This window comes from Leucobacter sp. UCD-THU, from assembly GCF_000349545.1.
Classification (GTDB): Bacteria; Actinomycetota; Actinomycetes; order Actinomycetales; family Microbacteriaceae; genus Leucobacter; species Leucobacter muris.
On sequence record NZ_KB714603.1, the window covers coordinates 58,034 to 103,364 of the forward strand.

General features: G+C 71.0%; 42 protein-coding genes, 1 tRNA gene and 1 pseudogene. 38 read left to right on the forward strand and 6 right to left on the reverse strand.

Annotated features, from left to right (window positions below):
- Positions 1 to 95 precede the first annotated feature (95 nt).
- Positions 96 to 647 (reverse strand): single-stranded DNA-binding protein, encoded by a 552-nt coding sequence (gene ssb, locus H490_RS26535; RefSeq protein ID WP_017884528.1) that lies wholly within the window; start codon positions 645 to 647, stop codon positions 96 to 98.
- A gap of 307 nt (positions 648 to 954) precedes the next feature.
- Between ssb and H490_RS26540 the strand changes: the two genes are divergently transcribed.
- The 3 genes from H490_RS26540 (at position 955) to H490_RS26550 (ending at position 3,855) form a co-directional block, all read left to right on the forward strand.
- Positions 955 to 1,443 carry a DUF6993 domain-containing protein gene (locus tag H490_RS26540; RefSeq protein ID WP_017884529.1) on the forward strand — a complete coding sequence of 163 codons (489 nt, stop codon included), beginning with the start codon at positions 955 to 957 and terminating at the stop codon, positions 1,441 to 1,443.
- A 175-nt stretch (positions 1,444 to 1,618) separates the two neighbouring features.
- Positions 1,619 to 3,301: an energy-dependent translational throttle protein EttA gene (gene ettA / locus H490_RS26545; RefSeq protein ID WP_017884530.1), complete on the forward strand. Its 1,683-nt coding sequence runs from the start codon at positions 1,619 to 1,621 to the stop codon at positions 3,299 to 3,301.
- An 86-nt stretch (positions 3,302 to 3,387) separates the two neighbouring features.
- Positions 3,388 to 3,855 carry an acyl-CoA thioesterase gene (locus H490_RS26550; protein WP_017884531.1) on the forward strand — a complete coding sequence of 156 codons (468 nt, stop codon included), beginning with the start codon at positions 3,388 to 3,390 and terminating at the stop codon, positions 3,853 to 3,855.
- A gap of 151 nt (positions 3,856 to 4,006) precedes the next feature.
- Here the strand turns inward: H490_RS26550 and H490_RS26555 are convergent, their stop codons facing one another.
- Entirely contained in the window at positions 4,007 to 4,876 is an 870-nt protein-coding gene (locus H490_RS26555; protein WP_017884532.1) for an acyl-CoA thioesterase, read from the reverse strand.
- Positions 4,877 to 4,982: 106 nt separating this feature from the next.
- On the opposite strand from H490_RS26555, the gene H490_RS26560 reads away from it, so the two are divergent.
- The 7 genes from H490_RS26560 to H490_RS26590 all read left to right on the forward strand — a co-directional run bounded on the left by H490_RS26560 (position 4,983) and on the right by H490_RS26590 (position 13,865).
- Positions 4,983 to 5,630 (forward strand): hypothetical protein, encoded by a 648-nt coding sequence (locus H490_RS26560; protein WP_017884533.1) that lies wholly within the window; start codon positions 4,983 to 4,985, stop codon positions 5,628 to 5,630.
- A 96-nt stretch (positions 5,631 to 5,726) separates the two neighbouring features.
- On the forward strand, positions 5,727 to 6,068 hold the full coding sequence (rpoZ, locus tag H490_RS26565) for a DNA-directed RNA polymerase subunit omega (RefSeq protein WP_017884534.1): 342 nt from the start codon (positions 5,727 to 5,729) through the stop codon (positions 6,066 to 6,068).
- A gap of 139 nt (positions 6,069 to 6,207) precedes the next feature.
- On the forward strand, positions 6,208 to 7,407 hold the full coding sequence (gene metK / locus H490_RS26570; RefSeq protein WP_017884535.1) for a methionine adenosyltransferase: 1,200 nt from the start codon (positions 6,208 to 6,210) through the stop codon (positions 7,405 to 7,407).
- Between the two features lie 6 nt (positions 7,408 to 7,413).
- On the forward strand, positions 7,414 to 9,645 hold the full coding sequence (locus H490_RS26575) for a hypothetical protein (protein ID WP_017884536.1): 2,232 nt from the start codon (positions 7,414 to 7,416) through the stop codon (positions 9,643 to 9,645).
- Between the two features lie 161 nt (positions 9,646 to 9,806).
- Positions 9,807 to 10,733, forward strand: a complete 927-nt coding sequence (locus tag H490_RS26580; RefSeq protein WP_017884537.1) for a methionyl-tRNA formyltransferase — start codon at positions 9,807 to 9,809, stop codon at positions 10,731 to 10,733.
- The gene (locus H490_RS26585; RefSeq protein ID WP_017884538.1) at positions 10,730 to 12,271 is read left to right on the forward strand and encodes a transcription antitermination factor NusB; all 1,542 of its coding nucleotides are present in this window, start codon (positions 10,730 to 10,732) and stop codon (positions 12,269 to 12,271) included. Before H490_RS26580 ends, H490_RS26585 begins: the two co-directional genes overlap by 4 nt.
- Before the next feature lie 70 nt (positions 12,272 to 12,341).
- A complete protein-coding gene (locus H490_RS26590; RefSeq protein WP_017884539.1) occupies positions 12,342 to 13,865 on the forward strand; it encodes an MFS transporter in 1,524 nt (507 codons plus the stop codon).
- Here H490_RS26590 and H490_RS31765 read toward each other — a convergent pair.
- Positions 13,820 to 15,364: a hypothetical protein gene (locus tag H490_RS31765; RefSeq protein ID WP_017884540.1), complete on the reverse strand. Its 1,545-nt coding sequence runs from the start codon at positions 15,362 to 15,364 to the stop codon at positions 13,820 to 13,822. The two genes, H490_RS26590 and H490_RS31765, sit on opposite strands and share 46 nt — an antisense overlap.
- A gap of 24 nt (positions 15,365 to 15,388) precedes the next feature.
- Between H490_RS31765 and rpe the strand changes: the two genes are divergently transcribed.
- From rpe to H490_RS26675, 15 genes are all read left to right on the forward strand, one after another.
- Positions 15,389 to 16,051 carry a ribulose-phosphate 3-epimerase gene (rpe, locus tag H490_RS26600; RefSeq protein WP_017884541.1) on the forward strand — a complete coding sequence of 221 codons (663 nt, stop codon included), beginning with the start codon at positions 15,389 to 15,391 and terminating at the stop codon, positions 16,049 to 16,051.
- A gap of 179 nt (positions 16,052 to 16,230) precedes the next feature.
- Complete coding sequence (locus tag H490_RS26605; protein WP_017884542.1) at positions 16,231 to 16,494, forward strand: phosphoribosyl-ATP diphosphatase; 264 nt, start codon at positions 16,231 to 16,233, stop codon at positions 16,492 to 16,494.
- A 98-nt stretch (positions 16,495 to 16,592) separates the two neighbouring features.
- Positions 16,593 to 17,435, forward strand: coding sequence for an ATP phosphoribosyltransferase (gene hisG / locus H490_RS26615; protein ID WP_017884543.1), 843 nt, complete (start codon positions 16,593 to 16,595; stop codon positions 17,433 to 17,435).
- An 11-nt stretch (positions 17,436 to 17,446) separates the two neighbouring features.
- Complete coding sequence (gene hisF / locus H490_RS26620) at positions 17,447 to 18,208, forward strand: imidazole glycerol phosphate synthase subunit HisF (protein WP_017884544.1); 762 nt, start codon at positions 17,447 to 17,449, stop codon at positions 18,206 to 18,208.
- Between the two features lie 90 nt (positions 18,209 to 18,298).
- Entirely contained in the window at positions 18,299 to 18,667 is a 369-nt protein-coding gene (hisI, locus tag H490_RS26625; protein WP_017884545.1) for a phosphoribosyl-AMP cyclohydrolase, read from the forward strand.
- A gap of 73 nt (positions 18,668 to 18,740) precedes the next feature.
- Positions 18,741 to 20,351 carry an anthranilate synthase component I gene (locus tag H490_RS26630; protein WP_017884546.1) on the forward strand — a complete coding sequence of 537 codons (1,611 nt, stop codon included), beginning with the start codon at positions 18,741 to 18,743 and terminating at the stop codon, positions 20,349 to 20,351.
- Positions 20,341 to 20,913, forward strand: coding sequence for a Trp biosynthesis-associated membrane protein (locus H490_RS26635; RefSeq protein ID WP_017884547.1), 573 nt, complete (start codon positions 20,341 to 20,343; stop codon positions 20,911 to 20,913). The genes H490_RS26630 and H490_RS26635 overlap by 11 nt, the downstream gene beginning before the upstream one ends.
- Positions 20,914 to 21,234: 321 nt before the next feature.
- Entirely contained in the window at positions 21,235 to 21,468 is a 234-nt protein-coding gene (locus tag H490_RS26640; protein ID WP_031290134.1) for an HGxxPAAW family protein, read from the forward strand.
- Between the two features lies 1 nt (position 21,469).
- The gene (gene trpC, locus H490_RS26645) at positions 21,470 to 22,240 is read left to right on the forward strand and encodes an indole-3-glycerol phosphate synthase TrpC (protein ID WP_017884549.1); all 771 of its coding nucleotides are present in this window, start codon (positions 21,470 to 21,472) and stop codon (positions 22,238 to 22,240) included.
- A 97-nt stretch (positions 22,241 to 22,337) separates the two neighbouring features.
- Entirely contained in the window at positions 22,338 to 23,576 is a 1,239-nt protein-coding gene (trpB, locus tag H490_RS26650; protein WP_017884550.1) for a tryptophan synthase subunit beta, read from the forward strand.
- The gene (gene trpA / locus H490_RS26655) at positions 23,573 to 24,400 is read left to right on the forward strand and encodes a tryptophan synthase subunit alpha (protein WP_017884551.1); all 828 of its coding nucleotides are present in this window, start codon (positions 23,573 to 23,575) and stop codon (positions 24,398 to 24,400) included. The genes trpB and trpA overlap by 4 nt, the downstream gene beginning before the upstream one ends.
- Positions 24,401 to 24,511: 111 nt before the next feature.
- Positions 24,512 to 25,516 carry a prolipoprotein diacylglyceryl transferase gene (gene lgt, locus H490_RS26660; protein ID WP_017884552.1) on the forward strand — a complete coding sequence of 335 codons (1,005 nt, stop codon included), beginning with the start codon at positions 24,512 to 24,514 and terminating at the stop codon, positions 25,514 to 25,516.
- 34 nt (positions 25,517 to 25,550) lie between these two features.
- Positions 25,551 to 27,026: a pyruvate kinase gene (gene pyk, locus H490_RS26665; protein ID WP_017884553.1), complete on the forward strand. Its 1,476-nt coding sequence runs from the start codon at positions 25,551 to 25,553 to the stop codon at positions 27,024 to 27,026.
- Positions 27,027 to 27,100: 74 nt separating this feature from the next.
- Positions 27,101 to 27,182, forward strand: a tRNA-Leu gene (locus tag H490_RS26670).
- An 82-nt stretch (positions 27,183 to 27,264) separates the two neighbouring features.
- The gene (locus H490_RS26675) at positions 27,265 to 27,867 is read left to right on the forward strand and encodes an ANTAR domain-containing response regulator (RefSeq protein ID WP_017884554.1); all 603 of its coding nucleotides are present in this window, start codon (positions 27,265 to 27,267) and stop codon (positions 27,865 to 27,867) included.
- A gap of 116 nt (positions 27,868 to 27,983) precedes the next feature.
- On the opposite strand, the gene H490_RS26680 is transcribed toward H490_RS26675, so the two are convergent.
- Positions 27,984 to 28,442, reverse strand: a complete 459-nt coding sequence (locus H490_RS26680; RefSeq protein WP_017884555.1) for a hotdog fold thioesterase — start codon at positions 28,440 to 28,442, stop codon at positions 27,984 to 27,986.
- A 71-nt stretch (positions 28,443 to 28,513) separates the two neighbouring features.
- On the opposite strand from H490_RS26680, the gene polA reads away from it, so the two are divergent.
- The 3 genes from polA to rpsA all read left to right on the forward strand — a co-directional run bounded on the left by polA (position 28,514) and on the right by rpsA (position 33,959).
- A complete protein-coding gene (gene polA / locus H490_RS26685) occupies positions 28,514 to 31,132 on the forward strand; it encodes a DNA polymerase I (protein WP_017884556.1) in 2,619 nt (872 codons plus the stop codon).
- A 129-nt stretch (positions 31,133 to 31,261) separates the two neighbouring features.
- Positions 31,262 to 32,308 carry a helix-turn-helix domain-containing protein gene (locus tag H490_RS31180; RefSeq protein ID WP_017884557.1) on the forward strand — a complete coding sequence of 349 codons (1,047 nt, stop codon included), beginning with the start codon at positions 31,262 to 31,264 and terminating at the stop codon, positions 32,306 to 32,308.
- A 205-nt stretch (positions 32,309 to 32,513) separates the two neighbouring features.
- On the forward strand, positions 32,514 to 33,959 hold the full coding sequence (gene rpsA, locus H490_RS26695; RefSeq protein WP_017884558.1) for a 30S ribosomal protein S1: 1,446 nt from the start codon (positions 32,514 to 32,516) through the stop codon (positions 33,957 to 33,959).
- Between the two features lie 265 nt (positions 33,960 to 34,224).
- On the opposite strand, the gene H490_RS26700 is transcribed toward rpsA, so the two are convergent.
- On the reverse strand, positions 34,225 to 34,845 hold the full coding sequence (locus H490_RS26700) for a DUF4126 domain-containing protein (RefSeq protein ID WP_017884559.1): 621 nt from the start codon (positions 34,843 to 34,845) through the stop codon (positions 34,225 to 34,227).
- 50 nt (positions 34,846 to 34,895) lie between these two features.
- On the opposite strand from H490_RS26700, the gene coaE reads away from it, so the two are divergent.
- Entirely contained in the window at positions 34,896 to 35,501 is a 606-nt protein-coding gene (coaE, locus tag H490_RS26705; protein WP_017884560.1) for a dephospho-CoA kinase, read from the forward strand.
- 37 nt (positions 35,502 to 35,538) lie between these two features.
- Here coaE and H490_RS26710 read toward each other — a convergent pair whose 3' ends face one another.
- Positions 35,539 to 36,150: a vitamin K epoxide reductase family protein gene (locus H490_RS26710; RefSeq protein ID WP_017884561.1), complete on the reverse strand. Its 612-nt coding sequence runs from the start codon at positions 36,148 to 36,150 to the stop codon at positions 35,539 to 35,541.
- 271 nt (positions 36,151 to 36,421) lie between these two features.
- Between H490_RS26710 and H490_RS26715 the strand changes: the two genes are divergently transcribed.
- From H490_RS26715 to H490_RS32125, 9 genes and pseudogenes are all read left to right on the forward strand, one after another.
- A complete protein-coding gene (locus H490_RS26715; protein WP_017884562.1) occupies positions 36,422 to 38,971 on the forward strand; it encodes an Rne/Rng family ribonuclease in 2,550 nt (849 codons plus the stop codon).
- 148 nt (positions 38,972 to 39,119) lie between these two features.
- Positions 39,120 to 39,428, forward strand: a complete 309-nt coding sequence (gene rplU / locus H490_RS26720; RefSeq protein ID WP_024355746.1) for a 50S ribosomal protein L21 — start codon at positions 39,120 to 39,122, stop codon at positions 39,426 to 39,428.
- Between the two features lie 32 nt (positions 39,429 to 39,460).
- A complete protein-coding gene (gene rpmA, locus H490_RS26725; RefSeq protein WP_017884564.1) occupies positions 39,461 to 39,715 on the forward strand; it encodes a 50S ribosomal protein L27 in 255 nt (84 codons plus the stop codon).
- Between the two features lie 69 nt (positions 39,716 to 39,784).
- A complete protein-coding gene (gene obgE / locus H490_RS26730) occupies positions 39,785 to 41,290 on the forward strand; it encodes a GTPase ObgE (protein WP_017884565.1) in 1,506 nt (501 codons plus the stop codon).
- A complete protein-coding gene (proB, locus tag H490_RS26735; RefSeq protein ID WP_031290136.1) occupies positions 41,287 to 42,093 on the forward strand; it encodes a glutamate 5-kinase in 807 nt (268 codons plus the stop codon). The genes obgE and proB overlap by 4 nt, the downstream gene beginning before the upstream one ends.
- A 4-nt stretch (positions 42,094 to 42,097) precedes the next feature.
- Positions 42,098 to 43,351, forward strand: a complete 1,254-nt coding sequence (locus tag H490_RS26740) for a glutamate-5-semialdehyde dehydrogenase (RefSeq protein WP_017884567.1) — start codon at positions 42,098 to 42,100, stop codon at positions 43,349 to 43,351.
- A gap of 57 nt (positions 43,352 to 43,408) precedes the next feature.
- The gene (locus tag H490_RS26745) at positions 43,409 to 43,621 is read left to right on the forward strand and encodes a hypothetical protein (protein ID WP_017884568.1); all 213 of its coding nucleotides are present in this window, start codon (positions 43,409 to 43,411) and stop codon (positions 43,619 to 43,621) included.
- A 14-nt stretch (positions 43,622 to 43,635) separates the two neighbouring features.
- Complete coding sequence (nadD, locus tag H490_RS26750) at positions 43,636 to 44,238, forward strand: nicotinate-nucleotide adenylyltransferase (RefSeq protein ID WP_041205637.1); 603 nt, start codon at positions 43,636 to 43,638, stop codon at positions 44,236 to 44,238.
- Positions 44,231 to 45,331, forward strand: a pseudogene (locus H490_RS32125) (hypothetical protein); the annotation flags it as partial. The gene nadD and the pseudogene H490_RS32125, both read left to right, overlap by 8 nt.

Below are 45,331 nucleotides of genomic sequence, written 5' to 3' on the forward strand. Positions count from 1 at the left end.
CCCTCCCGCTCCGCTCCATGCGGCGCTCGCCACGTTGCGGGTGCCGCTCGCCGGGGCGCCTTCGTCTTCGCCTGTCTCGCCGGGCTGCGCGATGCTCACGCGGCGGCAGGCAGGAAGCCGTCCTCTCCGAGCAGTTCGGACGGCGCCTCCGCCTCGGTCGACGCCGGTCCGTTCTCGCCGCTCGTGCTCTCGGCGGCGCCCGCACGTGAGGCGTCGGGGCTCCGCGCGAGGTCGGCGCTTCCGACGACCGCCCCCGGCTCGTCCGGGGCCGCGGGGTGCTCGGCGCCGGAGCGGATCTGCTTCTCGAAGCGCGACACGCCCCACCGCAGATCGTGGCCCAGCGCATCGGCCTCGATCTCGACCGCGGTGCCGGTCTTCCCGTCGTTGCTCCACTGCCGGATGCGCAGACGACCGCTGATGATGACCCGGTCGCCCTTCGAGAACGAGCGATCGGCGTGCTCGGCGAGCGTGCGGAACGCATTGACGGTGAACCAGTTGGTGTCGCCGTCGACCCACTGGTTCTTCTCTCGGTCGTAGCGGCGCTCGTTGCTCGCGACGCGGAAGGTGCAGAAGGCGACCTTCGCGACGGACTTCATGAGACGGGACGCGGTCGCGATGGTGCCGACGACGCTGACGGGTGTGGACATGATGACTCCGTTCGTTGGCTCCGGGGTGCGGAGGGTTGAGGCGAGCGGGCGGATCGGGCCGTGCGGGGTTCCGATCCGCCCCCTCACCTCCCAGCCTGAGGCACCGCCGGAGCGTCTCACCAGTGGATGCCGCGATCTGTGGACAAGGCGGCCGGAGGCGCTGAGTACCGAAGGATGTGAGCGGAGTGCGGGGCGATTCCGAGCCGTGCGGTGAACCGGCCGTGCCACGCGCCGAGGCGGGTCCGGCCGCGCCCGGCCGAACCGTCGCCCCGCGCTTCCGCAGACGCCCTCCGCATAGACTGATCGGGTGCGTTCCCCTCTGCATTCCCTCCGTCGCCCCGGCGCCGCGTTCGGCGCGCTCGCCCTGACCGCGGCCCTGCTCGCCGGATGCTCGCTGCTCGAGGGGCCGACACCCGAGACGCCGGAGCGCACGGAGCCCGCCGTGCCCGAGACGGCGCCCGAGTTCTTCCCCGAGGGCAGCGCCGCCGACAACCTGCCGTACTTCACCGAGGTGCTGCGCGCGTTCGCGGCAGGCGAGCAGCCGGTCCAGGGCGCCCCCGTCGTCGACGCCGTCGCGGCGGCCGGCTTCGACAAGACCGCCATGCAGGTGAGCTTCGACGAGTCGCAGACGGGGCTCGCCGCCGACAGCATCTTCGTGTCGGTGCGCATCGGCGCCGACTGCCTCATCGGGCAGGTGGTCGCCGAGGATCGCGGATTCGCCGCCGAGGCGAAGCCCGCCCTCGGGCCGGCGCAGGACATCTGCCTGATCGGCAGCACCCGCGTGATCGACTGGTGAGTCGCCCGGATCGCGGGTAAGCCCTCGGGCCCTCTCCGAGCGGCTGCGCCGACGAACGCCCGAGCAGGAGCCCGGCGAGCCGCCCGCATGTCAGGGGCTGCGGGTAGAGTAGTGGCGATCCGTTTCATCCTCAGGACGCAAGGAGTTCGGGGCGCCGTCGCGCCCGAGAAAGCATATGGCTGAGTACATTTACCAGATGGTCCGCGCGCGCAAGGCGCACGGCGACAAGGTGATCCTCGACGACGTGACCATGGCGTTCCTGCCTGGCGCGAAGATCGGCGTGGTGGGCCCGAACGGCGCCGGCAAGTCCACGATCCTCAAGATCATGGCGGGGCTCGACACCCCCTCGAACGGCGAGGCCATCCTCACCCCCGGCTACTCCGTCGGCATCCTCATGCAGGAGCCCGAGCTCGACGAAGACAAGACCGTGCTCGAGAACGTGCAGCAGGGCGTCGCCGAGATCAAGGGCAAGCTCGACCGCTTCAACGAGATCTCGGCCGAGATGGCCGACCCCGACGCCGACTACGACAAGCTGCTGCCCGAAATGGGTGAGCTGCAGGAGGCCATCGACGCGGTCGACGGCTGGGACCTCGACAACCAGCTCGAGCAGGCGATGGACGCGCTGCGCTGCCCGCCCTCCGACGCGATCGTCAAGAACCTCTCTGGCGGCGAGAAGCGCCGCGTGGCGCTCTGCAAGCTGCTGCTCGAGAAGCCCGATCTGCTGCTGCTCGACGAGCCCACCAACCACCTCGACGCCGAGAGCGTGCTCTGGCTCGAGCAGCACCTCGCGAAGTACCCGGGCGCGGTCATGGCCGTCACCCACGATCGGTACTTCCTCGACCACGTCGCCACCTGGATCTGCGAGGTCGACCGCGGCCGCCTCTACCCGTACGAGGGCAACTACTCGACGTATCTCGAGCAGAAGGCCGCACGCCTCGAGGTGCAGGGCAAGAAGGATCAGAAGCTCCAGAAGCGCCTCAAAGAGGAGCTCGAGTGGGTGCGGTCGAACGCGAAGGGCCGCCAGGCCAAGTCGAAGGCGCGCCTCGCCCGCTACGAGGAGATGGCCGCCGAGGCCGAGCGCACGCGCAAGCTCGACTTCGAGGAGATCCAGATCCCGGCCGGCCCGCGCCTCGGCAATCTGGTGCTCGAGGCGAAGAACCTCAACAAGGGTTTCGAGGGCCGCACGCTCATCGACGGCCTGAGCTTCTCGCTGCCGCGCAACGGCATCGTCGGCATCATCGGCCCGAACGGCGTCGGCAAGACCACCCTCTTCAAGACGATCGTCGGCATCGAGCCGCTCGACGGCGGCGAGCTGAAGATCGGCGAGACCGTCGAACTCAGCTACGTCGACCAGACCCGCGGCGGCATCGATCCCAAGAAGACGGTGTGGGAGGTCGTCTCGGACGGGCTCGACTACATCCAGGTCGGCAAGACCGAGATCCCGTCGCGCGCCTACGTCTCGACCTTCGGCTTCAAGGGTCCCGACCAGCAGAAGCCCGCGGGCGTGCTCTCGGGCGGTGAGCGCAACCGACTGAACCTCGCGCTCACGCTCAAGCAGGGCGGCAACGTGCTGCTGCTCGACGAGCCGACGAACGACCTCGACGTCGAGACCCTGACGAGCCTCGAGAACGCGCTGCTCGAGTTCCCCGGCTGCGCGGTGGTCATCACGCACGACCGGTGGTTCCTCGACCGCATCGCCACGCACATCCTCGCCTACGAGGGCACCGAGGAGAACCCGGCGAACTGGTACTGGTTCGAGGGCAACTTCGAGGCCTACGAGGCCAACAAGATCGAGCGCCTGGGCGCCGACGCGGCGAAGCCGTCGCGCGTCACCTATCGCAAGCTGACCCGCGACTAGCATTCGGCTCGAGAGGCGGGTTTCTCGCGCCCGATCCCCGGATCGGGTGCGAAACCCGCCTCTCGACGTATGGAGAGGAGAACCGCGTGGCACGCGTGCACGTCGATCTCGAACTGCGCTGGGGCGACCAGGACGCCTACGGCCACGTCAACAACGTCGCCTACGCGCGATACCTGGAGGAGGCGCGCGTGCGCGTCTTCTTCACCGGCTCGGCTCGTGAGCAGACCGGCATGGAGGGCTACTTCCGCGGGGACCGTCCCGACGGTCCGAAGATGCTGGTCGCGAACCAGCAGATCGAGTTCCTCGGCGTGCTCGAGTACGCGCCGCGCCCGCTCGGCATCGAGCTGTGGGTCGGCAAGCTCGGCGGATCGAGCCTCGAACTCCACTACGAGGTGTTCGACGGCTCGGCCGAGGAGCGCAGGGTCGTGGCCCGGGCCATCACCACGGTCGTGATCGTCGACGGCGCCACGATGCGGCCCATGCGGCTGTCTGAGGAGGGGCGCGCGGCGGTCGAGCCGTGGACCGACGACCCGCTGCAGCTGCGCCGAGGCTGATCGGAGCGGCCCGCCGGGTGGTTCCGCCAGGCCCGCGGCGGGTCCGATCCGCCCCGGGGCGGCGCAGTGGATCCCGCGCCCGTGGCGGTTCCCTCCCGGCCCGCAGCGGATCCGGCACCCGCGGGATGCGGGCGCGGCCTCGGACGCCCCCTCAGCCCGCGTCGGGCAGGCGGATCATGCTCTCCTGCGACACGCTCGCGACGAGCCGCCCTTCGCGGTCGTAGAACCGCCCGTGGGCGAGCCCGCGACCGCCCTGCGAGGTGGGGGAGTCGAGTTCGTAGAGCAGCCAGTCGTCGACGCGGAACGGCCGGTGGAACCACATCGCGTGGTCGAGGCTCGCGGCGCGCATGCCGGGGGTGGCCCACGGGATCCCGTGCCTGCGAGCGATGGGCTCGAGCAGCAGATAGTCGCTCGCGAAGGCGAGAGCCGCGCACTGCAGCAGGTGGGTCGCCTCGAAGGTGTCCCGGCTGCGCATCCAGACGCGCTGGCGGCTGACGCGCTCGGCGACGTCGAGCACGACGTCGGACTCGAGATAGCGGAAGTCGAACGGCCGGCCCAGGATCCACGAGGCGCGGCCGCTGCCGCTCAGGTGACCGTACTTCTCCCACACGCTCGGCAACGATTCGGGCTCGGGCAGACCGTCGAGGCTCACCGGCTCCTGGTGCTCGAGGCCGGGATCGTCCTCTTGGAAGGACGAGATCATCGACATGAGCACCTCGCCGTCCTGGTAGGCCTGCACGCGGCGGGTGGAGAACGAACGGCCGTCGTGCAGGCGCGCCACCTCGAAGGTCATGCGCTCCTCGCTCTCGCCCGGGCGCAGGAAGTAGCCGTGCATGGAGTGGAGCAGACGGTCGTCGGCCACGGTCGTGCCCGCCGCGGCGATGGCCTGGCCGAGCACCTGCCCGCCGAAGGAGCGCCCGTGCGGCGTGGGGAAGGCCGGCCCGGTGAGGATGTCCTCGCGGGTGCGCGCGCCCGAGTCGAGCACCGAGAGCATGGCGAGCAGATCTGGGAAGGCGGTCATGGTTCCTCCTGTCGGCGGCTCCGTCGCTGGTCGGAACCAGCCTAGCGGCAGCGGACCCGCGCCGCGCGAGCGCCGCCCGGCGATCGCACCCTCTAGGCTGGGGTGGATGGCTGCCACGCTTCCCCTCGCCGATCACGCGACCCGAGACGACCTCCGCATCTTCCTGGAGCGCCTGCTCCGCGCGGGAGAGGCCGAGGTTCGCCTCATGACGCGGGGACCCGCGCTCGCGGTGTACGGCTGCACGCAGGCGCCGCGCGGGATCACCGATCCCGTGCCGGTGGTGCTCGTGATGCGGGCATTCGCCCTGGCCGAGGCGCCTGCGGAGGCGGTCGACGCGACGGTGCAGGCTCGCGCGCTGCTCGACCGCATCGCACGGCTCGGGATCATGGGACTGGCTCTCGACGTGCCCGACGTCACTGCGATGGCGGCGTGGGCGGGGGTGCTGCCCCCGGTGTCGGGGTGGACGGCTGCGGGAGCGGTCGACGCCGCGTCGCTCGCGTCGGTCGCCGAGCAGGGGATCGCGCGGGTGAGCGCGGCGCTGCCGCAGGATCCGGGCGAAGCCGTGGTGGAGCGCGTGCGCGCTTCCGTGTGGGGCTCCGAGATATCTCCGGGCCTGCCCGCGGCGGCGGCCTTCGCGGCCGAGGTCATGGGCTTCCTGCGCGACGAGGATCGCGTGCTGGTCTCCCGATCCGTCACCTGGACGCGGCTCACCATGACGCGCGGCCACGTGCTCGTGCGCTCGCTGCTCGGCTGAGCCCGTCGAGGCCCGAGCCGCTCGGAGCGGCCGCTGCTCCCAGCGGAAACCACGATCCTCGGCTAAGATAGTGAGGTCAACTAGAGGAGTGTGTACATGGCCAACCCCAACGGCATCATCGATCCGCCCATCGACGATCTGCTCGAGAAGGTGGATTCGAAGTATGCTCTGGTGATCTTCGCCTCGCAGCGCGCCCGCCAGATCAACGACTACTACACGGATCTGCACGACGGCAACCTGTTCGACAACGTGGGCCCGCTCGTCGACTCGTCGGTCGACGACAAGCCGCTGTCGATCGCGCTGCACGAGATCGTCGAGGGCAAGATCGTCATGAACCGGCGCGCGGAGAGCGCTGCTGAGACACTCGACGAGGCCTCGGCCGACGCCGCCCTCTCGGTGGAGCAGGCGCTCGAGACCATCGACCCCGCAGCCGAGTAAGCGCACGTCGTAACCGGGCGACATGCCCGTGTCAATGTCAGTGGCGTCGGATAGCCTCAGCGCAGCCGCCTGAGCATCCGACGCCACTGGCGTGTTCGGCGATCCCCGCCCTCAGTCACCCACGAGAAGGAGGCCCATCGTGAGCCTGCGCCAGTTCACCTCCGAGTCCGTCACCGAGGGTCACCCCGACAAGATCTGCGACCGCATCTCCGATTCGATCCTCGACGCGATGCTCGAACAGGATCCGGGCGCGCGCGTGGCCGTCGAGACGCTCGTCACCACGGGCCTCGTGCACGTCGCCGGCGAGGTATCGACCAGCGGATACGTCGAGATCCCGCAGATCGTGCGAGACGCCGTGCGCGATATCGGCTACACGAGCTCCGAGATGGGCTTCGACGCCGCGTCCTGCGGCGTCTCGGTGTCGATCGGCCAGCAGTCGCCCGACATCGCGGGCGGCGTCGACTCGTCGCTCGAGGTGCGCAGCGGCGAGGTCGCCGTCGAGAGCGACGACCTGAGCCGGCAGGGCGCCGGAGACCAGGGCATCATGTTCGGCTTCGCCACCGACGAGACGCCCGAGCTGCACCCCCTGCCGAGCTGGATCGCCCACCGCCTGGCCGAGCGCCTCACCGAGGTGCGCAAGAGCGGGGTGCTGCCCGAGCTGCGCCCCGACGGCAAGACCCAGGTCACCATCGGGTACGACGGCGACCGCGCCGCCAGCATCGAGGCCGTGGTCGTCTCCACACAGCATCACGCGGGCATCTCGCAGCCGGCCCTGCGCGACGCCGTCGAGCGCGAGGTGATCCGTCCGGTGCTCGAGCGCGTCGACCTCGCGAGCGGCGGCGCCGAGCTGTTCATCAACCCGGCGGGCCCCTTCGTGATCGGCGGGCCCATGGGCGACGCGGGTCTCACGGGCCGCAAGATCATCATCGACACCTACGGCGGGGCGAGCCGCCACGGCGGCGGTGCGTTCAGCGGAAAAGACCCGTCGAAGGTCGACCGTTCCGCCGCCTACGCGATGCGCTGGGTCGCCAAGCACGTGGTGCGCGCCGGTCTCGCGAAGCGCGCCGAGCTGCAGGTGGCCTACGCGATCGGCCGTGCCCACCCGGTCGGCCTGTACGTCGAGACGTTCGGCACCGAGACCGTGCCGCGCGAGCGCATCGAAGCGGCCGTGCGCGAGGTGTTCGACCTGCGTCCGCTCGCGATCATCCGCGACCTCGAACTGCTGCGGCCCGTCTACGCGAGAACCAGCGCCTACGGTCACTTCGGGCGCGAGCTGCCCGAGTTCACGTGGGAGGCCACGCCGCGGGTCGCCGAACTGCGGGCCGCCGCCGGGCTGTAGGGCGCCGTGGCCACGGTCGGCGGAGGCGAAGCGGCCGCGGCGCCGGAGGTGCGCGGCGCCGCGTTCCAGCGCGCCGAGGCGGCGAACGGTCGCCCGGTCGCGCGGGTGCTGCTCGACTCGGCCCTGCCGCAGCTCGATCACCTCTTCGACTACGCCGTGCCCCCCGAACTCGCCGAGCAGCTGCGCGTCGGGCAGCGGGTGCGCGTGCCGTTCAGATCGAAGGACCGCCGCAGCTTCGGCTACCTGATCGAGTTCGCCGAGCGCAGCGACTTCGGGGGAGAGCTCTCGGCGATCGCCGACATCGTCACCCCGGTGCCCCAGCTGACCCCCGAGGTGTGGCGCCTCGCGCGCGCCGTCGCCGACCGGGCGGGCGGGTCGGCGGGCGACATCCTGCGGCTCGCGATCCCCACCCGCCAGGTGCGCGTCGAGAAGAAGCACCTCGCCGCCGCGGCTGCGGCGTCGGCCGAGCACGGACGGGACGCCGGGTCCGACATCGAGAACACCGCTCCGGATGAGCCCCCGGCGCCCCCCGTCGCCAGCGACGCCGACGCCGCTCCGAGCCCCGAGACAGCCGTCGCTGCGATCCCCGACGCCGCCTCCATGGCGGACGACCCCGCGGGGGCCGCCGGCACCGAGGCCGTGCCCGCGATGGGTGGCGAGCCCCAGGCGTCCCCCGAGCGCCGGATCGCCGAGACGCTCGTCGCGGGTGCGCGTCTCGCGCTCACCTCCTCGCACGGCCCCGAACGCCTGCACACCGGGGAGTGGGTGGGCGGCTGGGCCGCCCAGCTCGCGAGGCTCGCGATCGCGGTGCACGCGCTCGGGCGCAGCGCGATCCTCGTCGCTCCCGACTACCGAGACCTCGACCAGCTGCGCGATGCGCTCGACGCCCTCGGACACCCCGACGTAGTGCGCGTCGACTCGCGGCAGTCGAACGCCGAACGATACGCCGCATTCCTGCGAGCGCTCGACCCCGAGCCCCGCATCGTGCTCGGCAATCGCTCCGCCGTCTACGCGCCCGCGCACCGGCTCGGCGCGATCATCATGTGGGACGACGGCGATCCCGTGCTCGCCGAGCCCCTCACACCGTACGTGCACGCCCGCGACGCCGCCCTGGTGCGCGCCGGGCAGTCGGGCGCCGGGCTCTTCTTCGCCGCACACGCCCGCAGCTCCGAAGTGCAGCGGCTGGTCGATATCGGGTACGTGCGCGCCCAGCAGAACCCGCCGCGCCGCGCCCGCATCGTGCACGCCGACGCCTCGATGACCCCCGACGCCTTCGCGGGACGGGTGCCCGAGTTCGCCGCGCGCACCATCCGCGAGGGGCTGCGCAGCGGCCCGGTGCTCGTGCAGGTCGCCACGCCCGGCTACGCCCCGGTCGCCGTGTGCGGCGAGTGCGGCGATCTCGCGCGCTGCAACGCGTGCGGCGGTCCGGTCGGCTTCCGGGTCGTGGGGCGGGCGTCGTGCCGCTGGTGCGGCGAGCACGCCGAGGGCTGGCGGTGCCCCACCTGCGACGGCCGACGCCTCGAAGAGCGCGGCATGGGGTCGGCGCGCACGGTCGAGCAGTTCGAGCGGCAGTTCGAGGGCGCACGCGTGATCCTGAGCGACGGCGAGCACGCGCGGGAGAGCGTCGACGCGCGGCCCGCGCTCGTCGTGGCGACGCGCGGCGCCGAACCGCTCGCGGCCGGCGGGTACCGGGCGGTCGTGCTGCTCGACGCCGAGCGGCTGCTGAGCCTCGAGACGCTGCGCGCCGGTGAGGACTGCCTGCGCTGGTGGGAGAACGCAGCCGCACTCACCGCGCCCGACGGTATCTGCCTCATGGCCTCGGGGGGCGGCCCCGTCGTGCGGGCCTTCGTCACGGGCCGCACCGAGGAGTGGCTGCGGGGGGAGCTTCGCGACCGCCACGCTCTGCGCTATCCGCCTGCGGTGCGGGTGGCCAGCGTCAGCGGCGGCCCCGAAGAGGTCGAGCGGGCGCTGCAGCAGCTCGCCGGGCTGCCCGGCGTCGACCACCTGGGTCCCACGCCGATTCCGCCGGGCGGCGCGGCGAAGACCCCGCCCGGGCTGGTGCGCGCGATCGTGCGTTTCGACTACGGGCAGGGCGCCGAGGTCGCGAGTCGACTGCGCGGGGCCCTCGTGGCCGACGCCGCGGGCTCCTCCTCGCGCACCCGAGGCCGCGCGCCGGGGCGTGCGCGGCCCGAGGCGCTGCGGCTGCGCTTCGACGACCGCGGCGTCTTCGACGGATAGCACAGGCTGCGAGCATGGCACGGCTGCGCGAGGGTGGTCGCGCCGGCGTCGCGCGCCGGGTGGCGCGCCTGGGCGGGTTCGACCGGGGTGGTGCCGCGGCTCGGGCGTACTGACGGCGGGGAGGGCGTCGCGGGCTGCGCGGCGGGTGAGAGAATAGCGGGATGCGGATCGTCTTTGCCGGAACCCCCGAGTTCGCCGTGCCCAGCCTGCGCGCCATCGTCGACGCGGGCCACGAGGTGGTCGGCGTCGTCACGCGCGAGGATGCGCCGCTCGGCCGCAAGCGCGTGCTCACGGCCTCGCCCGTCGCGGCGGCGGCGCAGCAGCTCGGCCTTCCGCTGCTGAAGGCCAACCGGCTCGACGACGCGGCGACCGAGTGGGTGCGCGGGCGGGGCGCCGAGCTGGGGGTGATCGTCGCCTACGGCGGGCTGGTGCGGGAGCCGCTGCTCAGCCTCCCGGCGCACGGCTGGATCAACCTGCACTTCTCGGAGCTGCCGCGCTGGCGCGGCGCCGCTCCCGTGCAGCGCGCGCTGCAGGCGGGGGAGCAGCGGCTCGGCGTCACGGTGTTCCGCCTGGTGGAGGCGCTCGACGCGGGCGAGGTGCTCAGCCGGGATTCGCGCCAGTTCGCGCCGGGCACCTCGGCGGGTGCGGCGCTGACGGAACTCGCCGACTTCGGCACTCGCGCGCTGCTCGCCGCGGTCGACGCGCTCGCCGCGAATCCGTCCGCGGGGGAGCCCCAGGCGGGAGAGGCGAGCTATGCCCACAAGCTCTCCCGCGACGACGGCCGCCTCGACCTCGCGGCCCCGACGGGCCGCGTGCTCGCGCACTGGGCGGGCGTCACACCCGAGCCGGGCGCGTTCGTGACGCACGAGGGCCAGCCGCTGAAACTGCACGCCGTCGAGTGGGCCGCGGATCGCCACGCGGCGGGAGAGCCCGGCGCCGTCGGCGCCGTCGACCTCATCGACGGCCGCGCGACCCTGCGGCTCTCCGACGGCGCGCTCGTGCTCGATCGCGTGCAGCCGGCGGGCAAACCGGCGATGGACGGCGCGGCCTGGCTGCGCGGTCGCGGCGGGAAGGCGGAGCTGTCGTGAGCCGCCACGCATCGCAGGGGCGCGGGCCGCGCGGATCCCGGTCAGGCGCGCGGGGGCAGTCCCAGCGCAACGACCGGCAGCGGCGGGATCGCAGTCCGGTCGACACCCGAGGGTCGTCCTCCGCGCGCATCAGCCCCGCCCGTCTCGTCGCCTACGACGTGCTGCGCGACGTCGAGGATCGCGACGCCTACGCCAACCTCGCCCTGCCGGCCCGCATCCGCGACGCGCGCCTCGACGGTCGCGATGCCGCCCTCGCCACCGAACTCGTATCGGGCGCTCTGCGCTGGCGCGGCCGCTACGACCGCATCATCGAGCTGGCGGCCGACCGCGAGGCGTCGCGCATCGACTCGCGCACCCTCAACGTGCTGCGGCTCGGTGCGCACCAGCTGCTCGCGATGCGCACCGCGGATCACGCGGCCGTCAACGAGAGCGTCGAGCTGCAGCGCCGCGTCGGCAACCCGGCGGCCGCGGGTTTCGTGAACGGCGTGCTCCGGGCGATCGGACGCGCCTCGAACGAGGACTGGGACGATCGGATCGCGGCCTCGGCGGACGGCGCCGACGAGAGGCTCGCCGCGCAGGCCTCGCATCCCGGCTGGGTGCTGCGGACACTGCGCGACGCGTTGCGGGCCGAGGGCCGGGAGGCCGAGCTCGGCGAACTGCTCGCCGCCGACAACGCCTCGCCGCGGGTGAGTCTCGCGCTGCTGCCGGGTGCCGACATCGATGCCGAGGCCGCCGAGGCTCTCAGCAGCGATGTGGAGCGCGCAGAGGCCGTGCTGACCGCCACCGGCCCGTCGCCGCTGGGCCTGGAGCTCGCCGGCGGCGATCCCGCTCGTGCAATCGCGGCGCTCGATCTTCCGCGCGGCGTCGCACGGGTGCAGGATCAGGGCTCGCAGCTCGCCGCACTCGCCCTCAGCCGGGCCCGCGAGCCGAGGGCGGGGGAGCGCTGGCTCGATCTCTGCGCCGGCCCCGGAGGCAAGACCGCGGTGCTCGCGGCCGAGGCGGCGCTCGCAGGCTCCGAACTGCGAGCCAACGAGGTGTCGGAGCACCGGGCCGAGCTCGTGCGCCGCTCGGTCGAGGCCCACGCCGATGAGGTCGAGGTGGTGAGCCACGACGGGCGCGACGACGAGGCGTACGGCGGAGCGCAGGCCCGCTTCGACCGCATCCTGGTCGATGCTCCGTGCTCGGGCCTCGGGGCGCTGCGCCGGCGGCCCGAGGCGCGGTGGCGCAAGCGGCCCTCCGACCTGCCCGAGCTCACGACGCTGCAGGGCGAGTTGCTCGACGCGGCCGTGGCGCACCTCGCCCCGGGCGGGTTGCTGGCGTACGTGACCTGCTCGCCGCACCTCGCCGAGACGCGGGTCGCCGTCGACCGGCTGCTGCGGCGTCACCCCGATCTGCGCGAGCTCGACGCCCGCGCGGTGCTGCAGCGTGTCGCCCGCATTCCCCTCGATCTGGCGGGCGACCGGCTCAGCGCGCAGCTCTGGCCCCACCGCGATGGCACCGACGCGATGTTCGTGTCGCTCATCGAGCGTCCCGCCTGACCCCGGGGCCCTCCGAATCGGGCGTCCGGGGGGCTCGCAGAATGGCGCTGGTTGCCCGTACCCTGACTCCATGAGCATCGCGCAGCACCCGCCCGCACCGACCGGCGTCCCCGGGCAGCCCGTCGCGCCCGGGTCGGGCATGCGGGTGTTCCTGCACCTGCTGGTGAACACGGCGGTCGCGAACCTCACCACCAACTTCCTGTGGTTCGCGCTCGTGTTCTGGGTGTTCATCGAGACCCGCAGCATCCTCGCCACCGGCGTTCTGGGCGGCGCGTACATGCTCATCATCGCGCTCAGCTCGATGTACTTCGGCAGTCTCGTGGATCGCTTCCGCAAACTGCGCGTCATGCGTCTCTCGGCCTGGATCTCCCTCGTCGCGTTCCTCATCGCCTGCACCATGTTCTTCGCGCTGGGCGAGCGGGTCCTGCTCGATCTCGCCGCACCCTGGTTCTGGGTGTTCGCGGTCGTCGTGCTCGTCGGCTGCGTCGTCGAGCTGCTGCGCAACCTGGCGCTCTCCACCACGGTGACGCTGCTGGTGCCGACCGAGCGCCACGCGAACGCGAACGGGCTCGTCGGCACGGTGCAGGGGCTCGCGTTCATCGCGACGAGCGTGTTCAGCGGCCTCTCGGTGGGGCTGCTCGGCATGGGGCCCACGATGCTCATCTCGGCGGTGTGCACCGCCGTGCCGCTGGTGCACCTGCACCTGATCCGCGTCTCCGAGCCCGAGATCGTGCACGACCCCGAACGCAAGGCCATCGACTTCCGGGGCGGCTTCCTGGCGGTGCTGGCCGTGCCCGGGCTGCTCGCCCTCATCATCTTCACCACCTTCAACAACCTCACCGGCGGCGTGTTCATGGCGCTGCTCGACCCCTACGGGTTGACGCTGTTCCCCGTCGAGATGTGGGGCATCTGGTTCGGAGTGGCGTCGGCGGGCTTCGTGGTCGGAGGCGCGGTCGTCGCGAAGTGGGGCCTCGGCAAGAACCCGATCCGCACCATGCTCGTCCTCGTGGCCTGCACCGGGGTGCTCGGCGGCCTCTTCACGCTGCGGGAGTGGGGCTGGCTGTTCGTCGCGGGCATCTGGCTGTTCATGGCGGTGATGCCCGCGATCGAGGCGGCCGAGCAGACGGTGATCCAGCGGGTCGTGCCCTTCGAGAAGCAGGGCCGCGTCTTCGGTTTCGCCATGACCTTCGAGGCCGCCACCGCCCCTATCACGTCGTTCCTCATCGCGCCCATCGCCGAGTTCTGGATCGTGCCCTACATGGAGACCTCCGACGGGCGGGCGACCTGGGGGTGGCTGCTCGGAGACGGAGATGCGCGCGGCATCGCACTCATCTTCCTCTTCGCGGGTCTGGTCTCGATCCTGCTCGCCGTGGGCGCGTCGCTCACGCGCTCCTACCGGTTGCTGTCGCGCAGCTACGTCGAGTCTCCGGAGGCGCCTCCGCACCTCGAATCCGCAGAGACCGGGGAAGCTGCAGATCCGCAGGCGCCCGATCCGGCTGCACCGAGCGCCGCTCCGGGCGCGTCAGACGGGAAGCAGCACGGGCGCGATCACTCCCAGGTGACGCGGGGGTCGTCACCTGAGAAGTCGACGTAGGGCTGCAGCAGGTCGCCGCTCGAGTACAGGGTGCCGCTGATCAGCTCCCCGCCGCGGTCGGCCTCGATGTGAGTGGAGACCGAGACGTAGTCGTACGTCGTCACCCTGCGCAGATCGCCGTAGTCGGGCTCGGGAGTGAGCGCGTCGAGGGCCCGGTCGCCCTCGGCGGTGAGCGCCCGCTGCGCGCTGCCCTCGACAGGGACTGCCCCGTCGTCGAGCGTCTCCGACACGTCGAGACCGCAGGGGGTGCTCAGCTGCGGCATCGCGAGGCACTCCTCGAGAGACGCCCGCACCAGGGCGCGGAACTCGTCGGCGCGAGCCTCGGTGAGCCGCGGCTCGGCCGAGTACAGCGGAGTCGTGTCCTCCGACGTGGCGACCGAGAGCACGTCGAGCGGCGCGTCGTCGACGGCGAGTTCGAAGGCGTGGCCCCCGAGCCCGATCTCGTAGGCGCCCGGGAAGACGAGTGGTCGGTCGATCCCCGCAGGCGCACCGTTCACCGTCGGCTCGAGCCCGTCGAGCCCCGGGAGCGGCAGCGCCACGAGCGCGTCGGAGAGCTCCCAGTCGCCCGAGGCCTGCCACGCGGTGAAGTCGCGGTGCACCGTGCGGTCGCCGATCCTGAAGGTCGCGTTCACCACCGCGCGCATCGAGTCGTCGTGCTCGCCCGATTCGACGGCGATGCCGGTGATCGGCGCGAGCTCCAGCGAGCGGGCGAGCACCTCGTCCGTGAGGAGGGGTTCGTTCGACTCGGCTGCGGCGAGGCGCGCCGCCGTCTCGGCGTCGCCGTCCGCGAGCGCGGTCAGAAAGCTCTCGACCGCCGCCTCAGGGGTGTCGGCGCTCCCGTCTCCGGCGGCCGCGGGTTCTGCCCCCGGGCGGTTTCCGGCGATCGACGCGACCGCCGAGAGCAGCACGATCAGCACGACGAGCACCGCCGCGGAACCCGCGACGATGCCGATGATCGCTCCGCGCGAGAGGCCGGTCCTGCGTGCGGGCGACCCCGGAGACGTCGGCGATGCCGACGCTGTCGCGGCGTTCGCAGGCGCGGAGGCCCACTGCTGATGGAACTGCTGCTGCGCCTGCTGGGCGTGCGCCTGCTGCTGGGCCTGCACCTGCTGCTGGGCGTCGGCCTGGGCGCTCGCCTGCTGCTGCGCCTGCTCGTGCTGCTGGGTCTGCGCCTCGATCTGCTCGTGCTGCGTCGCCTGCGCCTGCACCGAGGGCGTCTCGAACGCGGACGCGAAGCCGTTGGGGGCGGGAGAGTCGAAGCCGGTGTCAGGCGCCGGGGGCGGCGTGACGCCCGGGGATCCCTCGAGGGAGTAGCCCGGCGGCAGCGTGATCTCGGGCGCGCGGATACCGGGGGACGGCGGGAGCCCGGGAGGCGGCGCGAGGCCGATGGGCGCATCGGAGTACAGCTGCGGCTCCTCGGGCGAGGGCGCCTCCGCCGACTCGCCGGGCTCCGTGCCCGTCGCCTCGGGGTCGCCCGCGCCCCCGTTCGCATCGCTCATGTCTTCCACCCTAAGCTGTTACCCGTGACCGCGCAGCGCATCAATCCGAGCATCCTCTCCGCCGACTTCGTCAACCTGCAGGCCGAACTCGAGGCCATCGCCACCGCCGACCTCGTGCACGTCGACGTCATGGACAATCATTTCGTGCCGAACCTCACCATGGGACCGCCCGTCGTCGAGCGCATCCAGGCGGTCTCGCCGATCCCGCTCGACATGCACCTCATGATCACCGACGCCGACCGCTGGGCGCCGGGATACGCCGAGATGGGCGCCTACTCGGTCACGTTCCACGCCGAGGCCACCGGAGATCCGGCGCGGCTCGCCCGCCGCATCCGCGACATCGGCGCCCGGGCGGGCATCGCGCTCAAACCCGGCACCGATCCCGAGCCCTACCTCGAGCTGCTGCCCGAGTTCGACCAGGTGCTCGTGATGACCGTCGAGCCGGGGTTCGGCGGGCAGTCGTTCATGCCGGACATGATGCCCAAGCTGCGCCGCTTCGCCGAGGCGAGGCGGCGGTCGGGTCTCGACGTGTGGCTGCAGGTCGACGGGGGCATCTCGAAGGACACGATCGGGATCGCGGCGGAGGCCGGTGCGGACACCTTCGTGGCGGGGTCGGCGGTCTACGGCGGCGTTCCGGAGGAGCGGATCGCGGAGCTGCGGCGTGCCGCGGCGACCCATCAGCACTGAGCGGAGCCCGGCGAGCCTGCGAGTGGGGCGGCGGCGTGCCGCGGCGACCCATCAGCACTGAGCGGAGCCCGGCGAGCCTGCGAGTGGGGCGGCGGCGTGCCGCAGCGGCCCGCAGGGCATGAGGGGACCACGCGAGCCCGCGGCGACGGCGCCCGCCGAGCGCAGGGTAGTGTAGTCACGTGAAATCGTTCGATGACCTGTTCGCCGAGTTGACCGAGAAGGCCGCCACCCGGCCGGAGGGAAGCGGCACCGTCCAGCAGCTCGACGCCGGCGTGCACGCCATCGGCAAGAAGGTGGTCGAGGAGGCCGCCGAGGTCTGGATGTCGGCCGAGTACGAGAGCGACGACGCCTGCGCCGAGGAGATCAGCCAGCTGCTCTACCATCTGCAGGTGCTGATGCTCGCCAAGGGGCTGAAGCTCGAGGACGTCTACAAACACCTCTGATCGGCGCCGGCGGCGCGGTCGGCGGATCACCGCTCGGCCCGCCCCGACCCCGGATCACCACCCACCCGCACCGATCGCACCACACACGAAGGAAGCCCATGCTGCGCATCGCCGTCCCCAACAAGGGATCGCTCTCCGAGGTCGCCGCCGAGATGCTCGCCGAGGCGGGCTATTCCGGCCGCCGGGACAGCCGCAAGCTCGTGCACACCGACAGCCGCAACGGCGTCGAGTTCTTCTATCTGCGGCCCCGGGACATCGCCACCTACGTGGGCTCGGGCGCACTCCACGTCGGCATCACCGGGCGGGACCTGCTGCTCGACTCGGGATCCGGGGCCTCCGAGGTCGAGGCGCTCGACTTCGCCGACTCGACGTTCCGCTTCGCGGCTCCCGCGGGCGGCGGCATCAGCGAGCTCGAGCACCTCGCGGGCAAGCGCGTCGCGACGAGCTACCCGAAGCTGGTCGACGACTTCCTGCGCGCGCGCGGCATCGTCTCCGAGCTCGTGAAGCTCGACGGGGCCGTGGAGTCGGCGGTGCAGCTGGGCGTGGCCGACGCCGTCGCCGACGTCGTCTCGACGGGCGCCACGCTGCGCGCCGCCGGTCTCGAGATCTTCGGGCCGGTGATCCTGCAGTCGACCGCCGTGCTCATCGGCGGCCCCACCGAGCACGCCGACGTCGAGCGCCTGCTGCGCCGTCTGCGGGGCGTGCTCGTCGCCCGCAAGTACGTGATCATGGACTACGACCTGCCCGTCGATCAGCTGGACGCGGCCACCCAGGTGGCGGGCGGCATCGAGTCGCCCACCGTGTCGCCGCTGAAGGACGAGCGCTGGGTCGCGGTGCGCGTGATGGTGCGCGCCGACGAGGCGAACCAGGTCATGGACCGGCTCTACGACCTCGGCGCGCGGGCGATCCTCGTGACCGCGATCCACGCCGCCCGCCTGTAGAGGAGCGCCCGATGAGCATCGCAACGCGCGTGATCCCGTGCCTCGACGTGGCCGCGGGCCGCGTCGTCAAGGGCGTGAACTTCCTCAACCTGCGCGACGCCGGCGACCCGGTCGAGCTCGCGGCGCGCTACGCCGAGCAGGGCGCCGACGAACTCACCTTCCTCGACGTGACCGCCACGGTCGACGACCGATCCACCACCTACGAGGTCGTGCAGCGCACCGCCGAGCAGGTGTTCATCCCGCTCACGGTGGGCGGCGGCGTTCGCGGCGTCGACGACGTGGCCCGCCTGCTGGGCGTGGGCGCCGACAAGGTCGGCATCAACAGCGGCGCCATCGCGAGGCCCGCGGTGATCGGCGAGATCGCGGATCGCTTCGGCTCCCAGGTCCTCGTGCTCTCGCTCGACGTGAAGCGCTCGCCGCGCACCCCGAGCGGCTTCGTGGTGACGACCCACGGCGGTAAACGGGAAACCGATCTCGACGCGCTGGAGTGGTGCCGCGAGGCGCTCGACCGCGGCGCGGGCGAGCTGCTCGTCAACTCGATGGACGCCGACGGCACGCTCGCCGGCTTCGATCTCGAGCTCACCCGCCGGGTGCGAGAGCTCTCCGACGTGCCCGTCATCGCCTCGGGCGGCGCCGGCAGGCTCGAGCACTTCGCCCCCGCCGTCGAGGCGGGCGCCGACGCCGTGCTCGCGGCGTCGGTCTTCCACGACGGCACGTTCACGATCGGCGAGGTGAAGCGCGCCCTCGCCGAAGCGGGGGTGACGGTACGGTAGACCCGGATCGGGGCGCACCCCGCCCGCCCCACCGGCGACCTCCCGAACGACCCGCCCGCGCCGAATCCCCGAGCGAAAGCTGCTGACACCATGACCCACCCCGATCCCGTGCCGAGCGACCTCGTCTTCAACGACGATGGCCTGTTGCCCGCCATCATCCAGGACGACGAGAGCGGCGAGGTGCTCATGCTCGCCTGGATGGATCGCGAGGCGATCCGCCGCACCCTCACGAGCGGCCGCGTGACGTTCTGGTCGCGGTCGCGCCGCGAGTACTGGCGCAAGGGCGACACCTCGGGCCACCGGCAGTACGTGCGCTCGGTCGCGATGGACTGCGACGGCGACACGCTGCTGGTGCGCGTCGTGCAGCTGGGCGCGGCCTGCCACACCGGCACCCGCAGCTGCTTCACCGGCCGCGACATCCCCGCCCTCGTCGGCGACCCCGACCGGGCCGGGGAGTGACCGGCGCCGGGGAGCCCGGAACCTGTCGAGGGCCGCGCGCGGGGCGCGCCGCCGGCCGCGGTAGTCTGGAGCGGTGACACTGACGACCACGCGCGCCGCCTTCGACGCTGCGCGCGCCTCCCACGCCGTGATCCCCGTCTGCCGTGAGGTCTTCGCGGATGCCGACACCCCCGTCAGCATCTACCGCAAGGTCGCGGCCTCTCGCCCCGGCACGTTCCTGCTGGAGTCGGCGGAGCAGGGCGGCGTGTGGACCCGGTTCAGCTTCGTGGGGGCGGGCAGCTTCGGCGTGCTGGGGGAGCGCGACGGGCGCGCCCACTGGGCCGCCACCGCCGAAGCGGGCGGCGACCGCGCCGACCGGGGCGCCCGCGCCATCGACGAGCAGCGCCTGCTGCCCGGCGGTGTGAGCGGCCTCGCGCCCGTCGAGGCCCTGCGCGCCGTCTACGAGCGCTGGCGAGCCCCGCAGGTGCCGGGGCTGCCGCCGCTCGCGAGCGGCTTCGTCGGATATCTCGGCTGGGAGACGGTGCGCCAGTTCGAGCGCCTCGAGCACGGCCCGAGCGAGGGCCCCGGCCTGCCCACCCAGGGCCTCAGCTTCGTCTCCGAGCTCGTCGTCATCGACCACCGCGAGGGCAGCGTGGTGCTGCTCGCGAACGTGCTCAACGACGAGGCCCTCGGCGACGCGCCGCACGCTACCGCCGACGAGCAGTGGGACGACGCCCAGACCCGGCTCGACGAACTGCAGCGCTCGCTCGCAGCCCCCTCGCCGTCGCCCCTCGGCGTGCTCGACCACGAGGCGCTGCCCGACCCGACGCGGCTCTCGACCAGCGCCGAGTTCATGGCGGCCGTCGAACGCGCGAAGCGCTACATCGTCGACGGAGACATCTTCCAGGTCGTGCCCTCGCAGCGCTTCGACCAGCGCTGCGACGCCGACCCCCTCGATGTCTACCGGGTGCTGCGCCACCTCAACCCGAGCCCCTACCTCTACCTGCTGCAGCTCACCGACCGCGAGGGCGAGCCGTTCGCCGTCGTCGGATCGAGCCCCGAGGCGCTCGTCACCGTGCAGGAGAGCGGGCACGTGATGACGCACCCCATCGCCGGATCGAGGCCCCGCGGAGCCACCGTCGACGCCGACCAGCAGCACGAGCGCGACCTGCTCGCCGACGAGAAGGAGCGGGCCGAGCACCTCATGCTCGTCGACCTCGCCCGCAACGACCTGCTGCGCGTGTGCGAGCCCGCAAGCGTCGAGGTGACCGAGTTCATGCGCATCGAGCGCTTCAGTCACATCATGCACATCGTCTCCACCGTCGAGGGCCGCACCCGCGAGGGCCAGAACCCCGTCGACGTGTTCCGGGCCACCTTCCCGGCGGGAACCCTCAGCGGAGCGCCCAAGCCGCGCGCACTCGAGATCATCGACGAACTCGAACCCGTGCAGCGCGGCGTCTACGGCGGCGTGGTCGGCTACTTCGGCCTCGGGGGAGCGGCGGATCTCGCCATCGCCATCCGCACCGCGACCATCAAGGGCGGCGTCGCGACGGTGCAGGCCGGCGCAGGCATCGTCGCCGACTCCGTGCCCGAGACCGAGGACGCGGAGTGCAGCAGCAAGGCCGCAGCGCCCCTCCGGGCGATCGCGATCGCCAACACGCTGCGCGACCTCGAGACCGCGAACGGCGGCGCCGATGCGAGCTAAGCCCCTCTCCCTCGCCGGGATCGCACTCGCGGGCGGCCTCGCGCTGCTCGCGGGATCGCAGACCTGGATCTCCTTCATGCTCGACGGCACGCACTCGGTCGAAACCGTCACCGGCCACGACGTCAACGCGGCGCTGTCGCCCGTATCGATCGCGATCGTCGCCGCCGCACTCGCGCTCACGATCGCCGGGCCGATCTTCCGCCGCGTGCTCGGCGGCCTCGTAGCCCTGCTCGGGGCCGGGCTCGTCGCCCTCACCTCGACCGCGCTGCTGTCCCCGGCCGGTGCGATCTCGGGGCGCGTCACCGAACTCACCGGCATCACGGGCGGCGACGGGGGCTCCGCAGTGATCTGGAGCAGCCTGTCCGGCTGGGCATGGGCGTGCGCGGCCGCAGGGCTCATCGCCGCCGTGCTCGGCATCGCGGTCATCGTCACCGGCGGCCGCTGGGGCGCGGCCGGCCGCAAATACGACTCCGCGAAACAGGCCCCCGCCGCGGGCGCGCCCGACCGCATCTCCGACTGGGACGCGCTGTCCGAAGGCGGTGACCCGACTTCGTCGGAGTGAGTCATCCTGGACCGCTCGCGGGGGCGCTCGCGGCGGCGTGGCCGCGAAACGCTGCGCGTTTCCTTGAGCGGTCGGCCGGGCGGTGACCCGACTTCGTCGGAGTGAGTCATCCTGGACCGCTCGCGGGGGCGCTCGCGGCGGCGTGGCCGCGAAACGCGGCGCGTTTCCTTGAGCGGCCGGCCGGGCGGTGACCCGACTTCGTCGGATCGATGCGCCGCTCCCGCACCCTCGCACGGTGCGACACGAACGGGCGAGGGCACGACAACCCCCGCGAAGATTTCCGGTAGGCTGGAAACGTTCAAGTCTGTTCAGAGGAGATTCATGAGTACCCAGCACGGAGACCCTGGTCACGGTGACTCGCCCGCCGCATGGACGGCGGTCGTGGTGATGCTGCTCGGCATCGCAGCCGGCACCGTCTTCTTCTTCCTGCACAACGCGACCATGGTGTGGGTGTGCGCCGGTGTGGTCGTGGTCGGCTGGATCCTCGGCTGGATCCTCTCCAAGGCCGGCTTCGGCGTGAACGGCCCGCGTTTCAGCCCCAAGTCCCACGACTGACGTGCTCGAGAACCTGCTCGCGGGCGCGCTCGAAGACGCGAATGCCCGCAGAGAGCTCCGTTCGTACGCTCAGCTCGAGGCCGCAGCGCTCGAACGCTCCGCGGCTCTCGACGCTCTGGAGGCGCTCGCCCCGGCCGATCATATGAAGGTGATCGCCGAGGTGAAGCGCGCCAGCCCCTCCCGAGGGCACCTCGCCGAGATCCCCGAGCCCCAGGCCCTCGCCGCGCAGTACGAGGCCGGCGGCGCCAGCGCGGTCAGCGTGCTGACCGAGGAGCGCAAGTTCAAGGGGTCGCTCGCCGACCTCGAAGCCGTGCGCAAGGCCGTGAGCATCCCGGTGCTGCGCAAGGACTTCATCGGCGACGAATACCAGGTGCTCGAAGCCCGCGCCGCGGGCGCTGATCTCGTGCTGCTCATCGTCGCGGCCCTGCCGCAGCACCGCCTCGAAAGCCTGCACGAGATGATCCGCGAACTGGGCATGACCCCGCTCGTCGAAGCGCACTCCGACGACGAGGTCGCGCGCGCCGTCGACCTCGGCTCCCAGCTGATCGGCGTCAACGCCCGTGACCTGCGAACCTTCGAGCTCGACCGCGACCTCTTCGGCCGCGTCGCCGACCAGATCCCGGCCGGCGTCGTGCGCGTGGCGGAGTCGGCGGTGCTCGACGTCGCCGACGTGGAGCGCTACCGCGAGGCCGGCGCCGACGCCGTGCTCGTGGGCGAGGCGCTCGTCACCGGCGATCCTGTCGCCACGCTGCAGGCGTACCTGAGCGTCTGAGCTGCGGCGACGAGGAACCCGAGGGCTGCACCACCCGCGCGACCTCCCCATCCGATCCCAGGCTCGGCACTCCGAGCATCCGAACCGATAGGCCGACATGACAGAGCAAGCGGGCGGGATTACCAGTCTCCGCGACCAGCACGGACCCTTCTTCGGCGACTACGGCGGGCGATACATGCCCGAGTCGCTCATCGCCGCGATCGACGAGCTCACCGAGGCCTACGAGGCGGCCAAGAACGACCCCTCGTTCCAAGCCGAGCTGCTCGAGCTGCTCGCCTCGTACGCCGGCCGCCCCTCGCCGATCACCGAGGTGCCCCGCTTCGCGGAGCACGCAGGCGGCGCGCGCGTCTTCCTCAAACGCGAAGACCTCAACCACACCGGCTCGCACAAGATCAACAACGTGCTCGGACAGGCCCTGCTCACCAAACGCCTCGGCAAGACCCGAGTGATCGCCGAGACCGGCGCCGGCCAGCACGGCGTCGCCACGGCGACCGCGGCCGCGCTCTTCGGGCTCGAGTGCACCATCTACATGGGCGAGGTCGACACCGAGCGCCAGGCGCTCAACGTCGCCCGCATGCAGCTGCTCGGCGCCGAGGTGGTGCCGGTGAAGGCAGGCTCGCGCACGCTCAAGGACGCGATCAACGAGGCCTACCGCGACTGGGTGGCGAGCGTCGATCGCACCAACTACATCTTCGGCACGGCCGCCGGCCCGCATCCGTTCCCGGCGATGGTGCGAGACTTCCAGAAGATCATCTCCGAGGAGGCCCGAGCGCAGCTGCTCGAGCGCACCGGCCGACTGCCCGACGCGGTCGTCGCCTGCGTGGGCGGCGGGTCGAACGCGATCGGCATGTTCGACGCGTTCCTCGACGACGAGGGCGTGAAGATCTACGGCGTCGAGGCCGCCGGCGAGGGCGTCGACACCGCGCAGCAGGCCGCCTCGATCGAGCGCGGCCGCCCCGGCGTGCTGCACGGGGCGAAGACCTACGTGCTGCAGGACGAGGACGGCCAGACGATCGAGTCGCACTCGATCTCGGCCGGCCTCGACTACCCGGGCGTCGGCCCCGAGCACGCGTGGCTCGCCGACATCGGCCGCGTGGAGTACATCCCCGCCACCGACGACGAGGCGATGCAGGCTCTGCGGCTGCTCAGCCGCACCGAGGGGATCATCCCCGCCATCGAGTCGGCGCACGCGCTCGCGGGCGCGATCCGCATCGGCCGCGAACTCGGCCCCGACGCGATCATCGCCGTGAGCCTCTCGGGCCGCGGCGACAAGGACATGGCGACCGCGGGCCGGTACTTCGGTCTGCTCGACGGCGGAACGGAGCTCGAGGGATGAGCGCGCACGAGTCATCGGTGGCATCCGCGATCCGGGCGGCGAAGCGGGAGCGCCGCGGCGCGCTCGTGGGCTACCTGCCCGTCGGCTTCCCCGATCTCGACACGAGCGTCGACGCGGCGATCGCGATGGCCCGCAACGGCGTCGACGTGCTCGAGCTCGGCCTGCCCTACTCCGACCCGGTCATGGACGGAGCCGTCATCCAGGAGGCCACGCAGACCGCGCTGGCCCGGGGCTTCCGCGTCGCGCACGTCTTCGAGGCGGTGCGCCGCGTGCGCGAGTCCGTCGACGTGCCCGTGCTCGTGATGACCTACTGGAACCCGGTGCTGCAGTACGGGATCGAGCGCTTCGCGACGGGGCTCGCCGAGGCCGGCGGCGCCGGCCTCATCACGCCGGACATCACCCCCGAGGCGGCCTCGGACTGGATCGAGACGAGCGAGCGCCTCGGCCTCGACCGCGTCTTCCTCGCGGCGCCCAGCTCGAGCGACGAGCGCCTGGGCCTCGTCGCCGACGCCTCGCGCGGTTTCGTCTATACGGTGTCGACCATGGGCATCACCGGCGAGCGCGCGCAGCTCGACGCCGCGGCGCGCGCCCTCACCGCGCGACTGCGCGATCAGGGCGTCGACCTCGCCTGTGTCGGCATCGGCCTCTCGACGGCCGATCAGGTGGCCTCGGCTCTCGAGTACGCCGACGGCGCCATCGTCGGCACCGCCTTCGTGCGCGCGCTGCGCGACGGCGGAGTCGAACGGCTCGCCGAGGTGGTGCGCGAGATCGCCGCCGGCACGCTGCGCCCCGATGGCGCGGTCGCCGCAGGCGCCGCGCTGTAGGATTGACACGTTCGCCGCGAGGATCCCCTCCGCGCGGCTTCCCCATGACAGATTCAGCGGCAGAGCGCCGCGAGCGATCACCGGCCAGCGCCGGAGGCGAAAGAGGAGTGGATGATTCTCCCGTTCAGTATCCCGAGCCCCGAGATGCAGTTCTTCCAGATCGGGCCGCTGCGCATCTACATCTACGCGCTGTGCATCATCGTCGGCATCATCTTCGCCGCGATCTGGACGGGTCGCCGCCTCAGCCGCCGCGGCGGTGAGAGCGGCGCGGTCTTCGACTTCCTCGTGTGGGCGCTCGTGCTCGGCATCGTGGGCGCGCGCCTCTATCACGTGGTCACCCACTGGGGCGACTACTTCGGCCCCGGCAAGAACCCGCTCGACGTCTTCGCCTTCTGGCAGGGCGGCATCGCGATCTTCGGGGCACTGCTCGGCGGCGCTATCGGCGTGCTGATCGCCTCGCGCATCACGGGCATCCGCTTCTGGTCCTTCGCCGACGCGCTCGTGCCCGGCCTGCTGCTCGCGCAGGCCGTCGGCCGACTCGGCAACTGGTTCAACCACGAGCTCTTCGGCGGCCCGACCACGCTGCCGTGGGGCCTCGAGATCGAGTCGACCAACCCCGCGTTCCCGATCGGTCTGCCCGAGGGCACCCTCTTCCACCCGACCTTCCTCTACGAGGCGGTGTGGAATCTGCTCGGCATCGTCGTGCTGCTGGCCATCGAGCGCAAGTGGCGCCCGCGCTGGGGCAAGTTCTTCGCCCTCTACCTCGTCTGGTACGGCATCGGCCGCACGGTCACCGAGTCGCTGCGCGTCGATCCCAGCCTGCTCTTCCTCGGCATCCGCACGAACGTGCTCGCCGCCTTCCTCGCGGTCGTGCTGGGCGTGATCATCCTCCTGGTGCAGTGGCGTCGCCACGTCGGCATCGAGGCCTCGGTCTACCTGCCGGGACGCCGCAACCCCGCCGACTCGGTGCTCGCCGACACCGCGAACCCCGACGAGTTCTTCCACGTCCTGCCCCACCGCGACGCCCCCGCAGCGCCCGTCGACGCTCCCTCCGAGGCATCGTCCGAGGCTCCGAGCCAGAGCGGCGGCTCGGCGGAGCCGGCCCGCACCGTCTAGTCCGACGCACTCGTCCAAGCAGCAAGGAGCCGACATGCGCCACGCCAAGATCGTCGCAACCTGGGGCCCCGCGGTCTCCAGCTACGACCACACCCTCGACCTGATCCGGGCCGGCGTCAACGTCGCGCGGCTCAACATGTCCCACGGCACCTACAACGTGCACGAGGGCATCTACCGCAACATCCGCCGCGCCGAGACCGAGGTCGGCCGACCGATCGCGGTGCTCGCCGACCTGCAGGGGCCGAAGATCCGCCTCGGCAAGTTCGAGGGCGGCCCCTACGAGCTCGAGGTCGGCGACGAGTTCGCGATCACCACCCGCGACATCATGGGCGACCGCACCATCTGCAGCACCACCCACAAGGGGCTGCCGGGCGACGTGAACCCCGGCGATCCGCTGCTCATCGACGACGGCAAGGTCGCGCTGCGGGCCGAGCGCGTCACCGAGGACACGGTGTACACCACGGTCGAGATTCCGGGCGCGGTGTCGAACAACAAGGGCATCAACCTGCCCGGCGTCTCGGTCAACGTTCCCGCGCTGTCGGACAAGGACGAGCAGGATCTGCGCTGGGCGCTGCAGCTCGGCGTCGACTACATCGCGCTCTCGTTCGTGCGCGACGCCGCCGATATCACCCGGGTGCACGAGATCATGGGCGAGGAGGGGATCCGCCTGCCCGTCATCGCGAAGATCGAGAAGCCGCAGGCCGTCGACCACCTCGAGGAGATCGTCGACGCGTTCGACGGCATCATGGTCGCCCGAGGCGACCTCGGGGTGGAGCTGCCGCTCGAGCGGGTGCCGCTCGTGCAGACCGAGGCGATCGCGCTGGCCCGCCGCAACGCCAAGCCGGTGATCGTGGCGACCCAGGTGCTCGAGTCGATGATCGAGAACCCGCGCCCCACCCGAGCCGAGGCCTCCGATTGCGCGAACGCGATCCTCGACGGAGCCGACGCCGTGATGCTGTCGGGAGAGACCAGCGTGGGCGCATACCCCGTGCAGGCCGTCGAGACCATGGCGCGCATCATCACCGCCACCGAGGACCACGCCCTCGACCGCATCGAGCCGCTCGGCACGGCGCCCCGCACGCAGGGCGGCGCCCTCACGCTCGCAGCCTCGGATGTCGCAGACTTCGTCGGCGCCCGCTACATCTGCGTGTTCACCGAGTCGGGCGACACCGTGCGGCGCATGTCGCGGCTGCGCCGCCCGATCCCGATCATCGGCTTCACCCCCGAAGCCGACACGCGTCGGCGCATGGAGCTCACCTGGGGCGCCCGCAGCTACGAGGTGCCCCGCGTCGGCAGCACCGACGAGATGTTCGCGCAGGTCGACGAGGTGCTGCTCGACCACGCTCGCGTGAATATCGGCGACAAGGTCGTGATCATCGCCGGGTCGCCCCCCGGGGTGATCGGCACCACCAACACGCTGCGCATCCACCGGATCGGCGAGGCCACCGGCCAGCTGCCCGAGGCGGGGCCGCGCAAGCACGCCCTCGGTCGCGGCGGCATCCCGGTGTGATCCGGTAGGCTAGGCTGCTGGCCCATGGAGGGCCCGTGGAGCGCGCCGCAGGCGCGCTCGTCGGGTCCTCACACGCCGGATTGGTGGAATTGGCAGACACGGCGCACTCAAAATGCGCTGCCGAAAGGTGTGCGGGTTCGAGTCCCGCATCCGGCACCGGCGCCCGCCGTCGCACGACGGGCTTCCCGCACCCAGGTATCCCGCTATCTCCCCCGAACGCAGGAGTAAACTACTCAGCATGACTGAACAGAGCACCGCACCCGCGCGACGCGTCGTCGTTGCGGAAGACGAGTCCCTGATTCGCCTCGACATCGTCGAGACGCTTCGCGACAACGGCTACGACGTGGTCGGCGAAGCCGGTGACGGCGAGGAGGCAGTGCGCCTCGTCGAGGAGCTGCGCCCCGATCTGGTGGTCATGGACGTGAAGATGCCCAAGCTCGACGGCATCTCGGCGGCCGAGCAGATCAACAAGGAGCACATCGCACCGGTGGTGCTGCTCACCGCCTTCAGCCAGCGCGAGCTCGTGGAGCGCGCCACCGAGGCGGGCGCCCTCGCCTACGTGGTGAAGCCGTTCACCCCGGCCGATCTGATCCCCGCGATCGAGATCGCGCTCTCGCGCTTCCAGCAGATCGTCGCCCTCGAGAGCGAGGTCGCCGACCTCGCCGAGCGCTTCGAGACCCGCAAGCTGGTCGACCGCGCGAAGGGGATCCTCAACGACAAGATGGGGCTCAGCGAGCCCGAGGCCTTCCGCTGGATCCAAAAGGCGTCGATGGATCGCCGCCTCACGATGCAGGACGTCGCGAAGACGATCATCGATCAGCTCGGCCCGAAGAAGGACTGACATCCGATGCGGAGAAGCGCCCCGGCCGAACGGCCGGGGCGCTTCTCTGTGATCCGTGGAGGGCTCGGTGCGCGTCTCGCCCCCGGAGCTTCGGCTCCGGGCCTCGGCCGCGGGCCTCAGCCGACCCGCTTGTAGAAGTTCGTGATGCGCACGGTCGAGCAGCGGCGACCCTGGTCGTCGCTCACCACGATCTCGTGCACCGTGATGGATCGGCCGAGCTTGATCGGCGTGCAGACACCCGTGACGACGCCCGAGGTGGCGGATCCGGTGTGCGTCGCGTTGATGTCGATGCCGACTGCGACGTGGCCCTCTGGTGCGACGAAGTTGGCGTGCATCGAGCCGAGGGTCTCGCCGAGCACGACGTAGGCGCCGCCGTGCAGCAGCATCACCGGCTGCGTGTTGCCCTCGACGGGCATCGTGGCGACGGCCCGGTCGCGCTCGAACTCGACGACCTCGATGCCCATGCGATCTGCGAGGGCGCCGAGGCCGCGCTCGCGGATGTAGTCCAGGCCCGGCGACGTCGCCCGCGGATCGGGGGAGTGCTGGGCGGTCTCGGGCGCGGAGGAAGCGGTCATGTCGCGGCTGGTTCCTTGTCGGTGGCGGCTTGTAGGCTGGACGCGTGTCGAATACGCCTCAGCCTACTCTCATGATCATCGACGGCCACTCGCTGGCCTTCCGGGCGTTCTACGCCCTGCCCGTCGACAGCTTCCAGACGCAGACCGGGCAGCACACCAATGCCATCCACGGCTTCATCTCGATGCTCATCAACCTGCTCGGCAACGAGAATCCCGACGCGCTGGCCATCGCCTTCGACATCTCGCGGTACTCGTTCCGCACCGAGGAGTACCCCGAGTACAAGGGCACCCGGGGGGAGACCCCGCCCGAGTTCAAGGGTCAGGTGCCGCTGCTGCAGGAGGCGCTGCACGCCATGGGCATCCGCACCCTCGAGAAAGAGAACTACGAGGCCGACGACATCCTCGCGACCCTCGCGACCCGCGGCGCCGACGCCGGCTACCGGGTGCTCGTGGTCAGCGGCGATCGAGACACGATCCAGCTCGTCGACGACCGCATCACGCTGCTCTACCCCTCCAAGCAGGGCGTCAGCGAGCTCACCCGCTACGACGCCGAGAAGGTGATGGAGCGCTACGGGGTGCGCCCAGAGCAGTACCCGGAGATCGCCGCCCTCGTGGGCGAGACGAGCGACAATCTGCCCGGCGTGCCGCGCGTCGGCGAGAAGACCGCGGTGAAGTGGATCAATCAGTTCGGCTCGCTCGAGGAGATCCTGCGCAGACAGGACGAGATCGGGGGCAAGGTCGGCGAGAGCCTGCGCGAGAACGCCCACCTCGCCGAGCGCAACCGGCGTCTGAACCGTCTCGTGCGCGACGTCGAGCTCGAGATCACGCTCGACGAGCTGAAGCGCGGTGAGATCGACATGGCCGCCGTGCAGCAGGTGTTCGCGAAGCTCGAGTTCCGCACGCTGCTGCAGCGGGTCGGTAAACTCGCGGGCGCTGAGGTGCCGGCCGGGGGAGCGACCGCGGTGTCTCTCGTGCCCGAGCAGCCGCAGGCGAAGAACCTCATCGACGAGGAGCTGGCCGACTGGCTGGCGAAGGTCGAGCGCCCCGCCGTGCTCATGCAGCAGAGCGGCGCCGGGTTCGAGGTGGGTGTCGCCACACCCGACTCGTCGGTGCTGTTCCACTGGCAGCCCGGCGGTCGCGACTACTCGCTCTTCGAGCAGTGGCTCGCCTCCGACGCGCCCAAGGTGTTCTTCGATGCGAAGCAGCAGATCGCGGTCGCGGCCCGCGCCGGCGCTGCGATCGGCGGCATCGAGGGCGACCTGCTGCTCGCCTCGTGGCTGCTGCGCCCCCAGACTCCTGACAAGTCGATCTCCGAGGCCGTGTTCCGCTTCCTCGGCGAGCAGGTGCCCGAGGGCGACCCGAACCAGCTCGTTCCCGACGAGGGCTCCGTCGCCGACTCCGCGGCGCTCGCCTGGTACATCGCCCGCGCGCACGACTCGGCCGTCTCCCGTTTCGAGTCGCGCACGGCCGACATCTACCACGACATCGAGCTGCCGCTCGTGCCGGTGCTCGCGGCGCTCGAGCAACGGGGCGTGCAGATCGACCTGCCGCTGCTCGAGGCGCACAACGCCGAGCTGACCACGCGCGTGGCCGATCTGCAGCAGCAGGCCTTCGACGCGATCGGCCGCGAGGTCAACCTCTCGTCTCCGAAACAGCTGCAGGAGGTGCTCTTCGAGCAACTCGACATGCCGAAGACCCGCAAGACGAAGAGCGGGTACACGACCGACGCGGCAGCGCTCGCCGATCTGCGCGTCAAGAACCCGCACCCCTTCCTCGATGCGCTGCTCGCGCACCGCGACGCGAACAAGCTGCGGCAGATGGTCGAGACGCTCATCAAGGCGGTGCAGGACGACGGGCGGATCCGCACGACGTTCGTGCAGACGGGCTCGAGCACGGGCCGCCTCGCCTCCACCGACCCCAACCTGCAGAACATTCCGGTGCGTTCGGAGGAGGGCCGCCGCATTCGCGAGGGCTTCATCTACGCCCCCGAGTACGAGGCGCTGATGACGGCCGACTACTCGCAGATCGAGATGCGCATCATGGCGCACCTCTCGGGAGACGAGGGGCTGATCGAGGCCTTCCGGCAGGGCGAGGATCTGCACCGCTTCGTGGGCGGTCGCATCTTCGGGGTGCCGCCCGAGGAGGTGACGAGCGAGATGCGCTCGAAGGTGAAGGCCATGTCGTACGGCCTCGCCTACGGCCTCTCGGCATTCGGCCTCTCGAAGCAGTTGAACATCTCGGCCGCCGAGGCCCGCCAGCTCATGGAAGACTATTTCGAGCGGTTCGGCGGGGTGCGCGACTACCTGCGCTCCGTGGTCGATCAGGCCAAGCGCGACACCTTCACCGAGACGATCTTCGGGCGGCGGCGGCCGTTCCCCGATCTCGCGAGCCCCAACCGCATCCTGCGCGAGAATGCCGAGCGCGCGGCACTCAACGCCCCGATCCAGGGTTCGGCGGCCGACATCATCAAGCGCGCCATGATCCAGGTCGAGCAGCGCATGCTCGCCGCGGGCATGCGGTCGCGCATGCTGCTGCAGATCCACGACGAGCTCATGTTCGAGGTCGCCGAGGGCGAGTGGGACGCCCTCGAGGAGATCGTGCGCGCCGAGATGGCGGGCGCCGCCGAACTCTCAGTGCCGCTCGAGGTGCAGGTGGGGCGCGGAGCGAACTGGAACGCGGCCGCACACTAGGCGCCGCGCCGGCGCCGCGGGTCGATTCGGCCCCGACTTCCGCGTGATTCCGCGACTGGCCGAACGGTCGAGTCGCAGAATCACGCGTTTCGGCGCGGTCGGGCCGCAGCGGCTGATTGGATCGGGACCATGGAAATCACGAAACAGGACTTCGGGCGATTCGTCACGGAGCGGCGCCGCGCCGGCGGCCTCACCCAGCGTCAGCTCGCCGAGCGGCTGCACGTCACGGAGTCGGCCGTGTCCAAGTGGGAGCGCGGCCTCTCCTATCCCGACATCACCCTGGTGCAGGCGATCGCGGCCGAGCTCGGGGTCAGCGGGCAGGAGCTGATCAGCGCGAGCGAGGATCGCGAGGGGCGCGCCGACAAGCGCGATGCCCGCAGCTACCGCGGGTGGCGCAGCGCGATCCTCTGGACGACGCTGCTCTCGTGGACCGCCGCGATCCTCGCCTGCTTCATCGTCAACCTCTCGGTGCAGCACACGCTCAGCTGGTTCTGGGTCGTGCTGCCGGCCGTCGGCATCGCGTTCTGCCTGACCACACTCCCGCTGCTGCCCGTGCCCGGACCCGGCTGGCTGGCGCTCGGGGGCTCGACCGCCTGCCTCATGGCCCTGCTGCTCGTGGTGTGGCTGCAGTTCTCGACCGGGTCGTGGCTCGTCATCGCGGTCTCGGCGGTGGTGTTCGCGCTGCTGTTCGTCTTCACACCGATCTGGCTGACGGTGCTGCATCTGCCCGGCGGGCTGCGGCGGCACCGCACGCTGCTCGTCCTCGTCATCGAGACCGCAGCGCTGCTGCTCTTCCTGCTGATCGTGTTCGTCGCGATCGGGCGGGCCGAGCTGTGGTTGTGGCCCGCACTGCCGATCGCGGCGATCGGCGCGGCGCCGATCTGGGTCTCGGCTCTCGCAATCCGCTACCTGCCGCTGCCGGGGCTCGCGGTGGCCGCCCTCGTGACGGCGTTTCTCGGATGCTGCGCGCTGGTGATGGATCGCGCGGTCGCGGCTGTGCTCGGGCAGCCCGACGAGTGGGCGCTCGATCTCGGGTCCTGGAACGCCGAGACGATCGAGACGAACATCCAGTTCCTCATCTTCCTTGCGGCGCTCGCGGTCGCGTTGCTGCTCGGGGTCTCCGCACTCGCCCGGGCGGCCTCGGGCCCGACCCGCAAGGCTCCAGCGGCGGTGTGAGACCCGGCGCGGGAGCCCGCCGCGACGGCCGCGAAACGCGGGCGGCTCTGCACTTGATCCCGGGCGTGTCCTCGGGATAAGATCGAGTGTCACTTTTCTGTGGCGACTCAACCATGTCCACGTGTGGGAGCGACTCGCGGATCTGAGCGATCCGACCGCGTCCGTGCGACCACCTGATTCCATGTCCATTCTGGAGACCAATTTCATGACGAACGCAACGACCGAGAGCAAGCAGGTCGCAGTTAACGACATCGGCTCAGCCGACGACTTCCTTGCAGCGGTCGAATCGACCCTGAAGTTCTTCAACGACGGCGACCTCATCGAGGGCACCGTGGTGAAGATCGACCGCGACGAGGTGCTCCTCGACGTCGGTTACAAGACCGAGGGTGTCATCCCCTCGCGCGAGCTGTCCATCAAGCACGACGTGAACCCCGATGAGGTCGTTCAGGTCGGCGATCCCGTAGAGGCGCTCGTGCTCCAGAAGGAGGACAAGGAAGGTCGCCTCATCCTGTCCAAGAAGCGTGCTCAGTACGAGCGCGCCTGGGGCGATGTGGAGAAGATCAAGGAGAACGAGGGCGTTGTCACCGGCACCGTCATCGAGGTCGTCAAGGGCGGCCTGATCGTCGACATCGGGCTGCGCGGCTTCCTCCCCGCCTCGCTCATCGAGCTGCGCCGCGTGCGCGACCTGACCCCCTACCTGGGTCAGGAGATCGAGGCCAAGATCCTCGAACTCGACAAGAACCGCAACAACGTGGTGCTGTCGCGTCGCGCGCTCCTCGAGGAGACGCAGTCGGCGACCCGCTCCTCGTTCCTCGCGGAGCTCAAGCCCGGCCAGGTGCGCAAGGGCGTCATCTCGTCGATCGTCAACTTCGGCGCGTTCGTCGACCTGGGCGGCGTGGACGGCCTCGTGCACGTCTCCGAGCTGTCCTGGAAGCACATCGAGCACGCCTCCGACGTGGTCGAGGTCGGCCAGGAGGTCACCGTCGAGGTGCTCTCCGTCGAGCTGGATCGCGAGCGCGTCTCGCTCTCGCTGAAGGCCACCCAGGAGGACCCGTGGCAGGTCTTCGCCCGCACGCACGCGATCGGCCAGATCGCCCCGGGCGTCGTCACCAAGCTTGTGCCCTTCGGCGCGTTCGTGCGCGTCGCGGACGGCATCGAGGGCCTCGTGCACATCTCGGAGCTGTCGGGTCAGCACGTCGAGCTCGCCGAGCAGGTCGTGCAGGCGGGCCAGGAGGTCTTCGTCAAGATCATCGATATCGATCTCGACCGTCGCCGCATCTCGCTCAGCCTCAAGCAGGCCAACGAGGGCGTCGATCCCGAGGGCACCGAGTTCGACCCGGCGCTGTACGGCATGACCACCGAGTACGACGAGAACGGCGAGTACAAGTACCCCGAGGGCTTCGATCCCGAGACCCAGGAGTGGAAGGAAGGCTTCGAGTCGCAGCGCGAGAAGTGGGAGCAGGAGTACGCTGCTGCCCAGGAGCGCTGGGAGGCTCACAAGAAGCAGGTCGCCGCTTCGCTCGTCGAGGCCGCCGCGGCTCCCGCCGCCGACGCCCCCTCGTCGAGCTTCTCGAGCGATTCGTCGTCGGCCGGCGCACTGGCCGACGACGCCGCTCTCGCCGCGCTGAAGGCTCAGCTCGAGGGCAACTGAGATTCGTCGGCCGAGCGTTCAGCTCGGCGGTGAGTTCGCGAAGGCCCGGCCCCTGTTCGGGGGCCGGGCCTTCGGCGTATCGGGATCCGGACCGCGGCTCGGGCGAAGCGCTCGCGCCGCGCTTGCCGCTTCGTCGGTGGGCTCGGGCGCCCCCGCGCTGCGCGAGCAGCCCCCGCGCTGCGGGAGAGTCGAGAACTGCTCGGGATCGGGCAGGGGAGCGCAGTTCTCTCCCACTCGCCGGGGACCGATCGGGCGGAGTCGCCGCTCAGACCGGGGGCGATGTCTCGCCTGCCGCCGCCCGCTGCTCCCGGCGCCGCAGCTGAGCGCGCCGCAGTCTGCGAACCAGCACCACGACGACCACGATGAGCAGTACGAGCGCGAGCACCGGCACCACGACTGCGAGTAGGGTGAGCACGAGCGCACCGATGTCCTCGAAGAAACTCGACACCGCCGCGCCGGCCCCGCCGGTCAGCGCATTGAGCACCGGTCGCGCGATCGCCTTCAGCAGGTGCGGTACGAGCGCGACGAGCACGCCCAGCACGAACGGCCAGAACTCGGCCGAGGTGACGAAGGCCGCGGGATCGGCGACGGCGACCGTCTCGCTCGACGACCCAGCGGCGAAGACCATGCCGCCCGAAGCCGGGCGCACCACGGTCTGCAGCACGTCGTTGGCCGTGTCGAGCACGGGGAACTTGTCGACCAGCACCTCGACGACGAGCAGCACGCCCAGGACGCCGAGACTCCACCCGTTCTCGAGCCACGCCCACCCCGACGGCAGCTGCACGATGTCGGTGAACCGCGAGAGCAGCCCGAGCCCGAGCAGTGGGATGTAGGCGTTCAGCCCCGCCGACGCCGCGAGCGTGATGCCGGTGATGAGTTCGAGCATGCCGCCAGCATAACCGGGCGGGCCGCTCCGCTGCCGGTATCGTGAACCCCATGAAACTGATCGCGCTGACGGGCGGCATCGCCTCGGGCAAGTCGACGATCGGCCGGCGCCTCGCCGAACTGGGCGCGGTGCGCATCGACGCGGATCAGCTGGCCCGGGAGGCGGTGGCGCCCGGATCGCCCGGGCTCGAGCGCGTGGCCGAACGCTTCGGCGAGGGGGTGCTCGGAGCGCAGGGCGAGCTGAACCGCGCGGCGCTGGGCGGCATCGTCTTCGGCGATCCCGAGGCGCTCGCCGCGCTCAACGGCATCGTGCACCCAGAGGTGCGTCGCATCGCCGACGAGCGGATCGCAGCGGCCGAGGCCGATGACCCCGAGGCCGTGGTCGTGTACGAGATCCCGCTGCTCGTCGAGACGGGCGCGGTACGAGATTCCGACTGGGATCTCGTGCTCGTCGCCGACGCCCCCGCCGCTCAGCGCATCGCGCGCATGGTTGAGCTGCGGGGCATGAGCGAGGCCGACGCCCGCGCCCGCATCGCGCACCAGGCCAGTGACGAGGATCGGCGGGCGGTCGCCGACCGCATCATCGACACCTCGGGCAGCGAGGCCGAAACCCTCGCGCAGGTCGACGCGCTGTGGAGCGATCTGCACTCGGGATGAGCGCCTGCGCGCCCGACGCACCGCGGTCTCGGGGCGGCTATGCGCGAGCGAACTCGGCCAGCCAGTCGAGCCGCAGCTGCGCGATGAACGCGAGCAGCACGTAGCAGAACACCACGATCACCCAGGTCCACGAGTAGAGCCGCGTGAAAACGTTCCGCGTAGCCGCGGTCGTGGGCACGTCGCCCGAGGCGTAGGGGCGGAACGCGGTGACCCACCACAGCGGGATCATCACGGTCCAGACGACCATGCACCAGGGGCAGAGGGTACCGAGCACGAACACGCTCTGCGAGAACAGCCAGCAGATGAAGACGAAGCCGCCGAGCAGTCCCAGCTGGTACACCCGCCAGAACCAGGGCGAGAAGCGCGCGCCCGCCAGAAGGGCGACGCCCACCGCGATGGGCGCGATGAAGGCCGAGACGCCGATGATGGTGTTGCTGAAGCCGAACAGCGACCCCTGCCACGAGCCCATGTTCGGGCCGCAGGTGACGAGCACGCTCACGGCGCAGTTCGGCACGTAGTCGGGGTTCGCGAGCGTCTTCATGTACTCGGTGAGCAGTTCGAACGACGCGAACCAGCCGATCGCCCCGGCGACGATCGAGAAGACGGCGAAGGCGAGTGGGCGCTGGGAGACGCGGGGCTCGGGGCTCATGGGGCGATCTTATCCGGATGCGCCTGAAAGACGCGGGTCGCGCGGCGAACCTCGTGCTCAGCCGACTCCGTGACATAATGGAGTGCGGTGCGAGATGCCGAGAAGGCGTATCGCACGCACAGTCTTTTGACTGCCGAGAGGCGGTCACCGGTCGAAGACCGACCGAGCGCGAGTGCGCGGCATTCGCGGAGAACAGGATTTGCGGATCACACCGCACGAGTAGGGTTTCCGGCGAGAACGAGATTCTCCCTGGGTAGAGGAGACACCAGGAATGGTGAACAGCACAACAGAAGACCACCGCGAAGAGCCTGCGGGCGACGAGCTCGCGCAGACCGCAGAGACGACGCCGAGCGGCAACGGGGTTGCCGCGGCCGAGCAGCCCGCCCTCGCCGATACGGCCGATGGTGCATCGGGTGAGGCGCCTTCGGCTGAGGCCGCCTCCGCTGAAGCCGCCCCTGCGCCGGAGCAGAACGCTTCGGAGTCGAGCGGCGACGGTTTCGACGGCGCCGTCGCTGCGCCCGCCGAGGGCGATCCCGAGCAGCCGAAGAAGCCCGAAGCGCCGAAGCTGCTGCTGCCGCTCGCCGAGATGACGCCCGAGGAGCGCTTCCGCGCGACCACGAGGCTGATCTTCCTCGCCCCCGACGTGCCCCCGGTGCAGCCGCGCCCCCGCCGCGTCGACTGGCGCCAGAGCGACTCCTTTCACGGCCAGGTCGAGCCTCGCCAGGGCGAGCTCAGCCAGCTCGATGAGCTGCTCGATCAGCGGTTCCAGCGTGACGACGAGCCCGCGGACCGCGAGAACGGCTCGGGATCGCGCCGCACGCGCCGCCGCTCCGGCGGATCGGATCCGGACCGATCCGACGACGAACCGCGCCGCCGCGAGCGCCAGGCCCCCGTGATCACCGAGCCGCAGAAGGTGAAGGGATCCACCCGGCTCGAGGCGAAGAAGCAGCGGCGCCGCGACGGACGCGACGCCGGCCGTCGGCGCATGGTCATCACCGAGTCCGAGTTCCTCGCGCGCCGCGAGGCGGTGGACCGCGAGATGATCGTGCGCACCACCGCGGACCGCGTGCAGATCGGCGTGCTCGAGGACAAGGTGCTCGTCGAGCACTACGTGGCGCGCTCGAGCGAATCGTCGCTCATCGGCAACGTCTACCTGGGCCGCGTGCAGAACGTGCTGCCGAGCATGGAGGCGGCGTTCGTCGACATCGGACGCGGCCGCAACGCGGTGCTCTACTCGGGCGAGGTCGACTGGTCGGAGTTCGAGGGAGGCAACACGGCCCGCCGCATCGAGAACGCCCTCAAGCCCGGCGATCAGGTGCTCGTGCAGGTCACGAAGGACCCGGTCGGCCACAAGGGCGCTCGCCTCACGAGCCAGATCTCCCTGCCCGGACGCTTCCTGGTCTACGTGCCGGGCGGCGCGATGAACGGCATCTCCCGCAAGCTTCCCGACACCGAGCGCGCGCGCCTCAAGAAGATCCTCAAGGAGGTGCTGCCGAGCGGCGCCGGAGTGATCGTTCGCACCGCCGCGGAGGGCGCCAGCGAGGATCAGCTCACGCACGACGTGCAGCGGCTCACCCGCCAGTGGGAGTCCATCCAGAAGCGCGTCGAGAAGGGCGGCGGCCCCGTGCTGCTGCACTCCGAGCCAGACATGCTCATCAAGATCGTGCGCGACGTCTTCAACGAGGACTTCCACCGGCTGCGCATCGCGGGCGACGACACCTACGAGACGATCGAGCGCTACCTCTCGCAGGTGGCCCCGGATCTGCTGCAGCGCGTCGAGCGCTACGAGGGCGAACGCGACATCTTCGACGAGTACCGGGTCAGCGAGCAGATCGCGAAGGCGCTCGACCGCAAGGTCTGGCTGCCCTCCGGCGGTTCGCTCGTGATCGACCGCACCGAGGCCATGACCGTGGTCGACGTGAACACCGGCAAGTTCGTGGGATCGGGCGGCAACCTCGAGGAGACCGTCACCAAGAACAACCTCGAGGCCGCCGAGGAGATCGTCCGGCAGCTGCGGCTGCGCGACATCGGCGGCATCATCGTGGTCGACTTCATCGACATGGTGCTCGAATCGAACCGGGATCTCGTGCTGCGCCGCTTGGTCGAGTGCCTCAGCCGCGACCGCACCAAGCACCAGGTCGCGGAGGTCACCTCCCTCGGCCTCGTGCAGATGACCCGCAAGAAGCTGGGCCTCGGCCTGCTCGAGTCGTTCAGCGAGCCCTGCGAGGTCTGCGCCGGCCGCGGCGTCATCGTGCATCACGAGCCCGTGACGAAGCACCGCAGCGAGGGATCCTCGCGCGGCTCGAAGCGCGGCAAGGGATCGCAGTCGCAGTCGCAGCAGCACCAGCACGACAGCAAGAGCCAGGCCCACGCCATCACCGACGGCGCGAAGAACATGCTCGCGCAGGTGGCGGCCTCGACCATCCAGGGCTCCAAGCCCGAGGAGCGCTCGGAGGGCCACGGCCCCGAGCCGCGCGACTCCCGCGACAGTCGTGGCGGATCGAGCTCCCGCGACGAGAAGGTGAGCGGCAAGGTCTCCTCGCGCCCCTCGCGCGAACCCGCCGCGACGCGCGGCCGCGCGCCGGAACCCCAGGCGCCGGTGAGCGGCACGCTGCTCGACTCGGTGCTCGACGCGCTGCCCGAGGCTCCGAGTGCTGGCACCGGCCGCGCACGCAGCCGGCGCGTCTCGACCGCCCCGCTGCGGGGCGGCGCCGAACGGCCGGCGACCGCGACGAGCGACGACGATGCGAAGTCGGCTCAGCAGGCGCTCGCGGAGGCGCTCGACGCCACCGCGCGCCGCAAGGACGCCGGGCAGGAGTGACACGCGGAGCGGCCTATTTGACCGCATCCGGTAGTTCACGATATTATTGAGCGTTGGTGTCACCCCGTGGGTGAAGGCACCTCAGACTTCGAAGGCGGCACGGCTGCGCTTCGACACGAGAAGAAGATCCTCAAGAAAAGGGTGACAAGTGGTTTACGCAGTAGTGCGCACAAGCGGCCGTCAGGAGAAGGTCGAGGTCGGCTCGATCATCACGGTGAATCGTGTGGCGGGCGACGCCAAGGGCAAGCTTCAGCTTCCCGCGGTGCTCCTCGTTGATGGCGACAAGGTGACGACCGACGCCGCGGCTCTCGCCAAGGTCAAGGTGACCGCCGAGGTGCTCAACGACCTCCGCGGTCCGAAGATCGTCATCCAGCGCTACAAGAACAAGACCGGTTACAAGAGCCGCCAGGGTCACCGTCAGGATCTGACCCGCATCAAGGTCACCGGCATCAAGTAACCGCCTCGGCAACACTGAAGGAGTAGAGACTCATGGCACATAAGAAGGGCGCAAGCTCGACCCGCAACGGTCGCGACTCGAACCCCCAGTACCTCGGCGTGAAGCGCTTCGGCGGCCAGCAGGTCGGCGCGGGCGAGATCCTCGTGCGCCAGCGCGGCACCAAGTTCCACCCCGGTGCGAACGTCGGCCGCGGCGGCGACGACACGCTGTTCGCACTGGCGGCCGGTGAGGTCGAGTTCGGTGTGAAGGGCGGCCGCAAGGTCGTCAACATCGTGGCTGCTGCCTAGTTTCAGGCAATCAACGGCGAGGCGGGCTTCGGCTCGCCTTTTGCCGTATCTAGCGAGGGAATTTCGAACATGGTGACGTTCGTCGATCGGGTGCAGGTGCACCTTCAGGCCGGTCGCGGCGGCAACGGCTGCGTGTCGGTGCGGCGCGAGAAGTTCAAGCCGCTGGCGGGGCCCGACGGCGGCGCCGGCGGGCACGGCGGAGACGTCGTGATCCTCGCCGACCCCCAGGTCACCACCCTGCTCGACTACCACCGCCGACCCCATCGCACCGCCGAGAACGGCGGCTACGGCGCGGGCGACTACCGTGCGGGCACGAACGGCGCGGAGCTGGTGCTGTCGGTGCCGGTGGGCACGGTGGTGAAGGACGAGGCGGGGGAGACCCTCATCGACCTCACCGAGCCCGGCACCCGCTTCATCGCCGCGAAGGGCGGCCTCGGCGGGCTCGGCAACCATGCGCTCGCGAGCGCGAAGCGCAAGGCTCCCGGTTTCGCGCTGCTCGGCACCGAAGGCTGGAGCGGCACGCTCACCCTCGAACTCAAGACCATCGCCGACGTGGCGTTCGTGGGATACCCCTCGGCGGGCAAGTCGAGCCTCATCGCCGCCATGAGCGCGGCGAAGCCGAAGATCGCCGACTACCCGTTCACCACGCTGCACCCCAACCTGGGCGTCGTGCAGGTCGCAGACCACCGCTACACGGTCGCAGACGTCCCCGGCCTCATCGAGGGCGCCAGCGAGGGCAAGGGTCTCGGCCTCGACTTCCTGCGCCACGTCGAGCGCTGCAGCGCACTGCTGCACGTGCTCGACTGCGCCACCCTCGAGCCGGGTCGCGACCCCCTCTCCGACCTCGAGGTGATCCGCGGCGAACTCGCGGCGTACCCCGTCCCCGAGGGGCAGGTGCCGCTGCTCGACCGCCCGCAGATCGTGGCCCTCAACAAGATCGACGTGCCCGAGGCGCGCGAGCTCGCCGACTTCGTGCGACCCGAACTCGAAGCCCAGGGCTACCGCGTGTTCGAGATCTCCACGGTCTCGCACGAAGGGCTGCGCGAACTGAGCTTCGCGCTCGCCGAACTCGTCGAGCAGGCCAGGGAGCGCGAGCTCGCCGAAGCAGACCACCAGCCTCGCATCGTGCTGCAGCCGAAGGCCGTCGACGACGGCGGCTTCCGCGTCGTGCCCGAGGGCGGCAGCTACGGCACCATCTACCGCATCCTCGGCGCGAAGCCCGAGCGCTGGGTCGAGCAGACCGACTTCACCAACGACGAGGCCGTCGGCTATCTCGCCGACCGCCTGCAGAAGCTCGGCATCGAGGACGCGCTCGTGAAGGCGGGTGCGACCGCCGGCTCCACCGTGGTGATCGGACCCGGCTCCGGTGTGGTCTTCGACTGGGAGCCGACGATCACGAGCGCCGCCGAGGTGCAGATGGGCTCGCGCGGCACCGACCTGCGCGTCGACCAGAACGGCCGTCGCACCAACAAGGAGCGCCGCACCGAGTACCACGACCTGATGGACGCGAAGGCCGAGGCCCGCGCCGAGCTCGAGCGCGAGCGCGAGGCCGGCATGTGGGAGAGCGAGTCGTGAGCTCGCGACAGCCGAACGCGGGGGAGAGCCTGCTGAACGCTCGCCGCGTGGTGGTGAAGGTCGGGTCGTCGTCGGTCAGCGGCGACAACGCGGGCCAGATCCCGCACCTCGTCTCCTGCCTGGCGCGCCTCTACGCGGCCGGAGCGCAGGTGATCCTCGTCTCCAGCGGCGCCATCGCGACCGGGGTGCCGTTCCTGCGCCTCGACGAGCGCCCCGATGACCTCGCCACCCAGCAGGCGGCGGCGGCGGTGGGGCAGAACATCCTCGTGAACCGCTATCAGCGCGCGCTCAGCGCCCACGAGATCATCGCGGGCCAGGTGCTGCTCACCGCGCACGACATGGAGAACCCGACGCACCGCGGCAACGCGCGGCGCTCGATCGAGCGGCTGCTGCAGCTCGGCATCCTGCCGATCATCAACGAGAACGACACGGTCGCCACCCACGAGATCCGCTTCGGCGACAACGACCGGCTCGCGGCCCTCGTCGCACGGCTCATGGGCGCCGACCGGCTCGTGCTGCTCTCGGACGTCGACGCGCTCTACACCGCCCCGCCGATGATGGCCGGGGCCGAGCGCATCGAGTTCGTGCCCTACGGCGACCCACTGGACGGCATCGAGATCGGCGAGGCGCAGTCGGGCTGGGGCACTGGCGGCGCGGCGACGAAGGTGCAGGCGGCGCGCCTCGCGGCCGACGCCGGCACCGCGGTGCTGCTCACCGAGACGAAGCTGCTCTCGGCGGTGCTCGATGGCGAGCCGCACGGCACCGCCTTCGAGGCCAGGAGCCCCGACGAATCGCTAGGCTAGAGCCATGACCCAGGCTGATCCCTTCCTCGTCAAGCTCGACCGTGCCCGCACCGCCTCCAAGCGGCTCGCGACCGTCACCACCACGCAGAAGAACGCCGCGCTCGAAGCGATCGCGGTCGAACTCGAGAACGGCGTCGACGAGGTGGTCGAGGCGAACGCGAAGGATCTGCAGCGCGGCGCCGAGAACGGCATCGGCGAGGGCCTGCTCGACCGTCTGCGGCTCGACGCGGAGCGCCTGCGCGGCCTGGCCGCGGCGGTGCGCGACGTGATCGCGCTGCCAGATCCCGTCGGGCAGGTCGTGCGGGGGAGCACGCTCGGCAACGGCATCGCGATCAGCCAGGTGCGCGTGCCGTTCGGTGTGGTCGGGGCCATCTACGAGGCCCGCCCCAACGTGACCGTCGACATCGCCGCCCTCGCGCTCAAGAGCGGCAACGGCGCGGTGCTGCGCGGCGGCAGCGCCGCCGAGCACTCCAACCGCGTGCTCGTCTCGCTGATCCAGCGCGCCGTCACCCGAGCCGGTCTCGACGGCGAGGCCGTGCAGACGATCGACGAGTTCGGTCGCGAGGGCGCCGCCCGTCTGATGCGTGCCCGCGGCTACATCGACGTGCTGATCCCGCGAGGCAGCGCCGGCCTCATCTCGACCGTCGTCAACGAGTCGACGGTGCCCGTCATCGAGACGGGATCGGGCATCGTGCACGTCTACGTCGACGGGAGCGCCGACGAGGAGATGGCGGTCTCGGTCGTCAAGAACGCGAAGACGCACCGTCCGAGCGTGTGCAACGCGGCCGAGACGCTGCTCGTGCATCGGGACGCCGCCGAGCGGCTGCTGCCCCGGCTCGCGAACGAGCTCATCGGCGCCGGCGTCGAACTGAGCGGCGACGATGCGGCGCGCGCGGCCGCAGACGGCGTGCTCGCCGCCGACGACGAGACCTGGGCCACCGAGCACCACGCCCTCGAGATGGGCGTCAAGGTGGTCGAGTCGCTCGACGAGGCGCTGGCCCACATCGAGCGCTACTCGACGCGGCACACCGAGGCCATCGTCACCCAGGACTACGCGAACGCCGAGCGCTTCCTCGCCGAGGTCGACTCGGCCGTGGTGATGGTGAACGCCTCCACGAGGTTCACCGACGGCGGCGAGTTCGGCTTCGGCGCCGAGGTGGGGATCTCGACCCAGAAGCTGCACGCGCGCGGGCCGATGGGGCTGCCCGAACTCACGAGCACCAAGTGGCTCGTGCGGGGCGCCGGTCAGATTCGCTGATCAAACCCGATACACTGGGTGTCAACTTCGTTATCCGTCATGAATGCAGGGGTCTCAATGTCACTTGTCGCCACGATCGCCGTCGCCGCCGAAGAGGGGCACCACATCGTCAACGAGCTGCCGTTCCCGGCCCCCGTCTTCGGTGTCATCGCCTTCGTCGCCTTCACCGCGCTCGCGCTGGTGACCTTCTCGTTCCGTGACGTCGCCAACCGCCACGCCGAGAAGGCTGAGGCCTACGCGCGCGAGCACGGCGCCGCTCAGCACCACTGAGGAGCCGGCACTCCGTGGCAGCACGACGCCGCATCGGAGTGATGGGCGGCACCTTCGATCCGATCCATCACGGGCACCTGGTCGCGGCGAGCGAGGTCGCCCAGAGCTTCGACCTCGACGAGGTCATCTTCGTTCCGACGGGGCGACCCTGGCAGAAGCAGCACGTCTCACCCAGCGAGCACCGCTACTTGATGACGGTCATCGCCACCGCGTCGAACCCTCGGTTCACGGTCAGCCGCGTCGACGTGGACCGTGCGGGCCCCACCTACACGGTCGACACGCTCCGCGACCTGCGCGCCCAGTACCCCGATGACGAGCTCTTCTTCATCTCGGGCGCCGATGCGGTCGAGCAGATCCTCGGGTGGAAGGACATCGACCGCCTGTGGGAGCTCGCCCACTTCATCGCCGTGTCGCGGCCCGGGCATGAGCTCTCGCTTTCTGGTTTGTCAGGTGAGCACGTAAGCTTGTTGGAAGTCCCCGCGCTGGCGATCTCGTCTACGGATTGCCGGGCGCGGGTGGCCAGGGGGTACCCGGTGTGGTACCTGGTGCCAGACGGTGTAGTGCAATACATCGCGAAGCACGGTTTATACACCGAGGAAGCGACAGAGAATGAGTGAGCAGGACGAACAGCGACCGCTGACCCGCCGTGAGCGGCGGCTGCGGGAGATGGAGGAGACCGGCGCGCTGGATCTCTCCGAGATCTCGGAAGCGACGGCTGCGCCGAAGCCCGCGAGCGCTCCGCAGCCCGAGGGCGAGGTCGAGATCTCGCCCTACCGTGAAGACGGCACGCCGCGCAGTCGACGCGAGATGCGCGAGCTGCGGGAGCAGGCCCTGGCGGAGCGCGCTGCGCGTGCGCAGAGCGAGAGCGATCCCGGCGCCGCGGCGGTCGCCGAGCAGCCGGCAGGTGCCGAAGGGGCCGCCGTCAACGCCGACGACGTCCGTCCTTCCGTCGCCGAGCAGCCGGCGCAGCCGACCGCGCCCGCTGAGCCTGCTCCGATCGACGAACCCGCAGCGCAGAGGAAGCCCGCCCCGGTCGGCGAGCGGCGCGAAGACGGCGCTCCGGAGGCAGCGGAGACCCCGGCCGAGCCGGTGCCCGCCCCGATCCCCGCGGTGCGCCCCGCGCCCTCCGCCGAGCCGACCTCGTCACCGGCAGAGCCGACGTCGTCCCCGGCCGAGGAGATCGAGGCCGCCCCCGTAGTCGAGGGCCCGGCCGACGACGACGTGCCCGAGACCGTCGAGGCCGAGATCGTCTCCGAGCAGCTCGGCCAGGATCCGGCGCCCGCCGAAGAGACCGGCGCGCTCGACTTCGACACGCTGATCGCACCGCCGACCGAGCCCTTCACTGTGGCCGAGCTGCAGGACGCCGAGGCGGGCACCCCCGACGATGCGGAGGACGAGGACGACGCCCACGCCGAGGCGGAGGCCCCGGCCGAGATCGTAGACGAAGCCGAGGCAGAGTCCGCCCCGGCCCCGAAGCCCAAGCGCCGGTTCCCCTGGCAGCGCAAGGCCGCCGCCGAAGAGACTCCAGCAGACGAGGCCCCGGTCGAGGCGCCCGCGGAGGAGTCGCTCACGCACGAGGCTCCGGCCGAGGCAGCCGCTGCCGATCCCGAGCCGGGCGTCGATGGTGCGCCGCCGGCGGAGGCTCAGGCCCCGGTACCGGAGGAGCCCGTCGAGGCGAATATCTTTTCGAAGGCGTTTTTGTTTTGTATG

Coding starts and splice junctions, on each gene's coding strand:
- rpmA (WP_017884564.1), top strand. CDS start 39,461: ATGGCACATAAGAAGGGCGCAAGCTCGACCCGCAACGGTCGCGACTCG.
- hisF (WP_017884544.1), top strand. CDS start 17,447: ATGAGCATCGCAACGCGCGTGATCCCGTGCCTCGACGTGGCCGCGGGC.
- H490_RS31180 (WP_017884557.1), top strand. CDS start 31,262: ATGGAAATCACGAAACAGGACTTCGGGCGATTCGTCACGGAGCGGCGC.
- polA (WP_017884556.1), top strand. CDS start 28,514: ATGATCATCGACGGCCACTCGCTGGCCTTCCGGGCGTTCTACGCCCTG.
- H490_RS26710 (WP_017884561.1), bottom strand. CDS start 36,150: ATGAGCCCCGAGCCCCGCGTCTCCCAGCGCCCACTCGCCTTCGCCGTC.
- hisG (WP_017884543.1), top strand. CDS start 16,593: ATGCTGCGCATCGCCGTCCCCAACAAGGGATCGCTCTCCGAGGTCGCC.
- H490_RS26590 (WP_017884539.1), top strand. CDS start 12,342: ATGAGCATCGCGCAGCACCCGCCCGCACCGACCGGCGTCCCCGGGCAG.
- rpsA (WP_017884558.1), top strand. CDS start 32,514: ATGACGAACGCAACGACCGAGAGCAAGCAGGTCGCAGTTAACGACATC.
- H490_RS26555 (WP_017884532.1), bottom strand. CDS start 4,876: ATGACCGCCTTCCCAGATCTGCTCGCCATGCTCTCGGTGCTCGACTCG.
- trpA (WP_017884551.1), top strand. CDS start 23,573: ATGAGCGCGCACGAGTCATCGGTGGCATCCGCGATCCGGGCGGCGAAG.
- coaE (WP_017884560.1), top strand. CDS start 34,896: ATGAAACTGATCGCGCTGACGGGCGGCATCGCCTCGGGCAAGTCGACG.
- lgt (WP_017884552.1), top strand. CDS start 24,512: ATGATTCTCCCGTTCAGTATCCCGAGCCCCGAGATGCAGTTCTTCCAG.
- H490_RS26675 (WP_017884554.1), top strand. CDS start 27,265: ATGACTGAACAGAGCACCGCACCCGCGCGACGCGTCGTCGTTGCGGAA.
- H490_RS31765 (WP_017884540.1), bottom strand. CDS start 15,364: ATGAGCGATGCGAACGGGGGCGCGGGCGACCCCGAGGCGACGGGCACG.
- H490_RS26745 (WP_017884568.1), top strand. CDS start 43,409: ATGTCACTTGTCGCCACGATCGCCGTCGCCGCCGAAGAGGGGCACCAC.
- hisI (WP_017884545.1), top strand. CDS start 18,299: ATGACCCACCCCGATCCCGTGCCGAGCGACCTCGTCTTCAACGACGAT.
- obgE (WP_017884565.1), top strand. CDS start 39,785: ATGGTGACGTTCGTCGATCGGGTGCAGGTGCACCTTCAGGCCGGTCGC.
- ettA (WP_017884530.1), top strand. CDS start 1,619: ATGGCTGAGTACATTTACCAGATGGTCCGCGCGCGCAAGGCGCACGGC.
- H490_RS26640 (WP_031290134.1), top strand. CDS start 21,235: ATGAGTACCCAGCACGGAGACCCTGGTCACGGTGACTCGCCCGCCGCA.
- H490_RS26715 (WP_017884562.1), top strand. CDS start 36,422: ATGGTGAACAGCACAACAGAAGACCACCGCGAAGAGCCTGCGGGCGAC.
- H490_RS26740 (WP_017884567.1), top strand. CDS start 42,098: ATGACCCAGGCTGATCCCTTCCTCGTCAAGCTCGACCGTGCCCGCACC.
- H490_RS26635 (WP_017884547.1), top strand. CDS start 20,341: ATGCGAGCTAAGCCCCTCTCCCTCGCCGGGATCGCACTCGCGGGCGGC.
- H490_RS26560 (WP_017884533.1), top strand. CDS start 4,983: ATGGCTGCCACGCTTCCCCTCGCCGATCACGCGACCCGAGACGACCTC.
- H490_RS26680 (WP_017884555.1), bottom strand. CDS start 28,442: ATGACCGCTTCCTCCGCGCCCGAGACCGCCCAGCACTCCCCCGATCCG.
- H490_RS26580 (WP_017884537.1), top strand. CDS start 9,807: ATGCGGATCGTCTTTGCCGGAACCCCCGAGTTCGCCGTGCCCAGCCTG.
- H490_RS26700 (WP_017884559.1), bottom strand. CDS start 34,845: ATGCTCGAACTCATCACCGGCATCACGCTCGCGGCGTCGGCGGGGCTG.
- trpB (WP_017884550.1), top strand. CDS start 22,338: ATGACAGAGCAAGCGGGCGGGATTACCAGTCTCCGCGACCAGCACGGA.
- pyk (WP_017884553.1), top strand. CDS start 25,551: ATGCGCCACGCCAAGATCGTCGCAACCTGGGGCCCCGCGGTCTCCAGC.
- ssb (WP_017884528.1), bottom strand. CDS start 647: ATGTCCACACCCGTCAGCGTCGTCGGCACCATCGCGACCGCGTCCCGT.
- rpoZ (WP_017884534.1), top strand. CDS start 5,727: ATGGCCAACCCCAACGGCATCATCGATCCGCCCATCGACGATCTGCTC.